The organism is Alloalcanivorax marinus (assembly GCF_016785095.1).
Lineage (GTDB): Bacteria > Pseudomonadota > Gammaproteobacteria > Pseudomonadales > Alcanivoracaceae > Alloalcanivorax > Alloalcanivorax marinus_A.
Genome location: NZ_JAEKJB010000004.1, coordinates 56,910 through 114,580, shown reverse-complemented (window position 1 = coordinate 114,580; position 57,671 = coordinate 56,910). Strand labels below are relative to the sequence as shown.

Annotated in this window: 50 protein-coding genes and 1 tRNA gene (2 of these 51 cut by a window edge); 38 read left to right on the top strand and 13 right to left on the bottom strand. The window is 65.2% G+C overall.

The window, feature by feature from the left end; all coding sequences use genetic code 11:
* The 19 genes from JF515_RS05190 to JF515_RS05100 form a co-directional block, all read left to right on the top strand.
* Positions 1 to 1,328: the 3' portion of a class I adenylate-forming enzyme family protein gene (locus JF515_RS05190; protein WP_238400870.1), read on the top strand. The gene continues 376 nt to the left of window position 1, outside the view; 1,328 of the gene's 1,704 nt are visible here — the last part of the coding sequence; its start codon lies beyond the left edge, outside the window; the stop codon is at positions 1,326 to 1,328.
* A 4-nt stretch (positions 1,329 to 1,332) separates the two neighbouring features.
* Complete coding sequence (locus tag JF515_RS05185; protein WP_238400869.1) at positions 1,333 to 2,592, top strand: acyl-CoA dehydrogenase family protein; 1,260 nt, start codon at positions 1,333 to 1,335, stop codon at positions 2,590 to 2,592.
* A 19-nt stretch (positions 2,593 to 2,611) separates the two neighbouring features.
* On the top strand, positions 2,612 to 3,400 hold the full coding sequence (locus tag JF515_RS05180; RefSeq protein ID WP_203101662.1) for an SDR family NAD(P)-dependent oxidoreductase: 789 nt from the start codon (positions 2,612 to 2,614) through the stop codon (positions 3,398 to 3,400).
* A gap of 280 nt (positions 3,401 to 3,680) precedes the next feature.
* Positions 3,681 to 7,355 (top strand): response regulator, encoded by a 3,675-nt coding sequence (locus tag JF515_RS05175; protein WP_203101660.1) that lies wholly within the window; start codon positions 3,681 to 3,683, stop codon positions 7,353 to 7,355.
* 11 nt (positions 7,356 to 7,366) lie between these two features.
* Positions 7,367 to 8,230 (top strand): CheR family methyltransferase, encoded by an 864-nt coding sequence (locus JF515_RS05170; protein ID WP_338015171.1) that lies wholly within the window; start codon positions 7,367 to 7,369, stop codon positions 8,228 to 8,230.
* Positions 8,231 to 8,244: 14 nt separating this feature from the next.
* Positions 8,245 to 8,715, top strand: coding sequence for a response regulator (locus tag JF515_RS05165; protein ID WP_203101655.1), 471 nt, complete (start codon positions 8,245 to 8,247; stop codon positions 8,713 to 8,715).
* A 47-nt stretch (positions 8,716 to 8,762) separates the two neighbouring features.
* The gene (locus tag JF515_RS05160) at positions 8,763 to 9,344 is read left to right on the top strand and encodes a chemotaxis protein CheB (protein ID WP_203101851.1); all 582 of its coding nucleotides are present in this window, start codon (positions 8,763 to 8,765) and stop codon (positions 9,342 to 9,344) included.
* Positions 9,313 to 10,446: a response regulator gene (locus JF515_RS05155; protein ID WP_203101653.1), complete on the top strand. Its 1,134-nt coding sequence runs from the start codon at positions 9,313 to 9,315 to the stop codon at positions 10,444 to 10,446. Before JF515_RS05160 ends, JF515_RS05155 begins: the two co-directional genes overlap by 32 nt.
* 5 nt (positions 10,447 to 10,451) lie before the next feature.
* The gene (gene gspE / locus JF515_RS05150) at positions 10,452 to 11,966 is read left to right on the top strand and encodes a type II secretion system ATPase GspE (RefSeq protein WP_274380665.1); all 1,515 of its coding nucleotides are present in this window, start codon (positions 10,452 to 10,454) and stop codon (positions 11,964 to 11,966) included.
* Entirely contained in the window at positions 11,966 to 13,189 is a 1,224-nt protein-coding gene (gene gspF, locus JF515_RS05145) for a type II secretion system inner membrane protein GspF (protein WP_203101651.1), read from the top strand. The genes gspE and gspF overlap by 1 nt, the downstream gene beginning before the upstream one ends.
* Before the next feature lie 63 nt (positions 13,190 to 13,252).
* Positions 13,253 to 13,684, top strand: coding sequence for a type II secretion system major pseudopilin GspG (gene gspG, locus JF515_RS05140; RefSeq protein ID WP_203101649.1), 432 nt, complete (start codon positions 13,253 to 13,255; stop codon positions 13,682 to 13,684).
* A gap of 8 nt (positions 13,685 to 13,692) precedes the next feature.
* Positions 13,693 to 14,445, top strand: a complete 753-nt coding sequence (locus JF515_RS05135) for a prepilin-type N-terminal cleavage/methylation domain-containing protein (RefSeq protein WP_274380664.1) — start codon at positions 13,693 to 13,695, stop codon at positions 14,443 to 14,445.
* On the top strand, positions 14,442 to 14,909 hold the full coding sequence (locus tag JF515_RS05130) for a type II secretion system protein (protein ID WP_203101644.1): 468 nt from the start codon (positions 14,442 to 14,444) through the stop codon (positions 14,907 to 14,909). The genes JF515_RS05135 and JF515_RS05130 overlap by 4 nt, the downstream gene beginning before the upstream one ends.
* Complete coding sequence (gene gspJ / locus JF515_RS05125) at positions 14,906 to 15,544, top strand: type II secretion system minor pseudopilin GspJ (RefSeq protein WP_238400868.1); 639 nt, start codon at positions 14,906 to 14,908, stop codon at positions 15,542 to 15,544. Before JF515_RS05130 ends, gspJ begins: the two co-directional genes overlap by 4 nt.
* Positions 15,532 to 16,626, top strand: coding sequence for a type II secretion system minor pseudopilin GspK (gene gspK / locus JF515_RS05120; RefSeq protein WP_238400867.1), 1,095 nt, complete (start codon positions 15,532 to 15,534; stop codon positions 16,624 to 16,626). The genes gspJ and gspK overlap by 13 nt, the downstream gene beginning before the upstream one ends.
* Before the next feature lie 12 nt (positions 16,627 to 16,638).
* Positions 16,639 to 17,802, top strand: a complete 1,164-nt coding sequence (gene gspL / locus JF515_RS05115; protein ID WP_203101636.1) for a type II secretion system protein GspL — start codon at positions 16,639 to 16,641, stop codon at positions 17,800 to 17,802.
* The gene (gspM, locus tag JF515_RS05110) at positions 17,799 to 18,323 is read left to right on the top strand and encodes a type II secretion system protein GspM (RefSeq protein ID WP_203101634.1); all 525 of its coding nucleotides are present in this window, start codon (positions 17,799 to 17,801) and stop codon (positions 18,321 to 18,323) included. The genes gspL and gspM overlap by 4 nt, the downstream gene beginning before the upstream one ends.
* Positions 18,324 to 19,043, top strand: a complete 720-nt coding sequence (locus JF515_RS05105; protein ID WP_203101632.1) for a DUF1461 domain-containing protein — start codon at positions 18,324 to 18,326, stop codon at positions 19,041 to 19,043.
* Positions 19,044 to 19,074: 31 nt separating this feature from the next.
* Positions 19,075 to 21,084 (top strand): PEP-utilizing enzyme, encoded by a 2,010-nt coding sequence (locus JF515_RS05100; protein WP_203101631.1) that lies wholly within the window; start codon positions 19,075 to 19,077, stop codon positions 21,082 to 21,084.
* A gap of 73 nt (positions 21,085 to 21,157) precedes the next feature.
* On the opposite strand, the gene metH is transcribed toward JF515_RS05100, so the two are convergent.
* Positions 21,158 to 24,856 (bottom strand): methionine synthase, encoded by a 3,699-nt coding sequence (gene metH / locus JF515_RS05095; protein ID WP_203101630.1) that lies wholly within the window; start codon positions 24,854 to 24,856, stop codon positions 21,158 to 21,160.
* Positions 24,857 to 25,060: 204 nt separating this feature from the next.
* On the opposite strand from metH, the gene JF515_RS05090 reads away from it, so the two are divergent.
* Entirely contained in the window at positions 25,061 to 25,840 is a 780-nt protein-coding gene (locus tag JF515_RS05090; protein WP_203101627.1) for a DUF481 domain-containing protein, read from the top strand.
* 231 nt (positions 25,841 to 26,071) lie between these two features.
* Here the strand turns inward: JF515_RS05090 and JF515_RS05085 are convergent.
* Positions 26,072 to 26,148: transfer RNA gene (locus tag JF515_RS05085), tRNA-Pro, on the bottom strand.
* 143 nt (positions 26,149 to 26,291) lie between these two features.
* Between JF515_RS05085 and JF515_RS05080 the strand changes: the two genes are divergently transcribed.
* Positions 26,292 to 27,404, top strand: a complete 1,113-nt coding sequence (locus tag JF515_RS05080; RefSeq protein WP_203101625.1) for a methyltransferase — start codon at positions 26,292 to 26,294, stop codon at positions 27,402 to 27,404.
* Positions 27,405 to 27,411: 7 nt separating this feature from the next.
* Here the strand turns inward: JF515_RS05080 and mtnC are convergent, their stop codons facing one another.
* Genes mtnC through JF515_RS05055 form a run of 5 tightly spaced genes read right to left on the bottom strand, consistent with a single transcriptional unit; the run spans position 27,412 to position 30,794 of the window.
* Positions 27,412 to 28,098 carry an acireductone synthase gene (gene mtnC, locus JF515_RS05075; RefSeq protein WP_203101623.1) on the bottom strand — a complete coding sequence of 229 codons (687 nt, stop codon included), beginning with the start codon at positions 28,096 to 28,098 and terminating at the stop codon, positions 27,412 to 27,414.
* Between the two features lie 7 nt (positions 28,099 to 28,105).
* The gene (locus tag JF515_RS05070) at positions 28,106 to 28,651 is read right to left on the bottom strand and encodes a 1,2-dihydroxy-3-keto-5-methylthiopentene dioxygenase (protein ID WP_203101622.1); all 546 of its coding nucleotides are present in this window, start codon (positions 28,649 to 28,651) and stop codon (positions 28,106 to 28,108) included.
* A gap of 29 nt (positions 28,652 to 28,680) precedes the next feature.
* On the bottom strand, positions 28,681 to 29,310 hold the full coding sequence (locus JF515_RS05065) for a methylthioribulose 1-phosphate dehydratase (protein WP_203101621.1): 630 nt from the start codon (positions 29,308 to 29,310) through the stop codon (positions 28,681 to 28,683).
* Positions 29,307 to 30,344 (bottom strand): S-methyl-5-thioribose-1-phosphate isomerase, encoded by a 1,038-nt coding sequence (gene mtnA / locus JF515_RS05060; protein WP_203101620.1) that lies wholly within the window; start codon positions 30,342 to 30,344, stop codon positions 29,307 to 29,309. The genes JF515_RS05065 and mtnA overlap by 4 nt, the downstream gene beginning before the upstream one ends.
* Positions 30,345 to 30,794: a PGPGW domain-containing protein gene (locus JF515_RS05055; RefSeq protein WP_203101619.1), complete on the bottom strand. Its 450-nt coding sequence runs from the start codon at positions 30,792 to 30,794 to the stop codon at positions 30,345 to 30,347.
* A 139-nt stretch (positions 30,795 to 30,933) separates the two neighbouring features.
* Here JF515_RS05055 and JF515_RS05050 point away from each other — a divergent pair, with 139 nt between their 5' ends.
* The gene (locus tag JF515_RS05050; protein WP_203101618.1) at positions 30,934 to 31,395 is read left to right on the top strand and encodes a DUF2489 domain-containing protein; all 462 of its coding nucleotides are present in this window, start codon (positions 30,934 to 30,936) and stop codon (positions 31,393 to 31,395) included.
* A gap of 179 nt (positions 31,396 to 31,574) precedes the next feature.
* Complete coding sequence (locus JF515_RS05045) at positions 31,575 to 32,252, top strand: hypothetical protein (RefSeq protein ID WP_203101617.1); 678 nt, start codon at positions 31,575 to 31,577, stop codon at positions 32,250 to 32,252.
* A gap of 38 nt (positions 32,253 to 32,290) precedes the next feature.
* On the opposite strand, the gene JF515_RS05040 is transcribed toward JF515_RS05045, so the two are convergent.
* Positions 32,291 to 32,962, bottom strand: coding sequence for a hypothetical protein (locus JF515_RS05040; protein ID WP_203101616.1), 672 nt, complete (start codon positions 32,960 to 32,962; stop codon positions 32,291 to 32,293).
* 215 nt (positions 32,963 to 33,177) lie between these two features.
* Between JF515_RS05040 and JF515_RS05035 the strand changes: the two genes are divergently transcribed.
* The 3 genes from JF515_RS05035 (at position 33,178) to thrH (ending at position 35,888) form a co-directional block, all read left to right on the top strand.
* Entirely contained in the window at positions 33,178 to 34,083 is a 906-nt protein-coding gene (locus JF515_RS05035; RefSeq protein ID WP_203101614.1) for a 5'-nucleotidase, read from the top strand.
* A gap of 115 nt (positions 34,084 to 34,198) precedes the next feature.
* On the top strand, positions 34,199 to 35,173 hold the full coding sequence (gene cysB, locus JF515_RS05030) for an HTH-type transcriptional regulator CysB (RefSeq protein WP_203101612.1): 975 nt from the start codon (positions 34,199 to 34,201) through the stop codon (positions 35,171 to 35,173).
* A gap of 97 nt (positions 35,174 to 35,270) precedes the next feature.
* Positions 35,271 to 35,888, top strand: a complete 618-nt coding sequence (thrH, locus tag JF515_RS05025) for a bifunctional phosphoserine phosphatase/homoserine phosphotransferase ThrH (RefSeq protein ID WP_203101604.1) — start codon at positions 35,271 to 35,273, stop codon at positions 35,886 to 35,888.
* 37 nt (positions 35,889 to 35,925) lie between these two features.
* Here the strand turns inward: thrH and JF515_RS05020 are convergent, their stop codons facing one another.
* The gene (locus tag JF515_RS05020) at positions 35,926 to 37,080 is read right to left on the bottom strand and encodes an anthranilate synthase component I family protein (RefSeq protein ID WP_203101602.1); all 1,155 of its coding nucleotides are present in this window, start codon (positions 37,078 to 37,080) and stop codon (positions 35,926 to 35,928) included.
* Between the two features lie 166 nt (positions 37,081 to 37,246).
* Here JF515_RS05020 and JF515_RS05015 point away from each other — a divergent pair, with 166 nt between their 5' ends.
* The 6 genes from JF515_RS05015 to prpD all read left to right on the top strand — a co-directional run bounded on the left by JF515_RS05015 (position 37,247) and on the right by prpD (position 45,672).
* A complete protein-coding gene (locus tag JF515_RS05015) occupies positions 37,247 to 37,924 on the top strand; it encodes a GntR family transcriptional regulator (RefSeq protein ID WP_203101601.1) in 678 nt (225 codons plus the stop codon).
* On the top strand, positions 37,921 to 38,814 hold the full coding sequence (prpB, locus tag JF515_RS05010) for a methylisocitrate lyase (protein ID WP_203101600.1): 894 nt from the start codon (positions 37,921 to 37,923) through the stop codon (positions 38,812 to 38,814). The genes JF515_RS05015 and prpB overlap by 4 nt, the downstream gene beginning before the upstream one ends.
* Positions 38,815 to 38,842: 28 nt before the next feature.
* Positions 38,843 to 39,967: a bifunctional 2-methylcitrate synthase/citrate synthase gene (prpC, locus tag JF515_RS05005; RefSeq protein WP_203101599.1), complete on the top strand. Its 1,125-nt coding sequence runs from the start codon at positions 38,843 to 38,845 to the stop codon at positions 39,965 to 39,967.
* Between the two features lie 183 nt (positions 39,968 to 40,150).
* Positions 40,151 to 42,739 carry a Fe/S-dependent 2-methylisocitrate dehydratase AcnD gene (gene acnD, locus JF515_RS05000; RefSeq protein ID WP_203101598.1) on the top strand — a complete coding sequence of 863 codons (2,589 nt, stop codon included), beginning with the start codon at positions 40,151 to 40,153 and terminating at the stop codon, positions 42,737 to 42,739.
* Between the two features lie 161 nt (positions 42,740 to 42,900).
* Positions 42,901 to 44,082, top strand: coding sequence for a 2-methylaconitate cis-trans isomerase PrpF (gene prpF, locus JF515_RS04995; RefSeq protein ID WP_203101597.1), 1,182 nt, complete (start codon positions 42,901 to 42,903; stop codon positions 44,080 to 44,082).
* A gap of 105 nt (positions 44,083 to 44,187) precedes the next feature.
* Positions 44,188 to 45,672: a 2-methylcitrate dehydratase gene (gene prpD, locus JF515_RS04990; protein ID WP_203101596.1), complete on the top strand. Its 1,485-nt coding sequence runs from the start codon at positions 44,188 to 44,190 to the stop codon at positions 45,670 to 45,672.
* Positions 45,673 to 45,769: 97 nt separating this feature from the next.
* On the opposite strand, the gene ppsR is transcribed toward prpD, so the two are convergent.
* Positions 45,770 to 46,588 (bottom strand): posphoenolpyruvate synthetase regulatory kinase/phosphorylase PpsR, encoded by an 819-nt coding sequence (ppsR, locus tag JF515_RS04985; RefSeq protein ID WP_203101595.1) that lies wholly within the window; start codon positions 46,586 to 46,588, stop codon positions 45,770 to 45,772.
* Between the two features lie 208 nt (positions 46,589 to 46,796).
* Between ppsR and ppsA the strand changes: the two genes are divergently transcribed.
* Both ppsA and JF515_RS04975 read left to right on the top strand, forming a co-directional pair.
* Positions 46,797 to 49,169, top strand: a complete 2,373-nt coding sequence (ppsA, locus tag JF515_RS04980; RefSeq protein ID WP_203101594.1) for a phosphoenolpyruvate synthase — start codon at positions 46,797 to 46,799, stop codon at positions 49,167 to 49,169.
* A 229-nt stretch (positions 49,170 to 49,398) separates the two neighbouring features.
* Positions 49,399 to 49,770, top strand: coding sequence for a Rieske (2Fe-2S) protein (locus JF515_RS04975; RefSeq protein ID WP_238400866.1), 372 nt, complete (start codon positions 49,399 to 49,401; stop codon positions 49,768 to 49,770).
* An 8-nt stretch (positions 49,771 to 49,778) separates the two neighbouring features.
* Here JF515_RS04975 and JF515_RS04970 read toward each other — a convergent pair whose 3' ends face one another.
* Entirely contained in the window at positions 49,779 to 50,408 is a 630-nt protein-coding gene (locus JF515_RS04970; RefSeq protein ID WP_203101593.1) for a lytic transglycosylase domain-containing protein, read from the bottom strand.
* Between the two features lie 194 nt (positions 50,409 to 50,602).
* Between JF515_RS04970 and JF515_RS04965 the strand changes: the two genes are divergently transcribed.
* Positions 50,603 to 52,168 carry an FMN-binding glutamate synthase family protein gene (locus JF515_RS04965; RefSeq protein WP_203101592.1) on the top strand — a complete coding sequence of 522 codons (1,566 nt, stop codon included), beginning with the start codon at positions 50,603 to 50,605 and terminating at the stop codon, positions 52,166 to 52,168.
* A gap of 38 nt (positions 52,169 to 52,206) precedes the next feature.
* A complete protein-coding gene (gene gorA / locus JF515_RS04960) occupies positions 52,207 to 53,574 on the top strand; it encodes a glutathione-disulfide reductase (protein ID WP_203101591.1) in 1,368 nt (455 codons plus the stop codon).
* An 18-nt stretch (positions 53,575 to 53,592) separates the two neighbouring features.
* Here the strand turns inward: gorA and JF515_RS04955 are convergent, their stop codons facing one another.
* Positions 53,593 to 54,939, bottom strand: coding sequence for a cytochrome P450 (locus tag JF515_RS04955; RefSeq protein ID WP_238400865.1), 1,347 nt, complete (start codon positions 54,937 to 54,939; stop codon positions 53,593 to 53,595).
* Positions 54,940 to 55,225: 286 nt separating this feature from the next.
* Between JF515_RS04955 and JF515_RS04950 the strand changes: the two genes are divergently transcribed.
* Positions 55,226 to 56,008 (top strand): ParA family protein, encoded by a 783-nt coding sequence (locus tag JF515_RS04950; protein ID WP_203101587.1) that lies wholly within the window; start codon positions 55,226 to 55,228, stop codon positions 56,006 to 56,008.
* Positions 56,009 to 56,093: 85 nt separating this feature from the next.
* Complete coding sequence (locus tag JF515_RS04945) at positions 56,094 to 56,792, top strand: hypothetical protein (RefSeq protein WP_203101586.1); 699 nt, start codon at positions 56,094 to 56,096, stop codon at positions 56,790 to 56,792.
* Here JF515_RS04945 and JF515_RS04940 read toward each other — a convergent pair whose 3' ends face one another.
* On the bottom strand, positions 56,793 to 57,671 hold the 3' portion of the coding sequence (locus JF515_RS04940; RefSeq protein ID WP_203101585.1) for an alpha/beta fold hydrolase. 246 nt of this gene lie beyond the right edge of the window; the window shows 879 of its 1,125 coding nt (coding positions 247-1,125); its start codon lies off the right edge, out of view; it ends in the stop codon at positions 56,793 to 56,795.

Here is a 57,671-nt window from a genome sequence, read left to right as displayed (position 1 = left end):
AGCTGGCTTTCGCCATGGCCGATTGCGGGGCCCGGGTATTGTTCGCCGACCAGCCCCGCTTCCGTCTCGGAGAGGCCTTCGCCGAGCGTCTCGGGGTGACCCTGGTGGCGGTGCGCGACGTGCCCGCCGGCCATGGCGGCCATGAGTACCAGACGCTGCGCGCCGGCGCCGCGGGGGCCGAATGGCCCGACACGCCCATCGACACCGACGACGACGCCGTGGTGCTGTATTCATCCGGCTCCACCGGCCAGCCCAAGGGCGTGCAACTGACCCACCGGGGCATGATCTCGGCGGTTTATTCGCAGGTGATGGCGCAGGCCATGGGGCCGCTGATGAACCCGGGCGCGCCGCCGCCCGCCAGGCCGCCTTCATCACTGATCGTCACGCCGCTGTTCCATGTCACCGCCCTCAACGCCAGTTTTCTCCAGGGGTTGGTCAACGGCGCCACCATGACGTTGATGTACAAGTGGGACGCCGACGAGGCGGTGCGGCTGATCGAGCGCGAGCAGGTAACCCGCTTTGTCGGCGTACCGACCCAGTCCGCGGAACTGATGGCGGCGGCGCGCCGCGCCGGCGCCTCGCTGCCGACGCTGGCCTACATCGGCGCCGGTGGCGCCAAGCGGCCGGCGGCCCAGGTGGGGCAGCTGGCGCAAGCGTTCCCCGGCGCCAATGTGGCCACCGGTTGGGGCATGACCGAAACCAACGCCCTGGGTATTGTGCTGTCCGGCGCGGATTACCTGGCCCACCCGGACGCCGCCGGCCGCCTTAATCCGCCGCTGCAGCAAATGCGCGTGCTGGACGAGGCGGGCACGCCATTGCCTCCGGGGCGGGTCGGCGAGCTGGCGGTACGCAGCGCCGCCAACATGCGCGGTTACCTGAACCAGCCGCAAGCCACCGCCGAGACTGTTCGCGATGGCTGGCTGCTGACCGGCGATCTGGCGCGCATTGACGAGGATGGTCTGGTTTACATCGTCGATCGCCGCAAGAGCATCATTCTGCGCGGCGGCGAGAACGTGTCCTGCCTGGAGGTGGAGGGCGCCTTGCACCACCATCCGGCGGTGGCCGAGGCCGGTGTTTTCCCGGTGCCCGACGAGCGTCTCGGCGAGGCCGTGGGCGCGGCCGTTTACCCACGGGCCGGCGCCGCCGTGGACGTGGCCGAATTGACCGCTTTCCTGGCCGACCATCTGGCGCGCTTCAAGATTCCCGATCACATCTGGGTGCTGACGCGGCCGCTGCCGCGCGGCGCCACCGACAAAATCGACCGGCGGGCCCTGCGCGCCGCCTGTCTCGACGACGGCCCGGGGGCCGTATTGCACGCAAAGGAGTAGAACGTTGAAAGCACTGGATAACGATACCGCGATGAACAATCTGGCCATGTCCGAGGGGGCCCGGCCGCTGCTCGACGCGGTGATCAAGCACATTCGTGACAACGTGGACCCGATCACCGAGGAATTCCATCGTCTGGGCGAGGGCCGCGCCGAGCGCTTCAGCTACGCGCCGGGGCAACTGGAGCTGCTCGAGGAAGCGAAGAGCAAGGCCAAGGCCAACGGGCTGTGGAACTTCTTCCTGCCCAACGCGGAGACCGGGGAGGGTCTGTCCAATCTGGACTATGCCTACATCGCCTTCGAGCTGGGCAAGAACCCGCTGGCGTCGCAAACCCTGAACTGCTCGGCGCCGGACACCGGCAACATGGAAGTGCTGGAGCGCGTCGGCACGCCGGAGCAGAAGGAAAAATGGCTGAAGCCGCTGCTTAACGGTGAAATCCGTTCCTGCTTCGGTATGACCGAGCCCAAGGTGGCATCCTCCGATGCCCGCAACATCGAAACCAGTGCCGTGCTGGACGGCGACGATTGGGTCATCAATGGCGAGAAATACTACATCAGCGGCGCCGGCGATCCGCGCTGCAAGATCATGATCTGCATGGTCAAGACCAGCCCGGACGCGCAGCCATTCCGTCAGCAATCGCAGATCCTGGTGCCCATGGATACCCCCGGGGTCAACGTGCTCGGACCGATGCGTGTGTTTGGCCATGACCACGCGCCTCACGGTCACATGCACATTCAGCTCGACAACGTGCGCGTGCCCAAGGAAAACATGTTGTGGGGCGAAGGTCGCGGGTTCGAGATCTCCCAGCTGCGGCTTGGCCCGGGTCGTATTCACCACTGCATGCGGTCCATCGGTGCCGCCGAGAAAGCCCTGGATCTGGTGCTGGAGCGTGGCATGGAGCGCGAGGCGTTCGGCAAGCGCATCATCGACCTGGGCAAGAACATGGAAGTGGTGGGGCGCGCCCGCATCGAAATCGAGGCGATGCGCATGATGGTGCTGAAAGCGGCTCGCGCCATGGACGTGCTGGGCAACAAGGAAGCGCGCATCTGGGTGTCCATGGCCAAGGCCATGGTGCCCGAAAAGGTCTGCCAGATCATCGACCAGGCGATCCAGATCCACGGCGCCACCGGTGTCAGCCAATGGTCGCCGCTGTCCGAGATGTACATGCAGCAGCGTACCCTGCGTCTCGCCGACGGCCCGGACGAAGTGCACCACAACGTGGTGGCCCGCAACGAAGTGAATCGCTACCGGCAAACCGCCGACTGACGGCGGCAGGGAGGTTTCCATGGACATCAAGGATCGCATCGTCGTGATCACCGGCGCCGCCGGCGGCATTGGCCGGGCGCTGGCGGTGGCCTGCGCCGAGGCCGGCGCCCGCGCCGTGGTGTGCGCCGATCTGGACGGGGAGGGTGCCAGTGCCACCGCCGATCAGGTCCGCGCCGCCGGCGCCCAAGGCGTGGGCCGCGCGGTCAACGTGGCCCGTGAGGAAGAGCTGCGGGCGCTGATTGACGACACCGAGGAGCAGGTCGGCCCCATCGATCTGTTTTGTTCCAACGCCGGCATTTCCATTCCCGGTGGCCCGGAGGTGGACAACGATGGCTGGCAGCGCATCTGGGACATCAACGTGATGGCCCATGTGTTCGCCGCCCGGCACCTGGCGCCGCGCATGATCCAGCGCGGTGGCGGCTATTTTCTCAACACCGCCTCGGCGGCGGGCCTGTTGTCACAGGTGGGCTCGGCGCCCTACGCGGTGACCAAGCACGCCGCCGTGGGGCTGGCCGAATGGCTGGCGCTGACCTACGGCGACGACGGCATCAAGGTGTCGGTGCTGTGCCCCCAGGCGGTGCGCACCAATATGACCAAGGGCAAGGAAGACCACGTGGCCAGCGTGGACGGCATGATGGAGCCGGAGCCGGTAGCCCGTGCCTGCCTGGAGGCGATCGCGGCGGAAACCTTCCTGGTGCTGCCGCACCCGCAGGTGCTGCAATACATGCGCAACAAGACCGACAATTACGACCGCTGGATCGGCGGCATGCGCAAGCTCAACCGGCGCTTCAACCCCAAGGGCGATTGAAGCGCCGGACGGCATCGCGACCGAGGCGGAACGCCGCCCGGTCGCGATATCCTCGGGATCACTCCTTTCCCTCAGCGAGAATTCGCAGTGATGCGCTTCACACTCTCGGCGTGACCGCCTTCCAGGGTGCTTCTTCCCCTTTATAATCCGATGGTTGCGTGTTCCGTACCGGCTTTGCCAGGCCCCTGGCTTCTGATACTTTAGCCTTACCGGGCAAGCCCGGTCGGCGCGCCACGACGATAATAAGAGCGCCTGGGGGCGCGATCATGGGGATACATCGATGAGCTGGCTGAACAATCTGTCCGTGCGGCTGAAGATTCTGTCCGTGGCGGCGCTGGGGGTCTTCCTTTTTCTCGCCTACTTCCTCTACAGCTACTACATCGCGGAAACCAATATTCACCACCTGCAGCGGGTGGAGAACCACGATTTCCCGGTGCTCGAGCTGGTCAACGCCAATAACGTGGAATTCCTGGCGATCAGCGGCGCCTACAACGACGCCGTCACCCGGGTTGATCCGAGCATGCTGGACGAGGCCCGGGAGCGTTCCGACCGCTTCCTCGAGCGGCTCGGCGACATCGAACGCCTGGACCCCCGGCTCGGCGAGCCGGTGGACGATTTGCGTGCCGCCTTCATCCGCTACATCAACACCGCCAATGGGGTCGCCGAGACGCTCATCGACGATCCCATGTCGATGATCAACAGCTACGACGAATTCAACGAAATGCGGCGTCTGGAAGAGGCCTACGAACAGGCTCACAACGAATTCGAGCAGGAGCGTTACCAGAGCTTCCGGGACACCCTCAACGCCAGCCGCGAGGACAACAAAAGCACCCAGTTGATCGGCCTGGCCCTGGGCAGCGTGGCGTTCACCCTGCTGGGCCTGATCGCGTTGCGCGTGACCCGCGCCATCACCCGGCCGCTGGAAGACGCGGTCAGTGCGGCCGACAGCATCGCCGACGGCAACTGGGACACCGAGATCAGCAGTAACAGCCGTGATGAAACCGGCCACCTGATCCGCGCCATCCGCAAGATGCGCGACTCCCTAAAGACCCGCACCGAGGCCGACCGCAGCCAGGAGCGCATCAAGAACCAGCTGGCCGAGCTCAACGCGCTGCTGCGCGGCGAGATGACCCTGGAACAGTTGGGCCGCAACCTGCTCGGCTACCTGGTGCCTACCCTGGAAGCCCAGGTGGGCGCTTTCTACGCGTTCGACCAGGAAGCCGCCACTTTGCGCCTGAGCAGCGCCTACGCGATGCAGCGCCGTAAACAATTGGGCAATGAGTTCGCCCTGGGCGAATCCCTGGTGGGGCAGTGCGCCCTGGAGAAAAAGAGCATTATCCTGGAGGAGGTGCCCGAGGACTACATGGTGGTGGGGTCCGGCACCGGCAAGGCGGTGCCGCGCAACGTGGTGGTGCTGCCGGTGCTGCATGAGGATGAACTCAAGGGGGTGCTGGAAATCGGTTCCTTCCAGCCGTTCAGCGACGCCGAGCTGCGGTTCCTGGAGCAGGGCGCGGCGGTGATCGCGGTGGCATTGCACAGTGCCCAGAGCCGCCTGCGCCTGGCCGCCATGCTGGAGCGCACCCAGGAGCAGGCCAGTGCGCTGGAGCTGCAGAAGGAGGAAATGGCCCGGGTCAACCAGGATCTGGAAGAGCAGGCCATGGAGCTGTCCGCCTCGGAATCGCGGCTGCAACAGCAGCAGGAAGAACTGAAGGCGATCAACGAGGAGCTGGAATCCCAGACCCAGGCGCTGCGTGCCTCCGAGGAATCCCTGCAGGCGCAGCAGGAGGAATTGCGGGTCACCAATGAAGAGCTGGAGGCCCAGGCGAAGTTGCTCGGCGAACAAAAGTCGGAGATGGCCGACAAGAACAAGGAGCTGGAGCTGCTGCACCAGGAGCTGGAGGACAAGCTCAAGGAACTGGAACTCTCCTCCCGGTATAAATCCGAGTTCCTGTCCACCATGTCCCACGAGCTGCGCACGCCCCTCAATTCGATCCTGATCCTGTCCAATGCCCTGGGCCAGAACAAGAAGGGCAACCTGGACGAGAAACAGGTGGAACACGCCCAGGTGATCCACTCCGCCGGCTCCGACCTGTTGTCGCTGATCAACGACATCCTCGATATCTCCAAGATCGAGGAGGGCAAGATGGATGTCATGGTGGACCCGATCGCGCCCCGCGAGCTGGGCGATCATTTCCGCCGCCATTTCTCGCACATCGCCGAGAACCGTGGCGTGGCGTTCCACATCGATCTGGGTGAGGATCTGCCAGCCCATTTCTACACCGACCGCCAGCGTCTTGAGCAGATCATCAAGAACCTGCTCTCCAATGCCCTCAAGTTCACCGAGGACGGCTCGGTGACGCTGGGCATTCACCGCCCCGGCGCCGATGAGCGTATCCCCGGCCGTCTGGACCGCGCCCGCGCCATCAAATTCTCCGTCACCGACACCGGCGTGGGTATTCCCGAGGACAAGCAGAAACTCATTTTCGAGGCCTTCCAGCAGGCCGATGGCACCACCAGCCGAAAATACGGCGGCACGGGCCTGGGCCTGACCATCTCCCGGGAGCTGGCGCGGCTGCTGGGCGGCGAGATCAGCTTGCACAGCGATGGCCCTGGCACCGGCTCCACCTTCATGCTGTACCTGCCCGAGGGGGAGGCGGAGGCCGGCGTCGGCGAGGGGCAAGCCGGTGCTCTTGACGACGACATGGACGTGGGGGGCAACGCCGAGGCCCACACCGCGCCCAACCTGCCGTTCGCCGACACCGACGAGGATTTCGTGGTGCGCGAGAAAACCGTGCTGGTGGTGGAGGACGACGGCGAATTCGCCAACGTCCTGGTGGACCTGGCCGCCGACTACGGCCTGGAGAGCCACATCTGCAACGACGGTGAAAGCGGTCTGGAATACGCCCGCCGCTACCGGCCCAGTGCCATCATCCTGGACATCGGGCTGCCTGGCATCGACGGCTGGGAAGTGATGGAGAAGCTCAAGGCCGACCCGCGTACCCAGGACATCCCGGTGCATTTCCTGTCCGGCAAGGATGAGCGCAAAAAAGCGCTGGACCTGGGCGCCATCGATTTCCTCACCAAGCCGGTGAACCAGGAGCAGATTCTCAGCGCTTTCGCCAAAATCGAGGGAGCCATCGAGACCAATGTACGGCGGCTTCTGGTGGTCGAGGACAGCGAGATCCAGCACGAGAGCATTCGCGAGCTGTTCGACCAGAAGGGCGTGCAGATCACCGCCGTGACCAGCGGCGCCGAAGCTCTGGCGGCGCTTGGCGAAACCGTCTACGACTGCATGATCCTGGACCTGACGCTGCCGGACATGAGCGGCTTCGAACTGCTGGAAAAGCTGCACGCCAACGATCAATACGAGGCCGTGCCGGTGGTGATCTACACCGGCAAGGATCTGAGCCGGGAAGAAGAGGCGCGGCTGCGCAAGTACGCGGACCGCATCATTCTCAAGACCGAGCGCTCCCATGAGCGGCTGCTCAATGAAGCGTCCTTGTTCCTGCACTGGCTGGAATCCACCTTGCCCTCGCACCGGCGCGGCAACCCGGAGATGATCGAGCACCGCGACGACATCTTCGAGGACAAGCGTCTGCTGCTGGTGGATGACGACATGCGAAACATCTACGCGCTGTCGGCGCAGCTCGAGGAGCTGGGTTTCGATATCAGCCTCGCCAACAACGGTCGCGAGGCGGTGGAAGCCCTGGAGCGGGACCCGGCCTTCGACATCGTGCTGATGGACATCATGATGCCGGAAATGGACGGCTACGAAGCCATGGGCCGCATCCGCCAGCAGCCGCGGTTCGCCTCGCTGCCGATCCTGGCGCTTACCGCCAAGGCGATGAAGGACGACCGCGCCAAGTGCCTGGACGCCGGCGCCAACGATTATTGCTCGAAACCCATCGACATGAGCAAGCTCACTTCACTGATGCGGGTATGGCTGCATAAATGAACGGAGACGGCGTGGAAACGGAAACGGCCATCAGCGACGATCAGGTGCACCTGGAGGATATTGAGATCCGCCTCTTGCTGGAGGCCATCTACCAGCTCTATGGCTATGATTTCCGTTCCTACAGCCAGGCTTCCATGCGCCGGCGCGTGATGCACCGGCTGACCATGTCCGGCTTTTCCACGGTGTTGCAGATGACCGACCGGGTGCTGCGTGACCGGCAGTTCTTTGTCACCCTGCTTAACGACCTCACCGTCAATGTCACCGAAATGTACCGGGACCCCGAGTTCTATCGCGCGTTTCGCGAGGAAGTGGTGCCGGTGCTCAAGACCTTCCCGTTCATCAAGATCTGGCACGCCGGCTGCGCCACCGGAGAGGAAATCTATTCCATGGCCATCCTGCTTGAGGAGGAAGGGCTTTACGAACGCGCCATGCTGTACGCCACCGACATCGACAAGAACGTGCTGGCGGCGGCCAAGAAGGGCATCTATCCAATCCATGCCTTCAAGCAATACGCCGACAACTACCGCCGCGCCGGCGGCCGCCACTCACTCAGCGACTACGCCACCGCCCGCTACGACAGCGTGATCATGGAGCAGCGCCTTAAGCGCAACATCGTGTTCGCCGACCATGATCTGGCCACGGATCAGGTGTTCGGCGAAATGCATGTGATACTGTGCCGCAATGTTTTGATCTATTTCGATCGCACGCTGCAGCAGCGGGTGTTTCGCCTGTTCGACGAGAGCCTGGATATGGGCGGTTACCTGTGCCTTGGCACCAAGGAGAGCCTTCGCTTCAGCGGCGACGAGGATGCCTTCGAGGTGGTCAATAAACCGATGCGGATCTTTCGCAAACGACAGCCGCGTCACAACGTCTGAATTCGAGAATACGCATGATCGAGCAGAAACTGCTGTTGGTCGACGACCAGCCCGCCAATCTGGTCTCCCTGGAAGCCATCCTGGAAGAGGAGGGGCGCACCCTGCTGAAGGCGGAATCCGGCCAGGAAGCCCTGCGCATTCTGCTCAAGGAGGACATCTCACTGGTGCTCCTGGATGTGCAGATGCCCGGCATGGACGGGTTCGAGGTGGCCGAGTTGATGCGCCAGCGCAAGGACACCCAGACCATCCCGATCATCTTCGTCACCGCCATCAGCAAGGAAAAGAAATATGTGTTCCGGGGCTATCAGGCGGGTGCCGTTGATTATCTGTTCAAACCACTGGACCCGCTCATTCTCAAGAGCAAGGTGAACTTCTTCCTGCAACTGGATCATCAGCGCCGTGAACTGCAGGCCAAACTCAAGGAAGCCCAGGCCCACCGGGCCGCCTATGAGGCGGAAAAACGCAATCGGGGCGGCGACCACTAGCGCCGACGCGGCCAGCAATCATGAGAGGAGGCATCCGGGCAGTGGTGATGGGCGCGTCCTGGGGGGGCTTGAATGCTTACTCGAGCATTCTTTCCAGCTTGCCGGAGGACTTTCCCGCCGCCATCATGTTGGTCCAGCATCAGAACGCCAGCGCCGACAACCGGTTGGCCTGGCTGCTGTCGAAATATTGCCGGCTGCCGGTGGTGGCACCGGAAGATAAGGAAAGGATACGCCCGGGGCACGTGTACGTGGCGCCGCCGGGGTATCACATGCTGGTCAACGTGGACCACACCATCGCGTTGACCATTTATCGGCCCGTGCACTTTTCCCGGCCGTCCATTGATGAGCTGTTCTTCTCGGCGGGGCATGTCTATGGCAGGCAGGTCCTTGGGGTCATTCTCACCGGTGCCAATGAAGACGGCTCCGAGGGATTGGATTACATCCGCCGCCGAGGCGGCCGGACCCTCGCCCAGTCGCCGCAGAGCAGCGAGGCCCCGATCATGCCGGAAGCGGCCATCGCCAAGGGCGCGGTGGGGGAAATCCTGGACCTGGAGCGCATCGGGCCGTATCTCGCGGAAAGCTTGGTTGGGTTGCGCAATGAAAAAACAGAACATCCTGGTCGTCGATGATCACCGGGAGAACCTGGTGGCCATGGAAGCCTTGCTGGAAGGGGAGGGCCGCAACCTGGTCATGGCCCAGTCCGGCAACGAGGCTCTGGCGCTGGCTCTCAAGCACGATTTCGCCCTGGTGCTGCTCGATGTTCAAATGCCCGAAATGGATGGCTTCGAAGTGGCGCAACTGATGCGCCGCAACCGCAAGACCCGCCACATCCCGATCATTTTCGTCACCGCCATCTCCAAGGAACAGAAATACGTCTTCAAGGGCTACCAGACCGGGGCGGTGGATTATCTGTTCAAGCCCGTGGATGAACAGATCCTTGACGCCAAGGTCAATGTATTCCTGGAACTGGACCGGCAACGTCGGAAGCTGCAGCAGGCGGTGGTGCAGATGAAGCGCCTCAAGGACGAAAACGAGCGGCTTCTGCACGCCCTGGGCGAAGCGGTGGTGGGTGCCGATGCCGAGGGCCGGGTGAGCTTCTGCAATGAGTCCGCGGCGGCCTTGCTCAACATCGAGCGGGAGGACCTGCTCAACCAGCCGGTGACCGGATTGTTGTTCGGCGGGGCCGACGGCGAGACGCCGGACTGGCGCGACTGCCCGGTGCTGGCGCGGTGCGCCGAGGGTCGCCACTGGGAGGAAGACCTGGATCTGTATCCATACGGTCATGAAGAGCCGCTAGCGTTACGCGTCCACGCCAACCCGGTGGTCCGCGAGGGCGGTGCCTTCACCGGGGTGGTGTTCATGCTGCGCCGGCGCGACGGCGACGAGGCGGACGGCGACCGGCGGGAGCGGCGCGGCTCGCCGCGCAAGCGAATGTTCCACGAACTGGTGGTGTTCGATCGTGGCACCGGTGGTAATGTGGGCAGGTTGATCAATTTGAGCGCCGGCGGCTTCAAGCTGCTGCTGCGGCGGGACATGGCCCCCGGCGAGCATCTGGAGCTGGGCATGGTGCTGCCCGACCAGATCGGGGGCGTGAATACAATGAGCTTCAACGCCAGGGTGGTGTGGAGCGAGGCGCTGGACGGACCGGGTGAATACCACGCCGGCTTCCAGTTCCTGGATCTCTCCGGCGCGAACGGGGAGATCGTTGAAATCCTGATGGAAAGGTATTGAGGGTTATGAGCGAAGCAGTGGTCGAGCAATCCGAGGACATGGAAGAAGACGCCGGCGGGCCCCAGTTGCTGCCCTATGGTTTCGCGCGCCGCTTCGGGGTGCTGCTGAGGGAGAAGGACGGTCGCCGGGAACTGTGCTGCCGCCAGGACGTATCCCTGCAGGCGCTCGCCGAGGTGCAGCGCTGGCTGGGCGGGCTGCCGCCCATCGTCAAGCTGGACGAGGGGGCCTTCAGCTCCGCCATGGCGCTGACCTACGAGCAGCAGCGCGGCGCCGCCGCCGAGGCCGCCGACAACCTTGAGGGGTTGGATCTGGCTAGCCTGGCGGATTCCCTGCCGGAGACCTCCGACCTGCTGGAGCAGGAGGACGATGCCCCGATCATCCGGCTTATCAATGCCCTGTTCCAGGAGGCGATCCGCGAGAACGCCTCCGATATCCACATCGAAACGTTCGAGAAGCGTCTGGTGGTGCGCATGCGCGTGGACGGCGTGCTCCGCGAGGTGCTGACCCCGAAACGGGAGCTGGCGCCGTTGCTGGTGTCGCGCATCAAGGTGATGGCACGTCTCGACATCGCCGAGAAACGGATTCCCCAGGACGGTCGTATTTCCCTGCGCCTGGGCGGGCGGGACGTGGACGTGCGGGTCTCCACCATGCCGTCCAGCAACGGTGAGCGGGTGGTGTTGCGTCTGCTCGACAAGCAGGCCGGGCGCCTGCAGGTGTCCCACCTGGGCATGGGCGAGGTGTGCGACGCGCACATGCGCGAGCTGATCCACAAGCCCCACGGCATCATCCTGGTCACCGGCCCCACCGGTTCCGGTAAGACCACTACCCTGTACGCCTCGCTCACCGAGCTGAACGATGCTTCGCGTAATATCCTCACCGTCGAGGACCCGATCGAGTACCAGCTCGAGGGCATCGGCCAGACCCAGGTCAACACCAAGGTCGACATGACCTTCGCCCGTGGCCTGCGCGCCATTCTGCGCCAGGACCCGGACGTGGTGATGGTCGGTGAGATCCGCGACCTGGAAACCGCCGAGATCGCGGTGCAGGCATCGCTCACCGGCCACCTGGTGCTCTCCACCCTGCACACCAACACCGCGGTGGGCGCGGTGACCCGTCTGCAGGACATGGGCATCGAGCCGTTCCTGCTCTCCAGTTCCCTGCTCGGGGCCCTGGCCCAGCGTCTGGTGCGGGTGCTCTGCGATGACTGCAAACAGCCCTACCAGCCCAGCGAAAGCGAGCGCGGCATGCTTGGCCTGGCGCCGGATCAGGACGCCACGCTCTACCATCCGGTCGGCTGCGAGCACTGTAACCACCAGGGCTACCGGGGCCGTACCGGCATCTACGAACTGGTGGTAATCGACGATGCCATGCGCGAGCTGATCCATGAACGCGCCGGCGAGCTGCGGCTCACCCGGCATGCCCGCACTCTGACGCCGAGCATCCGCGAGGACGGCTGGCGCAAGGTGCTGGCCGGCGACACCAGCATCGAAGAAGTGCTGCGCGTCACGAAGGAAGACTGATGCCCGCGTTCGAATATCGCTCCCTGGACCACCGGGGCAAGGTCAAACGGGGCACCCTGGAAGCGGACAGCGCCCGGCAGATCCGCCAGCAACTGCGCGACAAGGGCTGGGTGCCCCTGGAAGTGTCCGAGGCCAAGGACCGCCAGGCCGGCGGCGGCCTGTCCGCGCGCCTGTCCGCCACCGGCAAGCTCAAGGGCGGCGAGCAGGCCCTGATCACCCGCCAGCTCGCCACTCTGCTCAAATCCGGCCTGCCGGTGGAGCAGGCGCTGTCGGCGGTGGCCAAGCAAGCCGGCCAGGTGCGGGTGGAAAAGATCATCCTGGCGGTGCGCGGCAAGGTCCTGGAGGGCTACAGCCTGGCCCACGCCCTGGCCGAGTACCCGCGCGCCTTCCCGGAGATGTACCGCGCCACCGTGGCCGCCGGTGAGCAGAGTGGCCACCTGGAGCAGGTCCTGGAGCAACTGGCCGACTACCTGGAAACCCGGGACGACACCGGTCGCTCGGTGAGCCAGGCGATGATTTATCCCGCCTTCATCATGATATTCTCCGCCCTGGTGATCGGCTTCCTGATGGCCTTCGTGGTGCCCAAGATGGTGGCGGTGTTCGCCAATCGGGACCAGGCTCTGCCGTTCATTACCGTGGCGGTGATCGCGCTCAGCGATTTCGTGCGCGCCTGGGGCTGGCTGCTGGCGCTGGTGGTGATTGGCGGCGCGATCGCCTTTTCCCGGGCCCTGCGTGAACCGGCGTTTCGCATGCGCGTGCACCGGCGGCTGGCCGCCATGCCGCTGATCGGCACCATGATGCGCGCCTCGGACAGTGCCCGCCTGGCCAGCACCCTCGGTATCCTGGGCCGCTCCGGCGTGCCTCTGGTGGATGCCCTGTTCATCGCCGCCCAGGTGGTCGGCAATCTGGCGATCCGAGAGGCGGTGGTGACCGCCGCCGCCCGGGTGCGCGAGGGCGGCAGTCTCAGCCGTGCTCTGGAGCAGAGCGGCTATTTCCCACCGATGCTGGTGCAGATGATCGCCAGCGGCGAGGCCAGCGGTGAACTGGACAACATGCTCAGCCGGGCGGCGGATTATCAGGAACGGGAACTGACCAGCACGGTCCAAACCATGGTGGGACTGTTGGGGCCCCTGATGTTGCTGGTCATGGCCGGGTTCGTGATCCTGATCGTTCTGGCGGTGATGCTGCCGATCATGCAGATGAACAATTTCATGGCGGGGTAGGGGCCGGGCACGCACGCTCCGTCCAACAGGGATGTAATTCCAGACAATACTAAAAGGTGATTCATGAAAACGATGCAACGCGCGCAGGGCGGTTTCACCCTGCTGGAAATCATGGTGGTGGTGGCCATCATCGGCCTGCTGGCGGCCATGATCGTCCCCAATGTGATCGGCCAGGGGGAGCAGGCCAAGGTCGATATCGCCAAGACCAACATGTCGCGCATCGTCCAGCAGCTCGACATGTACAAGTTCAACAACGGTACCTACCCATCCACCGAGGAGGGCCTCAACGCCCTGGTGGAGCGCCAGGCATCCGCCAAGAAATGGCCGGAAGGCGGCTATCTGCCGAGCCTGCCGGAAGACCCCTGGGGCAATGACTACGTCTACATCAGCCCCGGCGTGGACGGTCCCTTCGACCTGTATTCCCTGGGCGCCGACGGTGTCGAGGGCGGTGATGGCACCGACACGGACATCAGCTGGCGCGACAGCGACGGCTGATCCCGGTCATGGGGGTTCGGCGCGGCGCCAGGGGGAGCCACCGGCAAGGTGGCTTCACCCTGTTGGAAATCCTCGTGGTGGTGGGGCTCATCGCCATGCTGTCCCTGGCGGTACTGGTGGTGCCGGTGTGGATGGACGACGAGCGCCAGTTGGATGGCGAGGTGGCCCGGCTCACCGATACCCTGACCCTGCTTAACGAACAAAGCCTGTTCGGTGGCCGCCTGATGGCCCTGCGTCTCACCGACCAGGGCTGGACGCCGCTGGTCTACGACGTGGGCGCCCGTCAGTTCGTGCCCGCCCAGGGCAACGGTCTGCAGGCCCGCCGGCTGCCCGCCGGTCTGGAGCTGGCCTGGCAGTTCGATGACCTGCCCGCCGACGAGGAAGAGCGCATGGGGCTGGATCAGGTGGCCGAGCGCCTGGTCTCCGACAGTCCCTTTGGCGGTAACGACGACGAAGGGCGGGGCGGTTTGCTCGAAGAGGAGCGGGCCCGCGCCGGGGAGCGGTCACAAGACGAGGACGACGAGGACGATGACGTCCTGCCCCAGGTGTTCTTCTTCCCCAGCGGCGAAACCACGCCGCTCACCCTGACGCTGCGCTCCAGCGATGACATTGATCTGGAAGTCCGCCGGCGGTTGACCGCCCTGGGCCAGGTGCGCGATCCGGACAATGAGCAGGACGAGGAGGCACTCACCGCCCCGGACGACAAACCGGACGACGATGATCGGCTGATCGACGACGACTTCCTGGGAGGCGACCGATGAATGCCCGCGCGGGACGCCGCCAGCAGGGCGGTTTCACCCTGGTTGAGGTGGTGCTGGCCGTGGCCATCCTGGCCCTGGCCATGGTCACGCTCAGCCAGACACTGGGCGCCAGCGCCGTGGCCTACCGGAGTATCGACGATACCCGCCGGGCCTACATGGTGGCGGCGGACAAGCTGGTGGAGATGCAGGTTTACCAGCAATGGCCCAATACCGGCACCACCGACAGCACCGTCACCCGGGGCGACCGGGAGTGGTGGGTGCGCGCCAAGGTCAGTGCCGGCCCCTATCCGGACACCCGCCGGGTGGACATCGAGGTGGGGGAAATCATCGATGATCAGGAGCGGGACCCGATGTACACGCTGGCCAGCCTGATCGGCAAGCCCGCCGACGACAACGGCCAGTTCCAGCAGCCCGGCGCCGGTGATGGCGGCGGTGGCGGCAGCCAGGATCTGACGGGGGGATGATGAACCGTCGACGCGCGCGCGGCTTCACTCTGCTCGAGGTGCTGGTCACCATCGCCATCTTCGCGATGATGTACGTCCTGGCGGTGGAGTTCCTCAACCGGGCCCTGGCCAACCGGGACATGCTCAGCGAGGGCGCCACGGAACTGGAGGGCGCGCAACGGGCGGTGACCTACCTGACCCTGGACTTCGAGCAGTTGATCGCGCGCCCGGTGCGTGATCCCTATGGCGACCCCCAGCCAGCCATTTTCGGACGCGACGACTACGTGGAATTCACCCGCCTGGGCTGGTCCAATCCGTTCCAGCTGCGCCGTCGCAGTGAGATGCAGCGGGTGGTGTACGCCCTCGAGGGGGACACCCTGTACCGCCGCTACTGGCCGGTGCTGGACACCAACGTGGCCACCGAATACCAGGAGGACGTTCTGCTCAGGAAGGTGGAGCGGTTCCAGGTGCGCTATCTGGACAAAACCCAGGACGGTGAGTGGGGCTGGCTGGAGTTCTGGCCGGAGCCGGCGCTGATGAACACGCCGGTCTGGCAACAACGGCTGCCCAAGAGCGTGGAAGTGGAAATCGAGCTGGAGAGCGGTGAGCGGCTGCATCGCTTCTTCCGCACGGTGGTGAACCCATGGGCGGTATGAGCGGAGCGGGCCGGGCCCGGCAGCGCGGCATGGCCCTGATCATCGTGCTTATGCTGTTCGCCATTCTGGCGGCGATCACCACCGAGGTGATGTTCCGGCAGGACCGTTTCCGTACCCGCACCGAAAACCTGTTGCAGTGGGACAAGCGCTATCAGTACGCCATGGCCACCGAGGTGGTGGCGGTGCAGGGACTCAACGACGATCTGGAGGGCGATCGCCAGGAGAACCAGCAGGTCGACGACTGCGTGGAGGAGCAATGGGCGGTGGAGCTGCCCCCCACGCCCTACGAGGACGCGGTGCTCAGCGCCAGCGTCCAGGACCTGCAGGGCCGCTTCAATCTGAACTGGCTGGTGGAGGCACAGGGGGTTGGTTTCCAGCGCGACGACGAGGCCCGCGACATGCTCCAGCGTCTGCTTGAACAAACCCTGCCGGACCCGGCCCGGGCCAGCCTGCTGGCCAACCAGATGGCCGACTGGATCGACAGCAATAATATCGTCGACGCGGTGGAGGGCGCGGAAGACGCCGAATACCGCCTGCGTCGTACTCCCAACATGCCGGTGGCCCACGAAAGCGAGCTGCGCGCGCTGCGCGATTTCCAGGTCGGCGACTTGTTTCCGGACCCGGCCATGTGGGGCCTGTTCACGGCGCTGCCCACCGGCACCACCTTGAACCTCAACACCGCCCCCCAGCCGGTATTGGACGCCGTGCTTGGCCCCTACGCCGGCGGTGAGGCCGCCGAGGCGGTGGTGCGGTTGCGCCAGGAAGAACCGATCCTCGATGTCGCTACCTTGATGCAGGAGGAGCCGTTCGCCAGTCTGGAGGAGGAGCAGCGCCAGGCGCTTAGCAAACGCCTCGGCGTGGCCAGCGAGTATTTCCAGATCATGGTGGACGTGGAAGTGGCCGGCGACCTGAGCCGCCTGGTGAGCCGGGTACGCCGCGCCGCCGGCGGGGGCGCCGATCGCACCCAGGTGTACAGCCGGCAGGTGAAGCCGCTGCTGTCGCCGCTCGAACCGGCCTGCAATCCCTTCTACAATGCGGGCGATGACAACAACAATGTGATAGACAGTATTCCAGGGACGTAAAGGACGGGAATTTTGGCCGATTCAGCTTTGATCTATCTGGCCCCGGGGGCCTTCAGCCGGAACCGGGAAGCCGGCCTCGAGGAGACGATGGTGCTGTTCCAGGCGGGCGCCGGCGATACGCCGGAGCGCCTGACCCTGGGGCAGGCGCTCAACGAGCGGGCCGGCGGCGCCGTGGATCTCGTGGTCACCAGCGCCGAGGCGCTGCTCACCGGCGTGACCCTGAGCCGCAAGCAGGCCCGCCATCTGCAGCGGGTGCTGCCGTACCTGCTGGAGGAGCAATTGCTGGAGCCGCCGGAGGCGTTGTGGTTCGCCACCGGCAAGGCCGAGCATGGCCGTTATCCGGTGGCGGTGATCAATCGCGAGGCTCTGGCAGCGTTGCTCGCGGTGTGCCGGGAGGCCGGCGTGCGCGCCGCCCGGCTGAGGGTGGACGCGGACCTGCTGGCGCCGGAAACCCCGGTGCTGATCAGCGTGCCGGACTGGGGCGGCCTGATTCTGGAGCGGGATCAGGCGCTGGTGGCCGACGCCGAACAACGGGAAGCGCTGATCGCCCTGCACCATGACGAGGAGCGCCCCTTCACCCGCCTGGACGACGACCTCACCCTGTGTGACCGTCTGCGCGCCGGCCTGGCCGCCGAACGCGGCGTGGAAATACTGCAGGGGCCCTATGCGGCCCGCCAGAGTCAGCGCGGTGCCCCGTCTCCCTGGGCGCCCTGGAAGCCGGTGGCGGGCCTCGCCGCGGCGGTGTTTCTGATTGCCCTGGCGGCGGTCTGGGCGCAGCAATGGCGCTATCAGCAGGCCGCTGATCAGTCGTTCGCCGAAGCCGCCAAACTCTATCAGTCCCTGTTCCCCGGTGATCGCGCCACCTCCGGCTTGCGCCGTCAGTTCGAGGCTCGCCTGGCGCGCCTGGGCAGCAGCGGCGATGGCGGCGGCGCCACCCTGTTCTCGGTGCTGCCGGCGGTGGCGTCCACCCTGGGCGCCAGCGAGGTGGAGCCCAAGCGCATCCAGTTCGATCAGCGCGACGGCAGCCTGCTGCTGGATCTGGGCGCCAAGGAATACAATCAGGTGGAGAAACTGCAGACCGCGCTGCGCGAAAAAGGCGTGCAGGCCACCATCGCCAACTACCGCAACGGCGCCAGCGGCGTCACCGCGCGGGTCAAGGTGGAGCAGGCGGGATGAACCGGAAAGTACGGCAACTGCGTGACGAACTGGATAAGAAACTGGCACCGGCGATGGCCTGGTACCAGGAGCGCGAGACCCGCGAGCAGCGCATCCTGCAACTGCTCGCCGTACTGCTGGCGGTGGCGGTGCTCTACTGGCTGGTCTGGCAACCGAGCTGGCAAGCCCGGGAGTCCGCCCGCCAGCGCTACATCGCCAACCAGCAGACCCTGGCCTGGATCGAGAACAACGCCGACGCGGTGCGCGCCGCCCGGGGCAACCGCTCCGGTGGTGGCGACCAGCTGGGCGGCAACTGGGTAAGCGACATCAGCCGCTCGGCGCAGTCCTACGGGCTCACCCTGCGGGGCTTCACTCCCAACGGCAATGAATCGGTGCGCGTGCAGCTGGAGAACCAGCCCGCCAGCCCGATGCTGATGTGGCTGCAATCCTTGGAACAAAAGGGCCTGACCCTGGCCACCCTGGAGATGAGCGCCGGGGACAAACCCGGCACCGCCACCCTGCGGGCCACGCTGACGCGCTGAATGAAGGCACTGTCCCTGGCGGCTTGGTTCGCCTATGGCCTGACCACCGTGACCCTGGCCCTGGGCATTACCTGGGGCCTGTACGCGCAGATGGATTACGGCTACCCGTTCTGGTACGACGCCCTGGATATTGGCCCTCATATCGAGGAATACGCCCCTCTTAACCGCTACCACCGGCGCGACTTCCAGTATCTGGACGCCGCCACCCACCAGGCCCTGTTCCACGATATCCGTATTGCCGTCCACGATGGTGGCCGGGGCCTGGCGGCGCTGTCCTATCCGGATCGGCAAGGGCGCGATATTCCGCTGCTGCGCCATGCCGAGGTGCTGCACCTTCAGGATGTGGCCCAACTGATCGACCTGGGTCGCTGGGCGCTGCTGGTGGCGGCGCTGCTGTGGCTGCCCCTGGCCTGGATGCGGGTGGCGCGGCCGCCACCAGGTTGGCGGGCCCGAGCGCTGGTCGCTGTGACGCCGTTGCTGGCTATGGTAGGTTGGCTGCTTGTCGCCGGACCCACGGCGGTGTTCTACCGGTTCCACATCTGGTTGTTCCCCGCCGAGCATGAATGGTTCTTCTATTGGCAGGATTCGCTGATGAGCACCCTGATGAAAGCACCGGTGCTGTTCGGTGGCATCGCCGTGGTTCTGGTGGGGGGAACACTGGTGCTCACGCCGTTGCTGTATCGTGGCGGCCTGGCGCTGGTTCGGCGTGTTCGCCGATAACCATTGATATTCCAACCAACAGTCCAACGCCATGAGCATTGAAGTATTGGCCGCCGACGAGCGGGGGAGCGAGAACGTGCAACGCTGGGCGGCCTCCGGCCTGCCGGTGCCGCCGAGCTGGCGCATTAGCCGCGAGGCGGTGCTGGCCCTGGACGGCCCGGGCCTGACGCGCCGCCTGCGCGGCCTGCCACGCATGTTCACCGGGGATCGCTACTGGGTCTTGCACCAGGGCGCCATGAACGAAGGTTCGCAGCGGGAAAGCCTGGTCAACCTGGATTCCGACGAAGCCCTGGCGGCGGCGCTGAGGTCCCTGTTCCAGCGCGCCGAGCCGCCTGACCAGGTGGTGGTGCAGGCCTTGCCTCGTCAGCGCGCCGCCGGCGTACTGTTCACCCGGCACCCGTTGCGGCAGGATCTCTCGCACATGGTGGTGGAGGGCGTCGCCGAGGGTGATGACCGGCGCCAGCGGTTGATTTTCGATGACCAGGGCCGGCTGGTGTATGGCGGTGACAACGAACCGGCGCTTGATGATCTGGTCGGCGCTTCCCGACTGCTGGCGCTGGGTGAGCAATTGCGGCGTCGCTTCGAGCGGCCCCAGGCCGGTGAATGGATCTTCGACGGCGAGACCCTGTGGCTGCTGCAGACCCTGCCGGTGGGCTCGTTGCCGGTGCCCAAGGAAGTCTGGACCCGCCGCGCCGCGCCGGCGCTGTTCAACCAGGCGCTCACGCCGCTGTGGTACACCCTGGCCGGGCGCTGGCTGAAGACCGAATTCTGGGCGCCGCTGGCGGCGCGCCAGGGCTGGGCGGACCTGGCCCGGGTGGAGCCCTACCGTCGCCAGCAAAGCCATCTTTATACCAACAGCGAATTCTTCCGCCGTCTGCAGGGCCGCCACCCGGGCGTCGCCGACAAGGTGCCGCCGGCCTGGCAGCCGCTGGAAGCGGTGGGCGAGAGCGAAACCCCGGCGGCGCCGCCGGGGCCCGCCAGTCGCTGGCGCGCCGGCTGGGAGCTGGGCCGCGTCGAGCGGCGTCTGCGCCGCTGGCGGTCGCCACCTCTGGACCGGGAGCGGGCTTGGCGGGCGCTTATGACCCTGGATCGGCTCGGCGAGCGGCTGGCCCGGGAGGAGGGCGCCCTGGCTTACCTGACGGTCCCCGACGGGCTGGTCCACCAGCGCGGGCCGGTCCCCCTGGCGCAGCTGCTAGGCGGTTCTGAGCAGGCACTGCTGGTGGCGGTGCTGGCCGACGATGAGGCGGCTATCGATGCCAGTGATTTGCGACCGGGCGCCGATCCGGTGCACGCGCCGCTCAGTGAGAAACCGGCCCAGCGGCAAAGCCTGCGGCACGCCCGGCGTCAGTTCGATTCGAGCGCCGGCGCGGCGCTGTCCGCGACCGTGGCGCCGCTGCTGGGACAATGGCGCCGCGCCCGGGCGCTGAGATTCCAGCTTGGTGCCCACCTGCGCGAGTTGCTACGGCGGCTGGCGGCGGTGCTGGTCCAGGAGAAGCTGCTGGCGCACCCGGACGATGTCTTCTTTCTGTACTTCGACGAGCTGTGGGAACTGTGGATGGAGCGGCGTCTGCCGGGCTCCGCCGCCGGCGAGGTATTGGGCCAGCGTAAGGTGCGTTATCTGGAGGATGCCCATGCCGGCGCGCCGGACTGGAAGATGGACCGCATCGGTTTCGGTTTCGGCGGCGGTGGCCGCCCCAGCCCGGTGCTGCGCGGCGCCGGCCTGGCACCGGGGCGGGTGACCGGGCCGCTACGCCGGCTGTGCAGCGCCTGGGCCCTGAACCGGCTGCGCCCGGGTGACATCGTGGTGGTGGATCAGGTGGACCCGAGCTGGGTGCCCTGGCTGGCCCAGGCCGGCGGTCTGGTGATCGCCGGCCGCGACCCGCTCAACGCCGCCGCCAGCCTGGCGCTGGCCTGCGCGATTCCGGCGGTGTGGGGTGTCAGCGACATCATGCACAGCGTGGTTGACGGGCAGATGGCTGAGTTGGACGGGCAAGCAGGCGCGTTGACGGTTCAGGGCGGTGAGTTGAAAGTCGAGAGCTGAATCGTGGCTGAAGCCGCTCCTACGGAGACCTCTTCCTCTGTAGGAGCGGCTTCAGCCGCGATTCGCGCCGGGCTTAATCCTCGATATAACCCAGCAGGTGAGGCACCATCCGCTCGATGTTCTTGCGGGTCATGCCCTTGCGGGCGGCGTAGTCGTCCATCTGGTCCCGGGCCAGCTTGCCGGTGCCGAAGTAACGGGCTTCCGGGTGGGCGAAGTACCAGCCGGACACCGCCGCCGCCGGGAGCATGGCGTAGGACTCGGTGAGCGTCATGCCGGCGTTCTTCTCCGGTTCCAGCAACTCCCAGAGCAGCGCCTTCTCGGTGTGGTCCGGGCAGGCGGGGTAGCCGGGGGCAGGGCGGATGCCACGATATTTTTCCGAGATCATTTCCTCGTTGCTCAGGGTCTCGCCGGCGTCGTAGCCCCAGAATTCCTTGCGCACCCGCTCGTGCATGCGCTCGGCGAAGGCCTCCGCAAGACGGTCCGCCAGGGCCTTGAGCATGATCGACGAATAATCATCGTGGTCCGCTTCGAAGCGTTTCACATGCTCGTCGATGCCGATGCCGGCGGTCACCGCGAAGCCGCCCAGCCAATCCTGCTTGCCACTCTCCTTCGGCGCGATGAAATCGCTGAGCGCGTAGTTGGGCTTGTCGTTTTTCTTGCGGTCCAGTTGCTGGCGCAGATGGTGCAGGGTCATGAACGGTTCCGCGTCGCCGGGCTGGCGGTAGAGCAGGATGTCGTCCATGGCCGACTGCGCCGGCCAGAAGCCGATCACGCCCCGGGCGGTGAGCCATTTCTCGGCGACGATTTTCTCCAGCATGGCGCGGGCGTCGCGGTACAGCTTGGTGGCTTCCTCGCCGACCACCTCGTCGTCGAGGATGCGTGGGAACTTGCCGGCTAGCTCCCAGGAGCGGAAGAACGGTGTCCAGTCGATGCGTTCCACCAGATCGTCCAGCGGATAATCGTCGAACACCTTGAGGCCTTTCACCTTGGGTTCCGGCGGGGTGTAGTCACTCCAATCCGGCTGGAAGCGGTTGGCGCGGGCGTCGTCGATGCTCACCAGGGAGCGGTCCACCTGCTGCTGCTTGCGTCGCTCGCGCAGGGATTGGTAGGTGTCCTTCACCTCGGCCACGTAGTCATCATGCTGGGTGTCCGAGAGCAGGCGCGACACCACGCCCACCGCCCGGGAGGCGTCGGCCACGTGCACCACCGGGTTGTGATACTCCGGATCGATCTTCACCGCGGTGTGGATACGGCTGGTGGTGGCGCCGCCGATCAGCAGCGGCTGCTCCATGCCCAGCCGTTCCATCTCCGCGGCCACGTGCACCATTTCATCCAGGGACGGAGTGATCAGGCCGGACAGGCCGATCACGTCCACCTTTTCCTTTCCGGCGGTTTCCAGAATTTTTTCGCAGGGCACCATCACGCCCAGGTCGATGACCTCGTAGCCGTTGCACTGCAGCACCACGCCGACGATGTTCTTGCCGATGTCGTGCACATCGCCTTTCACCGTGGCCATCAGTATGCGTCCGTTGGATTCGTCCTGGGTGCCCAGTTCTTCCTTTTCCTTTTCCATGAACGGCAGCAGGTAGGCCACCGCCTTTTTCATCACGCGGGCGGACTTGACCACCTGGGGCAGAAACATCTTGCCCTCGCCGAACAGATCGCCGACCACGTTCATGCCGTCCATCAGCGGCCCTTCGATCACGTGCAACGGGCGCTCCGCGTTTTGCCGGGCCAGCTCGGTGTCGTCTTCCACGTGCTCGGTGATGCCCTTGACCAGGGCGTGTTCCAGGCGTTTCTCCACCGGCCAGGAACGCCATTCCTGGTCTTCCTTCTTGACCTCCTTGTCGCCGCTGCCCCGGTACTGCTCGGCCAGATCCAGCAGCCGCTCGGTGCCGTCCTCGCGGCGGTTGAGCACCACGTCCTCCACCGCGTCGCGCAGTTCCTGGGGGATGTCCGCGTAGATCGCCAGTTGCGACGGGTTGACGATGCCCATGTCCATGCCGGCCTTGATGGCGTGATACAGGAACACGGCGTGGATCGCCTCGCGCACCGGGTTGTTACCCCGGAACGAGAAGCTCACGTTGGAAACGCCGCCGGAGATCAGCGCGTGGGGCAGGGTGCGCTTGATGTCCGCCACCGCCTCGATGAAATCCACCGCGTAGTTGTTGTGTTCCTCGATGCCGGTGGCGATGGCGAAGATGTTGGGGTCGAAGATGATGTCTTCCGGCGGGAAGCCCACTTCCTCGGTGAGCAGCTTGTAGGCGCGGGTGCAGATGCGCACCTTCTCGGAGCGGCTTTCCGCCTGGCCGTTCTCGTCGAACGCCATCACCACGGTGGCGGCGCCGTAGCGGCGGATCAGCCGGGCCTGGTCAAGAAACTGCTTTTCGCCTTCCTTGAGCGAGATGGAATTCACCACGCCCTTGCCCTGGATGCACTTCAGCCCGGCCTCGATCACCTCCCACTTGGAGGAGTCGATCATGATCGGCACCTTGGAGATTTCCGGCTCGGAGGCCACCAGATTCAGGAACCGCACCATGCACTCCTTCGACTCCAACATGCCTTCGTCCATGTTGATGTCGATGATCTGGGCGCCGTTCTCCACCTGATCCCGGGCCACGTCCAGGGCGGTGTCGTAGTCCTCTTCCTTGATCAGCCGCAGGAAGCGCTTGGAGCCGGTGACGTTGGTGCGCTCACCGACGTTGACGAACAGCGAGTCGGCGGCGATGTTGCACGGCTCCAGGCCGGACAACCGGCACTGCACCTCGATGTCCGGCAGCGCCCGGGGCGCGCAGTCGGCCACCGCTTCGGCCATGGCGGAAATATGATCCGGCGTGGTGCCGCAACAGCCGCCGATGATATTGAGAAAGCCCTTCTCGGCCCAGCCACGAATCTCCCGGGCCATGGTGGCCGCGTCCAGATCGTACTCGCCCATTTCGTTGGGCAGGCCGGCGTTGGGGTGGGCGGATACCGGGAACTCGCTGATCCGCGACAGTTCCTCCACATAGGGCCGCAACTCCATGGGGCCGAGCGCGCAGTTCAGGCCGATGGACAGTGGCCGCGCGTGGCGCAGGGAGTTATAGAAGGCTTCCGTGGTCTGCCCGGTCAGGGTGCGGCCGGAAGCATCGGTGATGGTGCCGGAAATCATCACCGGCAGGTCGATACCGTGCTCGTAAGCGTACTGATCCACGGCGAACACCGCCGCCTTGGCGTTCAGCGTATCGAAGATGGTCTCGATCAGAATCAGATCCGCGCCGCCCTCCACCAGGGCATGGGTGGCCTGCACATAGGCCGCCACCAGCTGATCGAAATTCACCGCCCGGTAGCCGGGATCGTTCACGTCCGGGCTGATGCTCGCGGTGCGGTTGGTGGGGCCCAGCACCCCGGCCACGAAGCGTGGCCGCTCCGCCGTGGCCACCGCGTCGGCGGCGCGCCGCGCCACCCGGGCGGCGGCCAGGTTGATGTCATGGACCAGTTCCTGCATGTCGTAGTCCGCCATGGCGATGGACGTACTGTTGAAGGAATTGGTCTCGATGATGTCGGCGCCGGCTTCCAGGTAATCCCGGTGCAACTGCTCGATCATTTCCGGCTGGGTGATGCTGAGCAGATCGTTGTTGCCCTTGAGGTCGCAATGCCAGTCCGCGTATTGGCTGCCGCGATATTGCTCCTCGCTCAACTTGAGGCGCTGGATCATGGTGCCCATGCCACCATCCAGGATCAGAATCCGATCACGGAGCAGGGCATTGAGCTGTTCGCGGCGGTGGGTGGTCATTGGGAACTCCTGAAAACTCGCTAAGGCGCGCAGTATACTCGTCCGGCGCCGCGTTCCCCAGAGCAGGGCGCCAGCGGGACGCGCCGATTGTGGAGAAAATGTAAAAAAGCCCCCTCGGGGTACAGGGTGCCGGCCCCTTTACGCATAATTGGCCCCCTGGCCCTCACCCCGAGGGGTATTCGGGTACTGATGATTGGAGGAGTAATGCGAAAACAATGGCTGGCCCTGGCCTGCGGCATGGTGGTGCTGCCGGTGCTCTCCCACGCCCAGGAGGCGGACAACGCGGCGGACCAGGAAAGCGAGCAGGAACGGGCCTGGGACATCGAAGTCGAGGCATCCTATCTGCTCAAGAGCGGTAACAGCGACACCGAATCCGTGGTCGGCAAGGCCAACGCCGCCTACGACGGACAGGATTGGCGCCACACCGCCAAGGCGGAGAGCGTGAACACCGTGGGCGAGGACGACGACGGCGAACAGGAACGCACCGCCGAGCGCTACTACGCCTCCTACAAACTGGACCGCAAACTTCCCGAGAACAATTACCTGTTCAACGTCATTACCTACGACAAGGACACTTTCTCCGGGTACCAGTACCAGGCCAGCTACGCGCTCGGTCTGGGTCGCCGCTTCATCGAGACGCCGGCGCACACCCTGGACCTGGAAGCCGGTCCCGGTTACCGCGTCGAGTGCCTGGAGCCGGAAAGCGGCTACGCCAGCTGTGATGACAAGGAAGAAAGTCTGATCGGCCGTTTCGCCGGCAGCTACAAATGGAAGATCAGCGACACCTCGTCGTTCCGTCAGGATCTCAGCACCGAGGTGGCGGACAACAACACCACCCTGCGCTCGGAAACCTCGCTGACCTCGCGGATCAACGATCACTTCGCGCTGCGGCTCACTCACCTGGTAACCCGGGACTCCGAGGTGCCGGCGGGCACCCACAAGACCGACCAGGAAACCACCGCCTCCGTGGTTTACACCTTCTGAGGAAACGGAGCCGCGCGTGACGCAGCCTCGTAGCGTCTCGGTGTGGGCCCCTTTCCGGGACCCTGTTTGACAGGATGTCAAACCGGGAGCCCCCATGGACGGGTTCACGGCGTTCCCGGAAAGGGGCCCACACCGAGACGCGGCCTGGATGGAGGATCCGCCCGCCTCCGACGCCCAAAAAACGAAGCACAAAAAAAAGCCGGCCATCTTGTGAAGGCCGGCTTTTTAATTTGGTCGGAGTAGCAGGATTCGAACCTGCGACCCCTACGTCCCGAACGTAGTGCTCTACCAGGCTGAGCTATACTCCGAATGTGCGGCGTATTCTAGCAGCGAAATTTCAGAATGCCACCGTTTTAAGTCCGGCGATGGTTCGGTTGACGATATTCTGGCCAAGCTGGCCGTCGGCGGGCACAATGCCGCCCCCCTCACAGCCCTCCGGGAGCCCCTTCCAATGCCTGAAACCCGCTTTGGCGAACTCGTATTGCGACGCTGGCCCCGCCGGCGCGGCGAAACCCTGCAGGCGTTCGATGGTGCCGATCGTTATTTGCTGCGTCTGCTGGAAGAGGAGGGCGCCGGCCCAGCCACTCTGGTGATCAATGACCAGTGCGGCGCCCTGTGGCTGGGCGCCACCGATCGGGGCCCGACCTGGAGCGCCGGCGATGACTGGGTAGCGCGCCGGGCGGCTCTGGCCAACGGCGAGGACAACCAGCGCCCGCTGAACGCCGACCACTGGCTGTGGCCCGGCGACGCCCCCACGGCGACACCGGACCAGGTACTGATGCGCCTGCCCAAGTCGCTCTCCCTGCTGGAGGCGCAACTGGCCTGGCTGGCCGAGATCCTGCCCGTGGACACGCCGATTCTGGTGGCCGGCATGGATAAGCATCTGCCCGGGCAACTGGTGCCCTTGATGGAGCGCTACCTGGGTAACGGGCAGGCCGGCCATGGCTGGAAGAAGGCCCGGGTGTTCCGCGCCCGGGCCCCGGGCAAGGTGTTGCAGCCGGCGCCGGCCCCCGGCGAGGTGGCGGTGCCGGGCCGGGGCTGGACCCTGAGCGCTGGCCCCGGCGTGTTCGCGCGCCGTCATCTGGATATCGGCGCCCGTTTCCTGCTTGACCATCTGCCCCGGGATGTCAGCGGCGAAGTGGCGGACCTGGGCTGCGGCAACGGCGTGCTGGGGCTGAGCCTGGCGGCGGACAACGCCAATGCGCGGGTGACGTTCTGCGATGTGTCCTGGCTGGCGGTGGACAGCGCCCGGCGCAACGCCGCCGCCCTGTTCGGTGACGGGCACCGGCATGAATTCCATCTTGGCAACGGCCTGGACGGCCTGGAGCGGCGCTTCGATGTAATCCTGCTGAATCCGCCGTTTCACCGGGGGCACGCCGTGGACGACGGCGTCGCCCGAACCCTGTTCCGCCATGCCCACCGCTATCTGGCGCCGGGCGGTGAACTGCGGGTGGTGGCCAACGGGCACCTGCCTTATCGACGAAATCTGGCGAAACTGTTCGGCCAGGCGGACCGGCTGGCGGCTAACGACAAGTTCGTGATTTACCGCTGCGTGAACGACTGAGCCGGGTTCAGAACGCGCCCGGATCGATGTCGTCGAAGGTGGTGACCCTGGGATGGTCGCTGTCGCCGATGACGTCGTCGCGATCCAGTAGAGTGGTGCGCAGGCCGGCGGCCCGGGCGGCGTCCAGTTCCGCCTCCACGTCGGAAAGAAACAGAATTGCCTCCGGCGCCACGCCGATCCCGGCCTGGATAGCCCGGTAACTCTCCGCTTCTTTCTTGCCGCCGCTGGTGGTGTCGAAGTAGCCGCTGAACAGCGGCGTCAGATCACCGGCTTCGGAATGGCCGAAGAACAGTTTCTGGGCGGCAATGGAACCGGAGGAATACACGTACAGGGTGAAACCGGCGTCGTGCCACTGGCGCAGCCGCGCCACCGCGTCCGGATAGACATGGGCCCGGTAGTCACCATTCCGGTAGCCGGCCCGCCAGATCAGCCCTTGCAGGGTCTTGAGCGGCGTGGCCTTGCGGTCCTCGGCGATCCAGCGGCGCAGCAGGGCCGCCGCTCGGGCCGGATCATCCAGGGCTTCGCCGCTGTCGCGGGCCGCGTCCGCCACCGCCGACGCCACCACCGGGTCGTCCCAGTGCGCCGCCAGGAAGGGTTCCATTTGCCGGTCCGCGTAGGGGAACAGCACTTCCTTGACGAAGCGGATGCTGCCCACGGTGCCTTCGATGTCGGTGAGAATCGCCTTGATCGCCATCGCCGTTTCAGTTGTCCAGTCGGTTGAAGCGCAGCGCGATGTCGTCGCCGGTGAAGTTGGCCACCCAGCCCTGCGGATTATTGAACAGCCGGATCGCGGTGAAGCGGGGGTTCGGGCCCATGTCGAACCAGTGCGGCGTGTTGGCGGGCACCGAGATCAGGTCGCCCTTGGTGCACAGCACCTCGTAGACCCGCTCGCCAATATGCAGGGTGAACAGCCCCTGGCCCTCCACGAAGAAGCGTACCTCGTCCTCGCCGTGGCGGTGCTCGTCCAGGAACTTGCCGCGCGCCGCTTCCTTTTGCGGGTTGTCCGGCGTCATGCTGACCACGTCCACGGTCTGGTAGCCTTCTTCCCGTTGCAAGCGCTCGATATCGTCCCGGTAGGCTTCGATCACTTCATCCTGGGTGGGCTGTTCGCTCAGTCGGGCGGAGGCGTTCCATTGTTCGTAGCGCACCCCGACGCGGTTCAGTTCGTCGGCCATGGCCAGCTTGTCATTGACGATTTTTTCCGGGCTTTCCGGATGGCCTTCGCGGTAGATTTTCAGGTTGCTCATAGCGGTCCTCGTTCAGGTCGCGGCTCCGGTCAGCCCAGTCGGCGGCGGTCCAGTTCCACCGCCAACAGGGTTTCCAGAGCTTCCAGCTGCCGGTAACAGGCGGGCATGTCCGCCGCCCAGGTGTAAAGGCCGTGGCCACGGATCAGGTAGGCGTGGGTGATGCGGCCCGCCTCCAGTTGTCGGTCCACGTCGGCGGCCAGGGCGGCGATGTCCTGGCTGTTGTCGAACACTGGAATGGTAAGCCGGCTGTCGTGGCTGTGAATACCGTCCAGGGCCTTGAGCAGCTCGTAGCCCTCCAGGGTTACGTGGTCGGCGGGCCAGTGCATGGTCAACACCGTGGCGGCGTGGCTGTGGGTATGCAACACCGCGCCGATGGCCGGATCGCGCCGGTACAGGCTGGTGTGTAGCAGGGTCTCGGCGGACGGTTTGCCGTCGCCCACTGGTTGGCCGTCCAGGTCCACCACCATGATGTCCGTTTCCTCCAACAGCCCCTTGTCGCGGCCGGAGCGGGTGATCGCCGCGTGGTTGGCGTTCAGGCGCTGGGAGTAGTTGCTGCTGGTCGCCGGCGACCAGCCGTGCCGGTAAATACGCCGGCCGGTGGCGGCCAGGGTGCGGGCCGCTTCCCGGAAGGCGCTGGTGGAGTAGGGGCGTTCGGTCATGACGGGCTCCGCGCGAAGTGATCGGCCAGGGCGGCGGTGGAGGGTGATTCGATGACGCCATTCTCGGTGACGATGGCGGTGATCAGCGCCGCCGGCGTCACGTCGAAGGCCGGGTTGTAGACCGGGCAGCCCGCCGGCGCCAGTGCGGTGCCGCCGACCCGGCGTACCTCGTCGCCGTCGCGCTCCTCGATGATGATGCCGCCGCCATCGCTCATGGCCCGGTCCAGGGTCGACTCCGGCGCCGCCACGATAAACGGCAGGTTATGGTGGCGCGCCAGCACCGCCAGGTTGTAGGTGCCGATCTTGTTGGCGGTGTCGCCATTGGCGGCGATGCGGTCGGCGCCCACCACCACGGCGTCGATGCGCCCCTGCGCCATGAGCAGGCCGGCGGCGCTGTCCGCGACCAGGGTCACGGGAATGTTTTCCTGCATCAGTTCCCAGGCGGTCAGCCGGGCGCCCTGCAGCCAGGGCCGGGTCTCGCCGGCGTACACGCCCTTGAGATGGCCGGCCCGCCAGGCGGAACGCACGATGCCCAACGCGGTGCCGTGGCCGCCGGTGGCCAGGGCGCCGGTGTTGCAATGCGTATAAAGGGTGGCGTTGGCCGGCAGCAGGGCGGCGCCCAACTCACCCAGGCGCTGATTGGCGGCCTGGTCCTCCTGGTGAATGCGTTCCGCTTCGCGTACCAGACGCTTGCCGAGAGCGGCGCCGGGCTCGCCATCGAAACGTTCACGCATCCGGTCCAGGGCCCAGAACAGATTCACCGCCGTGGGGCGGCTGGCGGCCAGGGTGGCCAAGGCCGGCTCCAGGCCGGCGCCGTGGGCCCTGGGCCCCAGGCGCAGGGCCTCCAGAGCCAGGCCGTAGGCGGCGGTGATGCCGATCGCCGGAGCGCCACGCACCGCCATCTGGCGGATCGCGTCGGCGGCGCCGGCGGCGTCACGCACGTTCAACCACTCGGTGGTGGCGGGCAGGCGGCGCTGGTCGAGCAGCAGCAGATGATCGTCGAGCCAGTGAATGGCCGGGCTTTCAATGGGCATTCAGGTGTTCTCCCGGTCGCCGTCCGGTCGCGGCTCGTTGAGCGGCGGTCGGCCATAGCGGCGACGGATCCAGTTGGTGGAGCGCAGTACCCCGGGGCGGCGCATGATAGCGCGTTCCAAACGGTATTTCCCTGGAAAGGTGCTGACCATCAGGGCGATGACGATGGTCAGAATGCCCTGGCCGGGCAACACCAGCATCAGGATGCCGGCGGCCAGCAAAACCAGCGCGAAGGCGTTGCGCAGAAGCCATGTCAGCCAGCCCAGCGGGCCCCGGTACTGCAAGGGCCGTGACGGCGTGTTGAAGTAATCCACCGGCATGCGTACCACCAGCCAGGGAATCGCCAGCGCCGAGGCCAGGGCCATCACCACGCCGACCGCGGTGAGCCCCGGCAGCCAGGGCTCCAGATGCCGGACCAGCGGCGCCAGCCACTCGGGAAGCTCGAATTGCAAAAGGTGTCTCCATACTCCGGCCGCTCAATGGGTTGCGGACCTTCCGTGACGTACAATGGCGGCACCGGCGGGGCAATTCAATCGCCGCCGCGCCGCGCCGCCCTCGCCACCCAATAACGCAGCAAGGAGTCGTTTGCCGATGATCTGGAAACTGATTCTCGCCGCCCTGGCCGGGCTGGCCATTGGCGCCGCCCTGGGCGCTCTCGTCTGGCGCTGGATGGCGCGCCGTCAGGAACGCCGGCGTCAGGCGGCTCGCCACCGGGAAGTGGTGGCCAGTCTGGAGGTACTGTCCCGGGCCTTGCTGCAAGGCCAGGTGGACAGCAGCGAAGCGACCATCCGCATGAGCGTGTTGCTCGACTGCCTGCCCCAGGACGTGCAGCCCAAGGTCGACGTGGCCGCCATTCACCGGCTCGCCGAGGATGTGGGGGGCTTCGACCGTGGCGAGACCCGCCGTCAGCTCAGCGCCCGGGAGCGGAATCGCCAGGACCTGGACCGGTTGCGTCTGGAAGATGAACAGAACGAGGCGGTGCTGGCCGCCACCCGGCGGTTGCAGGAGGTACTCGATCAATGGCGGGGCCACTTCCCCGGGGATCGCGGCTGAAGCCGCTCCTACAGAAACGCTGGCCATGGTGTTCGTAGGAGCGGCTTCAGCCGCGATCCGGCCGTCATGGCACACCAATGACTCTGCAGACGCGGCTGCTGGTCGCGAGAGCGGCGAGGGCGTTGCCCCCTTGAAGTATCATCGCGCCTTCGTTTTCGCAGTGAGTCCAACCCAGCGTTATGAGCGATTCTACTCTTTACGTGGCCTTTCCGGCCTCCGAGCAATTGCGCGATCGCATCGACACCTTCATCGAATCCGCGCGCGGCGAACCGGAGCGCGATCATGCCGCCCAACTGGAAGCGATCATGGATCCCTTCCTGGACGAGGTGCTGCATACCTATTTCACCGGGCCGATCGACGCCGTCAATGCCAAGGGCACGGCGGTGAACGTGATCCTCGGCGCCATGAAGGTGATCAACAAGGCCGCCCACGGTCTGGCTCACCGGCTGATGCGCAAGGCCAGCGTGGCGGAGCAGCGTGCCCTGGCGGACCATTTCGCGGCCCTGCGTCTGGAGAAAGACGGCCAGGTTTACATCGGTTACCCGCTGTCACCGTCCCTGGCCGAACGGGCCAGCCTGGTGTTCCAGGAATTCGCCGATGGCCAGGGTGAAATGAAGCATCTGGTGGAAGTGATGGATGGCATCAGCGCCGGCGCCATCGAAAACTATCTGGACAAGACCGTGGGCAATCTGGAGCTGGGCCGCTTCAACCGGGGGCTGGTGTCCGGCGCCCGGGCGACCATCAAGAAAGCTTCGGCGTCGTCGGTGGAGAAGGGTATTCCGGCCATGGACCGGGCGCACCGCAAACCGGTGGTGGCGTACTTCGAATCCTTGCTGCTGGCCCCCGACAGGGGCTAGGCGAGGGAAGGCCGGGCCTGGCGGCCCGGCCCGCTGGTTCAGCTTGACGCCGAACCGTCGCTGGAGGGGCTGTCGGTGCCCGCCGACGGCTGCGGGGCAGGGGCCTTGCTGGCGGCTTTTTTGGCCGGCGCTTTCTTGCGGGCCGGCGCCTTGCGAGTGGCGGCTTTCTTGGCGCTGGTCTTCTTGGCGGCGGCCTTCTTGGCGGTGGTTTTCTTCGCCGCGCTCTTCTTCACCGCCGCTTTTTTGGTAGTGGCCTTTTTCTTGGCGACGGCTTTCTTGGGCGTCACCCGCTTCTCGATGTCCCGGGCGCGTTTTTCCAGGTCCCTCTCGTACTGATGAATCACCTTGGCCAGGCTGCTGGCCTGCTTGGCGGTGGCCTTGAGCACGCGTACCTCGGTTTCCAGGAAACGCTTGCGGGCTTCGGAATCATCGACCCGCTGACGGGCGTCATCCACCGCCTTGCGGGCCCGGTCCACCTGACGCTGAACCGTGGAAGTGGCCTTGTCCCGGTACTCGGCCTGCACCTTTTCGAGCCGGTTAAGCCGTTCGCGGCGGCGATTCATTTCATCGCTGACACGCTGGCGGGCTTTGTCCAGCTGGCTTTCCAACTGGGCGATCTGTTTTTCCCGTTCCTTATCGAAGCGCTCGGCGAGTTTTCGAATCTGGCTTTGCAGATCGTCGAGGCGGGTCTTTACCTTGTTCGCGGCCATGGATGACTCCCTTTCCCCTGTTCGGTTGGCGTGGGCGGATCGTTGAGGACATGATTGCCGATCCGCTTGAAACTGTATGTCACATTATTCGGCTGGACAACAGCCCCAGCGCCCCGGGCGGCGGGCTTTATGATGAATTCGTGTAACCACCGGCACCGTTGTCGGCGCGACGGTGAGCGGCGATACTGTGCGCCTGAGCAAACAACGGAAGCGTTATGCCGGTTTCTTTCGATGGCAAGTTGGTGGTGGCGATCAGTTCCAGGGCGTTGTTCGATCTGAGCGACAGCCACCAGGTGTTCGAGAACCAGGGCCTGGATGCCTTCCAGGATTACCAGGTCTCCCACGAGGACGACATTCTGCGTCCCGGTGACGCCTTCGCGCTGGTGAAGAAGCTGCTGGCGATCAACGAAATGGAGGAAGGGCGCGGCCGGGTGGAGGTGATCCTGCTGTCGCGCAACAGTTCCGATACCGGCCTGCGCGTGTTCAACTCCATCGAGCACTACCGGCTGCCGATTACCCGGGCGGCGTTCGCCGGCGGCCAGAGTCCGCACCGTTATGTGTCCGCGTTCGGCGCCCATCTGTTTCTGTCCACCGACCCGGAGGATGTGCGCCAGGTGCTTGATGCCGGCTACGCCGCCGCCACCATTCTGTCCGGTGCCACCCTGGACCCCAAGGACGAGGTGCTGCGTATCGCTTTCGACGGCGACGCGGTGCTGTTCTCCGACGAATCCGAGCAGGTGTTTCAAAGCGCCGGCCTGGAAGCCTTCGCCGAGAGCGAGAAGCAGGCCGCCCGCCAGCCGCTCAGTGACGGGCCCTTCAAGGCGTTCCTGGAAGCCCTGCATCAGATTCAGCGCGAATTCCCCGCTGATCGCTGCCCGATTCGCACCGCCCTGGTCACCGCCCGCTCGGCGCCGGCCCATGAGCGGGTGGTGCGCACCCTGCGCGAATGGGGCATCCGCCTGGATGAAAGTCTGTTCCTGGGCGGGCTGCCCAAGGGGCCCTTCCTCAAGGCCTTCGGCGCCGATGTGTTCTTCGACGACCAGCAGGGCCACTGTGAATCCGCCCGTGAGCACGTGGCCGCCGGCCATGTGCCCCATGGCATCTCCAACCCCCGTTCCTAGGGCGGCGTTCCCCGGCCCCGTTGCCAGCCTCTTCACGGCCTACTATGCTTGGAACGCATAATTGCCTATATTTTTATAACTGACTTGCGATGCCAAGGCGGTCGAGGAGCGTGGAATGAAGTTGCAGCAACTCCGCTACATATGGGAAGTGGCCCGCCATGACCTCAATGTGTCCGCTACCGCCCAGGCTCTCTATACCTCCCAGCCCGGCATCAGCAAGCAGATCCGTATGCTCGAGGACGAGCTGGGGGTGGAAGTGTTCGCCCGCAGCGGCAAGCACCTGACCCACATTACCCCCGCCGGGGAGGCGATCCTGCGCATCGCCGGCAATATTCTTCAGCAGACCGAATCGATCAAGCGGGTGGCCCAGGAATTCCGCGATGAAACCAAGGGCGACCTGAGCATCGCCACCACCCACACCCAGGCCCGCTATGCGCTGCCGCCGGTGATACAGCAGTTCACCAAGCGTTTCCCGGACGTGTCGCTGCACATGAATCAGGGCACGCCGATGCAGATCGCCGAAATGGCCGCCGACGGCAGTGTCGATTTCGCCATCGCCACCGAGGCCCTGGAGTTGTTCAGCGACCTGATCATGATGCCCTGCTACCGCTGGAACCGGACCGTGGTGGTGCCGGAAGGGCATCCGCTCACCAAGGTCAAACCGCTCACCCTGGAAGCCCTGGCGGAGTATCCGCTGGTCACCTATGTGTTCGGTTTCACCGGCCGCAGCAAGCTCGATGACGCCTTCGCGGAAAAGGGCCTGGAACCCCGGGTGGTATTCACCGCCGCCGACGCCGACGTCATCAAGACCTATGTGCGCTTGGGGATGGGCGTGGGCATCGTCGCCCATATGGCCGTGGACCCGGTGCAGGACAAGGGCCTGGTGAATCTGGATGCAGGCCATCTGTTCGAGCCCAGCACCACGCGTATCGGCTTCCGCAAGGGCACCTTCCTGCGCGGCTTCATGTACGAGTTTCTGCAGCAGTTCGCGCCCCACCTTACCCGCGAGCGGGTGGACGCCGCCGTGGAGGCCGGCAATCGGGAAGAACGGGAAGCCTTGTTCGCCGACCTGGAGCTGCCCTCGCGCTGAGGCCGGCGCGCCGGTGCCGGCGCCGTTGCAATGCCGCCGGGGCGCCGCTACATTGTGCGCGCCTTTTACCGAGCACATACCGATTAAGGGGATCACCGTGGAATTGCTTTGTCTGGACCTGGAAGGGGTGCTGATTCCGGAAATCTGGATCAACTTCGCCGAGCGCACCGGCATCGACGAACTGCGCGCCACCACCCGGGACATCCCGGACTACGACGAGCTGATGAAAATGCGGCTCGGCATCCTCGACCAGCACGGCTACGGCCTGCCGGACATCCAGAAAGTGATCGACACCCTGGAGCCGCTGGACGGCGCGGTGGAGTTCGTGGAATGGGCCCGCGAGCACTTCCAGCTGATCATTCTCTCGGACACCTTCTATGAATTCGCCCGCCCGCTGATGCGCAAGCTCGGCTCGCCGACCCTGCTTTGCCACAAGCTGGCGGTGGATGACAACGGTCACATCACCGACTACATCCTGCGCCAGAAGGACCCCAAGCGGGCCTCGGTGAAAGCGCTGCACAGCCTTAACTACCGCATCATCGCCGCCGGCGATTCCTACAACGACACCACCATGCTCAGTGAAGCGGAGCAGGGCATCCTGTTCCACGCTCCGGACAACGTGATCGCGGAATTCCCCCAATTCCCGGCGGTGCACAGCTACGAGGATCTCAAGAAAGAGATCATCAAGGCCAGCCAGCGCGACCTGCCCCTGTAACCTCTTCGTGCCGTTGTAGGAGCGGCTAAAGCCGCTCCTACGGTGAAGGCACGGACAAGGCCTCCATCAGCTTCCTTACCTTGAACCAGCTTTCCTCGTATTCCTCGTCCGGATCGGAGTCGTAGACGATGCCGCCGCCGCCATGGCAGTACAGTGCGTCGCCGTCGGTCTGCAAGGTGCGGATCAGGATGTTGCTGTCGAAACGGCCCTGGTGGTCCTGCCAGAACAGGCTGCCGCAATAGGCCCCGCGGGTCGCCGGCTCCAGCTCCTGGATGATTTCCATGGCGCGCTTCTTGGGGGCGCCGGTGATGCTGCCGCCGGGGAAGGCGCTGAGCAGTGCCGCCAGGGGCGCCACGCCCGGACGCAGGGTGCCGGTGATGGTGGACACCAGGTGCTGCACGTTGCTGAAGCGGCGCAGTTCGAACAGCGGGTCCACGCGGATCGAGCCGGCCTGGCAAAATTCGCCCAGATCGTTGCGCAGCAGATCCACGATCATCAGGTTTTCCGCCCGGTCCTTGGGGTGGCGGCGTAGCGCCTCGCCCAGGGCCCGGTCTTCTTCCTCATTGACGCCCCGGGGCCGGGAGCCCTTGATCGGCTCGGTGCGCACCACGCCATGGTCGATGCTCAGGAAGCGCTCCGGGGAGACGCCGAACACCGCGTCCTTGCCATCGCGGAAGAAGCCGGCGTGGGGCGCCGGATGGGCGGCCAGCAGCCGGTCGAAGCCGGCCAGGGCGTCGCCGGCCCAGCGGGCCTGGAAGCGTTGGGCGTAGTTGACCTGATAGACGTCGCCGGCGGCCAGGTAATTGAAAATACCGTTCAGTGCCCAGCGGTAACGTTCCCGGGACTGCTCGGCCTGGAACGGGGTGGTGAGTTCGAAGCGCCGTTCGGGGGCTGCTTGATAGGGGCGTGGCCGATCGCGGAACAGGTGCACCACCGCTTCGCCGTTGGCGCCGGCCACGCCGTGCAGTGCTAGGCCGGCGTCGTAGGGGATAAGGCCGCAGGCGAAGCGGCAGTCCCGGGCCAGGGCCTGCTCGACCCGGTCGGGCAGGGCGCGCAGGGCGTCGGCGCCCCGTGCCCGCAGGGTCCAGGCCGGCGTTCCCAGGGACACGGGGCCGTCATCTCCGGCCAGCACGATATGGGGAACATCGGCGCGCGAAGCGGAGCGGTGCGAGCTGTGGGTAACGTCGATCATGATGGTTCCGGCGGCGAAGGACGCTAGTGTAGCGGCGGCCTCCGGGCGGAGCAAAGCATGGTGCCCGGGGAGGATTGTCGACAATAACCATTGAAAGGAAGGGGAGCGGGGAGTAAAGTGCCCGCCAACTCGACCCATTGTCGACAATCATCGGAGTCGCCCATTCATGAACCAGCTCGCCGAAGGCAGCACCCGCACCCTGGCGGACCGGGTTTTCAGCCGCCTGCAGGATGATATCGTGCGTGGTGAGATTCCGCCCGGCAGCAAAGTCAGCGAAACCGAGCTGGCCGGTCGCTATGGCGTTAGCCGGGGGCCGCTGCGCGAGGCGATCCGGCGGCTGGAATCCCGCAAGCTGCTGGAACGCGAGGTGCACGTGGGCACCCGGGTGGCATCGCTCAGCTTCGAGGATCTGATTGAAATCTACTACGTGCGCGAGGCGCTGGAAGGGCAGGCGGCGCGTCTCGCCGCCGAGCGCATGACCGACCAGGAAGTGGCCGGCCTGCACCGGGTGCTGGCGCAGCACGAGCAGCAGCAGGACATCCGTGAGGATACCGCCTACTTCCAGCGCGAGGGCGACCTCGACTTCCATTACCGCATTATTCAGGGCAGCCACAACCGGACGCTGATTCGCATGTTGATCGGCGAGCTGTATCACCTGGTGCGCATGTACCGCTACCAGTTCAGCACCACCGCCAACCGGCCACAGAAAGCCCTGCACGAACACCGCCGCATCGTCGAGGCCATCGAGGCCCGCGACGCGGAGATGGCCGAACTCCTGATGCGCCGCCATATCGGCCGCGCCCGGGAGAACATCGAACAGCAAGCCCAAAGGAGTCCCCAATGAGCCGTCCCAGCAGCGCCGGTGCCCGTTTCCGGCAAGCCCTGGCGGAAGAACAACCGCTTCAGATCATGGGTACCATCAATGCCTACACCGCGATGATGGCGGAGCAGGTCGGTTACCGCGCCATTTACCTGTCCGGCGGCGGCGTCGCCAACGCCTCCTATGGTCTGCCGGACCTGGGCATGACCACCATGAACGACGTGCTTGAGGACGTGCGCCGCATCAGCGCCGCCTCCGAAGTGCCGTTGCTGGTGGACATCGACACCGGCTGGGGCGGCGCCTTCAACATCGGCCGCACCATCAAGGAAATGATCCGCGCCGGCGCCGGCGCCGTGCACCTGGAGGACCAGGTGGCGCAGAAGCGTTGCGGCCATCGCCCCAACAAGGAAATCGTGTCCCAGCAGGAAATGGTGGATCGTATCAAGGCCGCCGCCGATGCCCGCACCGACGATGATTTCTTCATCATCGCGCGTACCGACGCGTTCCAGAAGGAGGGCCTGGAGTCCGCCGTGGAACGGGCCCGTGCCTGCGCGGAGGCCGGCGCTGATGGCATCTTCGCCGAGGCGGTGCACACCCTGGAGGATTACAAGGCGTTCTCCGAAGGGCTCGGCGACACGCCGCTGCTGGCCAATATCACCGAATTCGGCGCCACGCCGCTGTTCACCCGCGAGGAACTGCGCGACGCCGGCGCCGGCATGATTCTGTACCCGCTGTCGGCGTTCCGCGCCATGAACCAGGCGGCGCTGCGGGTCTACCAGACCATCCGTGAGGAAGGCACCCAGAAGAACGTGGTCGATATCATGCAGACCCGCATGGATCTGTACGACTTCCTGGGTTACCACGACTACGAACAAAAACTCGACGAGCTCTTCGCCAAGCAGCGCGGAGAATAACGGACCCGTCAAAACGAGGACGATGACGATGGCAGAGAAGCAACTCAGCGGTGCCGGCCTGCGCGGCCAGGTCGCCGGTAAAACGGCCCTTTCCACCGTGGGCAAAAGTGGCTCCGGCCTCACTTACCGTGGCTACGACGTCAAGGACCTGGCGGAGAACTGCCAGTTCGAGGAGGTCGCCCACCTGATTCTGAAAGGCGCGCTGCCCACCCAGGCGGAGCTGGACGCCTACAAGAAGAAGCTCAAGGGCCTGCGTGGTCTGCCCCAGGCGCTCAAGGAAGTGCTGGAGCGGATTCCCAAGGACGCCCACCCCATGGACGTGATGCGTACCGGCTGCTCCATGCTCGGCAACCTGGAAACCGAGACCAGCTTCGAGCAGCAGCAGGACGCCACCGACCGCATGCTGGCGGCGTTCCCGAGCATCATTTGCTACTGGTACCGCTACAGCCACGATGGCGTGCGCGTGGAAACCGAGACCGATGACGACTCCATCGGCGCCCATTTCCTGCACCTGCTGCGCGGCGAGAAGCCCAATGAGCTGCACGAGGCGGTGATGCACGTTTCACTGATTCTGTACGCCGAGCACGAGTTCAACGCCTCCACCTTCACCGCCCGGGTGTGCGCGTCCACGCTGAGCGACATCCACAGCTGCATCACCGGTGCCATCGGCTCCCTGCGTGGTCCGCTGCACGGTGGCGCCAACGAGGCGGCGATGGACATGATCGAGGGCTTCAAGGACCCGGAAGATGCCGAAAAGGGCATGCTGGGCATGCTTGAGCGCAAGGAAAAGATCATGGGCTTCGGCCACGCGATCTACCGGGAATCCGATCCGCGCAACGCGATCATCAAGCACTGGTCGGAAAAACTGTCCCGCGACGTCAACGGCGAGAACCTCTACAACATTTCCGTGCGCTGCGAGGAAGTGATGTGGCGCGAGAAGAAGTTGTTCTGCAACGCGGATTTCTTCCACGCCTCCGCCTACCACTTCATGGGTATCCCCACCAAGCTGTTCACGCCGATCTTCGTGATGAGCCGGCTGACCGGCTGGGCCGCCCATGTGTTCGAGCAACGCGCCGACAACCGCATCATCCGCCCGAGCGCTGAATATACCGGCCCGGAATTGCGCAAGGTGACGCCCATCGCCGAGCGTTGAGGCTGGAAACGCCGGACGCCGGACGCCGGACGCTAAACCCTAGACGTCCGGGTTTGGGCGTGTTTCCTGCCTGTGCCTCGTTGCCTGGCAGGAAACACACCTATTCTTGCAGACCGGGTTTTGGCGTCCAGCGTCCGGCGTCTAGCGTTCCCCCCATCCACCCAGGTAACCCCAAGGCCATCCATGAACACCGAATACCGCAAACGCCTTCCCGGCACCGAGCTGGATTATTTCGACACCCGCACCGCCGTGGATGCGATCCAGCCCGGTGCCTACGACAAGCTGCCGTACACCTCCCGGGTGCTGGCCGAGCAACTGGTGCGCCGTTGCGAGCCGGCGGCGCTCACCGGCTCGCTCAAGCAACTGATCGAGCGCAAGCGCGATCTGGATTTCCCCTGGTACCCGGCACGGGTGGTATGCCACGACATCCTCGGGCAGACCGCCCTGGTGGACCTGGCCGGCCTGCGTGATGCGATCGCCGAGAAAGGCGGCGACCCGGCCAAGGTCAATCCGGTGGTACCCACCCAGCTGATCGTGGACCACTCCCTGGCGGTGGAACACCCGGGCTTCGAGAAGGATGCCTTCGAGAAGAACCGGGCGGTGGAGGAGCGTCGCAACGAGGACCGCTTCCATTTCATCAACTGGACCAAGACCGCGTTCGACAACGTGGACGTGATTCCCCCGGGCAACGGCATCATGCACCAGATCAATCTGGAAAAGATGTCGCCGGTGGTGCAGGTGAAGGATGGCGTGGCGTTCCCGGACACCTGTGTGGGCACCGACAGCCACACCCCCATGGTGGATGCCCTGGGCGTGATCTCCGTGGGCGTGGGCGGTCTCGAAGCCGAGAACGTGATGCTGGGTAACCCGTCCATGATGCGCCTGCCGGACATCGTCGGCGTGGAACTCACCGGCAAGCTCAAGCCGGGCATCACCGGCACCGACCTGGTGCTGTCGCTCACCGAGTTCCTGCGCAAGGAACGCGTGGTGGGCGCCTACCTGGAATTCTTCGGCGAGGGCGCCGACTCCCTGACCGTGGGCGACCGCGCCACCATTTCCAACATGACCCCGGAATACGGCGCCACCGCGGCCATGTTCTACATCGATGGCCAGACCATTGATTACCTGAAGCTCACCGGTCGCGACGATGACCAGGTGAAGCTCACCGAAACCTACGCCAAGGAAGCCGGCTTCTGGGCGGATACCCTGAAGGGCGTGGAGTACGAGCGCGTGCTGCGTTTCGACATGTCCAAGGTGGAACGTACCCTGGCCGGGCCGTCCAACCCGCACGCGCGGCTGCCCACCTCGGAGCTCGCCTCCCGGGGCGTGGCCGGTCAGTGGGAGGAGAAGGAGGGCGAAATGCCCGACGGCGCGGTGATCATCGCCGCCATTACCTCCTGCACCAACACCAGCAACCCGCGCAACATGATCGCCGCGGGCCTGATCGCGCGGAACGCCAACCGGCTGGGGCTGGTTCGCAAGCCGTGGGTCAAATCCTCCCTGGCGCCGGGCTCCAAGACCGTCAAGATGTACCTGGAAGAGGCCAACCTGCTGCCGGAGTTGCAGAGCCTGGGCTTCGACGTGGTGGCCTTTGCCTGCACCACCTGCAACGGCATGAGCGGCGCTCTGGACCCGAAGATCCAGCAGGAAGTGATCGAGCGGGACCTGTACGCCACCGCCGTGCTGTCCGGCAACCGTAACTTCGACGGTCGTATCCACCCCTACGCCAAGCAGGCGTTCCTGGCCTCGCCGCCGCTGGTGGTGGCCTACGCCATCGCCGGCACCATCCGTTTCGATATCGAAAAGGATGCCCTGGGCCATGACGCCGACGGCAACCCGATCCTGCTCAAGGACATCTGGCCGGAGGACAGCGAGATCGACGCCATCGTCAAGGCCAGCGTGAAGCCGGAGCAGTTCCGCGCCACCTACATTCCCATGTTCGAGAAAAAAGGCGACGGCGCCCGGGCGGCCAGCCCGCTGTACGACTGGCGGCCGAAGAGCACTTACATCCGCCGCCCGCCGTACTGGGAAGGCACCATGGCCGGCGAGCGCGGGCTGAAGGGCATGCGCCCGCTGGCGGTGCTCGGCGACAACATCACCACCGACCACCTGTCGCCGTCCAACGCCATCCTGCTGGACAGCGCCGCCGGCGAATACCTGGCGAAAATGGGACTGCCGGAGGAGGACTTCAACTCCTACGCCACCCACCGGGGCGATCACCTGACCGCCCAGCGAGCCACCTTCGCCAACCCCAAGCTGCTCAACGAGATGGTGCGCGACGAGAACGGCGAGGTGAAGCAAGGCTCCTACGCCCGCATCGAGCCGGAAGGCAAGAACACCCGCATGTGGGAAGCCATTGAAACCTACATGAAACGCAAGCAGCCGCTGATCATCATCGCCGGCGCCGACTACGGTCAGGGCTCGTCCCGGGACTGGGCCGCCAAGGGCGTGGCGCTGGCCGGCGTGGAAGCGATCGTCGCCGAAGGCTTCGAACGCATCCACCGCACCAACCTGATCGGCATGGGCGTGATGCCGCTGCAGTTCCAGGAAGGCACCACCCGCAAGACCCTGAACATCGACGGCACCGAGACCTTCGACGTCAAGGGCACGCCGGCGCCCAGGGCCGAACTGACCCTGGTGATCCACCGCGCCAACGGCGACAGCGAGGAGGTCCCGGTGATCTGCCGCCTGGACACCGCCGAGGAAGTGTCGGTGTACTCCGCCGGTGGCATCCTGCAGAAGTTCGCCAAGGAGTTCGTGAAGGCGAGCTGATGCCTGGACGCTGGCACGCTATCCGAGCCAGCCGACGGGCTTTCGGAAAGAGCCGCGCGGCGGTGGCAGCGGCAAGCACGGCGGCTCAGACGTGGTTGTCTTTTAGCGTGCCAGCGTGCCAGCGTGCCTGCGCAAGCCCATACCAACTGAAAGGACCTGCTATGTCCCACGCACCACAGATCAAGATACCCGCCACCTACATGCGTGGCGGCACCAGCAAGGGCGTGTTCTTCCGGCTTGATGATCTGCCGGAAGCCGCCCGGGTGCCGGGCCCGGCCCGCGACGCTCTGTTGCTGCGCGTGATCGGCAGCCCCGACCCCTACGGCAAGCACACCGACGGCATGGGCGGCGCCACCTCCAGCACCAGCAAGACGGTGATCCTGTCCGCCAGTGCCCGCGAAGGCCACGACGTGGATTACCTGTTCGGCCAGGTCTCCATCGACAAGCCGTTCATCGACTGGAGCGGCAACTGCGGCAACCTGACCGCCGCGGTGGGCGCCTTCGCCATCAGCAACGGTCTGGTGGACCCGTCGCGGATACCGGACAACGGCGAGGCGGAAATCCGCATCTGGCAGGCCAACATCGAGAAGACCATCATCGCCCGCATCCCGATCACCAACGGCGAGGTGCAGGAAACCGGTGACTTCGAGCTGGACGGCGTCACCTTTCCCGCCGCCGAGGTGAAAATCGAGTTCCTCGATCCGGCGGACGGGGAGGGCGCCCTGTTCCCCACCGGCAACCCGGTGGACGACCTGGAGGTGCCCGGCGTCGGTACCTTGAAGGCGACCATGATCAACGCCGGTATCCCCACCGTGTTCGTCAATGCCGAGGACATCGGTTACACCGGCACCGAGCTGCAGGGCGACATCAACGAGGATGCCCGGGCGCTGGCCCGGTTCGAGACCATCCGTGCCCACGGCGCCCTGCGCATGGGGCTGATCCAGTCCCTGGAGGAGGCCGAGCAGCGCCAGCACACGCCGAAAGTGGCGTTCGTGGCGCCGCCCCGGGAATACCTGGCCTCCAGCGGCAAGACCGTGGCCGCCGGCGATATCGATCTACTGGTGCGGGCGCTTTCCATGGGCAAGTTGCACCACGCCATGATGGGCACCGCGGCGGTGGCCATCGGCACCGCCGCCGCTATCCCGGGCACCCTGGTGAACCAGGCCGCCGGCGGCGGCGAGCGGGACTCGGTGCGTTTCGGTCATCCCTCCGGTACGCTCAAGGTGGGCGGTGAAGCGCGCCGGGAAGGCGACCGCTGGCAGGTCACCAAGGCCACCATGAGTCGCAGCGCCCGGGTATTGATGGAAGGCTGGGTGCGCGTGCCCGGCGACGTGCTTTCGTAAGCGCCGCCGGATCGCGACTGAAGTCGCTCCTACAGAAGACATTGTAGGAGCGACTTCAGTCGCGATAGCTCCGCCGCCAACCGAACGCATCATCAAGGAGGCACCATGACCGGCAATGTGGATCAGAACCAACGCCCCGACTACGACCCGGAAATCCAGGACATCGTCGACTATGTGCTCGGCTATGAGATCCAGTCGGAGGAGGCCTGGGACACCGCGCGCCTGTGTCTCATGGACACCCTGGGCTGCGGCCTGCTGGCGTTGCGCTTCCCGGAATGCACCAAGCACCTGGGCCCCCTGGTGGAAGGCACCGTGGTGCCCCATGGCGCCCGGGTGCCGGGCACCTCGTTCCGGCTTGATCCGGTGAAGGCGGCCTGGGACATCGGCTGCATCGTGCGCTGGCTGGACTACAACGATACCTGGCTGGCGGCGGAGTGGGGCCACCCGTCCGACAACCTGGGCGGCATCCTGGCGGTGGCCGACCATCTGTCGCAGAAGAACCTGGCCGTGGGTAAGCCGCCGCTGACCATGAAGACGGTGCTGGAAGCGATGATCATGGCCCATGAAATCCAGGGCGTGCTGGCGTTGGAAAATTCCTTCAACCGGGTTGGCCTGGATCACGTGGTACTGGTCAAGGTGGCGTCCACGGCGGTGGTGGCACGCCTGATGGGCGCTGACCGGGAACAACTGCTCTCCGCCGTGTCCCACGCCTGGGTGGACGGCCAGTCCCTGCGCACCTACCGGCACGCCCCCAACGCCGGTTCGCGAAAATCCTGGGCCGCCGGCGACGCCACCAGCCGGGCGGTACGCCTGGCGGATATCGCCCGGCGCGGTGAGATGGGCATCCCCGGCGCGCTCAGCGCGCCGCAGTGGGGCTTCTATGACGTGTTGTTTTCCAAGACCAACAAGGACCAGAAGCTCAAACCGGAGCAGGACCGCCGCTTCAAGTTCCAGCGCGAGTACGGTTCCTACGTGATGGAAAACATTCTGTTCAAGCTGAGCTTCCCCGCGGAATTCCACAGCCAGACCGCCTGCGAGGCGGCGGTGACCCTGCATCCGAAGGTCAAGGACCGCCTCGACCAGATCGAGCGCATCGTCATTACCACCCACGATTCGGCGATCCGCATCATTTCCAAGCAGGGCCCGCTGGCCAACCCGGCGGACCGCGATCACTGCATCCAGTACATGACCGCCGTGCCACTGATCCTGGGCGAACTGAACGCGGACCATTACGAGGACGCCTTCCACCAGGCCCATCCGATCATCGACCAACTGCGCGAAAAAATGGAGATCGTCGAGGACCCGGGCTATTCGAAGGATTACTACGATCCGGAGAAGCGCTCCATCGCCAACGCCGTGCAGGTGTTTTTCAGCGACGGCTCCAGCACCGAGCAGGTGGCGGTGGAATACCCGATCGGCCACCGCCGGCGCCGGGAGGAGGGCATTCCGGTACTGGAAGACAAGTTCCTCCGCAACCTGGCGACCCGCTTCCCGGCCGGTCGGGCGGCGGCAATCATGGAGCTGTGCCGCGACGCCGGGCGCCTCGAGGCCACGCCGGTCAACGAGTTCATGGATCGGCTGGTCATCTGAGCCGGCCCCCTTGTAGGAGCGACTGTAGGAGCGACCGGGCGGCGCTCCGCTTCAGTCGCCCGGTCGCTCCTACAAAGTCGCTCCTTCGGAGTTGGGTTTACTGCAGCCGACGCTGCAGGCCGGTCATGGCCAGAATACGGGTACTGATCTCCTCGATGGACAGCTCGGTGGCATCCAGGTGGGGAATATTGAACTTGTTGTACAGCGCCTGCAGGGCGCGCACTTCCATGTCGCACTGGCGCGGCGATGCGTAACGGCTGCCGGCCTTGCGCTCGCTGCGAATGGCGCTGAGGCGCTCCGCGTTGATGGTCAGCCCGAACAGCTTGTGTCGGTGTGGGGCCAGGGCGTCGGGCAGGCGCAGGTCGTCGAAGTCGTCCTCGGTCAGCGGATAGTTGGCGGTGAACAGGCCGAACTGCAGCGCCAGGTACAGGCAGGTCGGGGTCTTGCCGGAGCGTGATACCCCGACCAGGATCAGGTCCGCCTGATCATAGTGGCGGGTGCGCGCGCCATCGTCGTTATCGAGCGCGAAATGCACCGCGTTGATGCGGATGCGGTAGGCCTGCTGGTCGCGGATCGCGTGGCTCTGGCCCACCTTGTGGTTGGCCGGTACGCCCAGCTCTTCCTCCAGCGGCTTCTGATAGGCGGTGAACAAATCCAGCACCCGACCCTTGCAGGTATGCAGGATCTGGCGGTGGGTATCGTTAACCAGGGTAGAGAACACCACCGGGGTGGCGCCGTCGTCCCGGGCGGCCCGGTCGATGCGGTTCACCGCCTGGCGAGCGAGCTCGTCGGACTGCACATACGGGATGGTGACCTGGTTAAATTCTATGCTGCCGAACTGGCTGAGCAGGGTGTGTCCCAGGGTCTCGGCGGTGATGCCGGTGCCGTCGGAAATAAAAAAAGCCGTTCTTTTCATGAACTTGGAGCTCCCGGTAACAGCTCGCGCGGGGTCGCGCGGGGCTTCCACAAAAGTCGTAACAGTTTCGCCAATACGGGCGGGCAAAGCGCCGTCGTTTTGGGTAGAATGGCGCCTCGATTCATTCCGGTAAAGCCGGGAACCGCCGAAACACGGTGTACCACACCGGTCCCGGGTTCCTCGGCCAGCAACACTTAAGGAGACGACCTTGGCGGAATACGTAGTCTGGTTTCAGGATCTGGGCAAGGACGACGTGGAGCGCGTCGGCGGCAAGAATGCCTCCCTTGGCGAGATGATCAGCAACCTGGCGGCGGCCGGCGTGTCCGTCCCGGGCGGTTTTGCCACCACCGCGGAAGCGTTCCGTGAATTCCTGGAACACAACGATCTCACCACCAAGATCAACGACGCCCTCGGCGCGCTGGACGTGGAAGACGTGGTGGCTCTGGCGGAAACCGGTGAAAAGATTCGCAAGTGGGTGGTGGATGCCCCCTTCCAGCCCGCTCTGGAAGCCGCGATTCGGGACGCGTACGAAAAAATGGGTGGCGACGACGCCGAGTTCCCGGTAGCGGTGCGTTCCTCCGCCACCGCCGAGGACCTGCCCGACGCATCCTTCGCCGGCCAGCAGGAAACCTTCCTCAATATCCGTGGCCTGGACCACGTGATGGTGGCGGTCAAGGAGGTGTTCGCCTCCCTGTTCAACGATCGCGCGATCAGCTACCGGGTGCACCAGGGTTTTGACCACAAGCTGGTGGCGTTGTCCGCCGGCGTGCAGCAGATGGTGCGCTCCGAGACCGGCGCCGCCGGCGTCATGTTCACCCTGGACACCGAATCCGGTTTCCGCGACGTGGTGTTCATCACCGCCTCCTACGGCCTCGGCGAGATGGTGGTGCAGGGTGCCGTGAACCCGGACGAGTTCTACGTGCACAAGAAGACGCTGCTCAACAAGAAGCCGTCGATTCTGCGCCGTAACCTGGGCAGCAAGCTGCAGAAAATGGTCTACGGCAGCGAAGCCAGCGCCGGCAAGTCCGTGCAGACCGTGGATGTACCCCAGGCCGACCGCCTGCGTTTCTGCCTCACCGATGCCCAGGTGGAGGATCTGTCCCGCCAGGCCATCGAGATCGAAAAACACTACGGCATGCCCATGGACATTGAGTGGGCGCTGGACGGTGATACCAACAAGCTGTTCATCGTGCAGGCCCGCCCGGAAACGGTGAAGAGCCGTTCCGACGCCTCGGTGATGGAGCGTTACCTGCTCAAGCAGACCGGCAAGGTGCTGGTGGAAGGTCGCGCCATCGGTCAGCGCATCGGCGCCGGCCCGGTTCGCATCGTCAGCAGCATCAAGGAAATGGACCGCGTGGAAGCCGGCGACGTGCTGGTCACCGACATGACCGACCCGGATTGGGAACCGGTCATGAAGCGTGCTTCCGCCATCGTCACCAATCGCGGTGGCCGTACCTGCCACGCGGCGATCATCGCCCGTGAGCTGGGCGTGCCGGCCATCGTCGGCTGCGGCGACGCCACCGAGCAGCTCAAGGACGGCCAGGAAGTGACCGTGTCCTGCGCCGAGGGCGACACCGGCAACATCTATGAAGGCAAGCTGGACTTCGACATTCAGCGCAACTCCATCGAGTCCATGCCCAAACTGCCGTTCAAGATCATGATGAACGTGGGCAACCCGGACCGGGCCTTCGATTTCGCCACCCTGCCCAACCAGGGCGTGGGTCTGGCGCGCCTTGAGTTCATCATCAACCGCATGATTGGCGTGCACCCCAAGGCGCTGCTCAACTACGACGGCCTGCCGAAGGACGTTAAACAGGCGGCGGACAAGCGCATCGCCGGTTACGACGATCCGGTGGAGTTCTACGTGGAAAAGCTGGTCGAGGGGATTTCCACCCTGGCCGCCGCTTTCCACCCGGAAAAGGCCATCGTGCGGCTGTCCGACTTCAAGTCCAATGAATACGCCAACCTGATCGGTGGCAGCCTGTACGAACCCCACGAAGAGAACCCGATGCTGGGCTTCCGGGGCGCCAGCCGCTACATCAGCGAGAATTTCCGCGATTGCTTCGAGCTCGAGTGCCGTGCCCTGAAGAAGGTGCGTGACGAAATGGGCTTCACCAACGTGGAGATCATGGTGCCGTTCGTGCGCACGCCGGGCGAAGCCGAGCAGGTCATCGACCTGCTGGCCAAGAACGGTCTCAAGCGCGGCGAGAACGGTCTGCGCGTGATCATGATGTGCGAGCTGCCCACCAACGCGTTGATCGCCGACGAGTTCCTGAAGTTCTTCGACGGCTTCTCCATCGGCTCCAACGACCTGACCCAGCTGACTCTGGGCCTGGACCGGGATTCCGGCATCATCAGCCACCTGTTCGATGAGCGGGACCCGGCGGTGAAGGTGCTGTTGAAGATGGCCATCGATGCCTGCAATGCCCAGAAGAAGTACATCGGCATTTGCGGCCAGGGCCCGTCCGATCACCCGGATCTGGCCAAGTGGCTGATGGAGCAGGGCATCTCCTCGGTGTCCCTGAACCCGGATTCGGTGCTCAATACCTGGTTCTACCTGGCCGAGAAACACGGCCACTGACCAGCGTCCCCACCGATCCACGAAAAAGCCCGGCCTTGCGCCGGGCTTTTTCGTGGGCGTCGTGTCGTGCGTTCGTGGGCCGAATCCTCCATTGTGGCCACGACGAGACGCTACGAGGTGGCATCAAGCGCGACTCCGTAGGTTGAGGATTAGGTAGGAGCGACTTCAGTCGCGATGAAGTTGGCACCGCCCGTGACGCGGCCCGGCTTGACGGCCAGGCGGGTCTTTTTTGGCGACGTCATTGCGGCTATGGTCGAAGAATCATCGCTACCACGAAGCCGCCATGTTCCACCGTTTGATCCGCACCCTGGACCTGCACGACGGCCTGCGCCTGCCGGTGCGCATTGGCCGACACGAGTTATTGCTGTTGCATGAGGCTGGGGAAACCTGGCTGGTGCAGCGGCGTTGCCCCCATGGCGATTTCCCTTTGGAGCGCGCCAGTCTGCGTGACGGGGTGCTGCGCTGTCCCGGCCATGGCCTGGAATTTTCCCTTCACAGCGGTCGCTGCCGCGCGCAGCCGGCGTTCTGCCTGAAACGGTACGTGCTGGAATTCGACGGTCCCTGGCTGGGCGTTTCCCTGGACCCGACCGGCGGCCATTGAGCGCGGGCTCAGCGGCTGGCCACCGTCTCCGTGTCGGCCATCTCTAGCTGATAACGCAGACGCAGCTCCTTCACCTTGCGCACATAGGCCTGGGTTTCGGCGAACGGCGGGATGCCGCCATAACGGCGCACATTGCCTTCGCCGGCGTTGTAGGCGGCCAGCACCTGATCGAGCGTGTCGAAACGGTTCTGCAGGTAGGCGAGGAAGCGGGTGCCGCCGCGAATGTTGTCGCCGGCGTCGAACGGGTTGGTCACTTCCAGATAACGGGCGGTGCGGGGCATGAGCTGCATCAGGCCCTGGGCACCAACCCGGGAGACCGCGTAGCGGTCGAACAGGGATTCCGCGTGAATCACCGCTTTCACCAGTGCCGGCTCCACCTCGAAGCTGCCGGCGGCGGACTGGATCAGGGTGTCGTAACGGTTACGCTGGAAATCGGTGAGTGCCCGGGGCTGGTAGCTCCAGCCCTTGCGCACGGAGAGCAGGGTATAGTGCGCGCCCACCTTCTCCTGGGGCTGGTCGGTGAACAGTATCTCCCCGTTGGCCCCCCGGTACTTGTAGATGTTGTCGGCCGCCGCGGTGGACGCGCCCAGAATCAGCGTCAGGGTCAGCCCCGCGCCGATCACCCCCGTGATCTTCATGTTGTTGTCCAGTCCGGATCCCGATTCCGAGCCCCCTTGATACCACAGTCCCATCCCGGGTACTAGCTTCGTCGTAGGGAAGCCCCGGGCGGGTTCTCATTCTTTCGGCGGAGAGGGCGCCAAGCTTTCACCCGGCGCTGCCGTCCGGGGGCGATGATCGTGGTAGCATGCCGGGACCGGATAAAGGAGGATTTATGCTGTCGGATCGGTTGCATGCCTGGGTCGACCTGCTGACCACCTGGCTGGCCCTGGGTCTGTTGCTGATACTGTTCGTGCTGTCGGTAACCGCCGCGGTGCTGTGGTTCCAGGACCGCTATCTGCAAAAAGCCCACGCCATTCGCCGCAACTACCCGTTGATCGGCCGTTTCCGTTATTTCTTCGAGCATATCGGCGAGTTTTTCCGCCAGTATTTCTTCGCCATGGACCGCGAGGAACTGCCGTTCAACCGCGCCCAGCGAAGCTGGGTATACCGCGCCGCCAAGAATCTCAGCAACACGGTGGCGTTCGGCACCACCAAGCAGAACGACCCGGGCCGGGTGATCTTCCTCAACACACCGTACCCGACCCTGGAGAAAGACGCCGCCGAGACCCTGCCGCTGATGATCGGCCCCCACGCTCGCCAGCCCTACGTGGCGCGCAGTTTTCACAATGTGTCGGGGATGAGTTTCGGCGCCCTGTCGAAGCCGGCGGTGCAGGCCCTGTCCCGGGGCGCCGGCTACGCCGGCTGCTGGATGAACACCGGCGAGGGCGGGCTTACCGAAATGCATCTCGAGGGTCATTGCGATCTGGTGTTCCAGATCGGCACCGCCTACTACGGCGTGCGCGACGACGAGGGCAACCTGAGCGACGCCAAGCTCGAGGAGGTCGCCGCCCATCCGGAAGTGAAAATGTTCGAGATCAAGCTCAGCCAGGGCGCCAAACCGGGCAAGGGCGGCATTCTGCCCGCCAGCAAGGTAACCCCGGAGATCGCCCGCATCCGGGGCATCCCGGCCGGCGAGGCCTCGGTGAGCCCGAATGGCCAGCCGGGCGTTCGCTGCGCCGCTGATCTGCTGGACATGATCCACCGCGTGCGGGAAGTCACCGGCAAGCCAGTGGGCATCAAGACCGTGATCGGCTCCTGGCAGTGGCTGGAGGACCTGTTCATGGAGATCCACCAGCGCGGCCTGGACAGCGCCCCGGATTTCATCACCGTGGACAGCGGCGAGGGGGGCACCGGTGCCGCGCCGATGTCGCTGATGGACGATGTCGGCCTGAACCTGGCCGAGTCGCTGCCCCTGGTGGTGGATTTGCGCGACGGTTTCGGCCTGCGCGAACGCATCCGGGTGATCGCGTCCGGCAAGCTGATCAATCCCACCATGGTGGCCTGGGCCATAGCGATCGGCGCGGATTTCTGTGTGTCCGCCCGGGGCTACATGTTCGCTCTCGGCTGCATTCAGGCGATGCAGTGCAACCGCAACACCTGCCCGACCGGCGTCACCACTCATAACCCGCGCCTGCAGCGCGGGCTGGTGCCCGCCGAGAAAGGGCGACGGGTGGCCCACTTCCATGACAATCTGGTCAAGGAGGTGGAAACCATCGCCCATGCCTGCGGGGTCGGCGAGCCGCGTCAGCTACGCCGTCATCACGCTCGCATGGTCAACGCCAATGGCGATTCCATGCCCCTGGAAGAACTGTGGCCGCCGATCGAACCCGGTGTCTACCTGCGCCAGGGCCGACCGAGCCTGCACGCGCCCTTCGCCCGTTTCCGGGTGGGCGCCTGAGATCAATGATTCAATCGACCAATAACGAGGAGAGACCGTTGGCTAACGACTTCGACCTGGTGGTGATCGGCGCCGGCTCCGGCGGTGTGCGCGCCGCCCGCATGGCCGCCGGCCACGGCGCCCGGGTGGCGATCATCGAGGAGCGTTTTTTCGGTGGCACCTGCGTGAACGTGGGCTGCGTGCCCAAGAAGCTGTTTGCCTACGGCGCCGGGTTCCCGGATGAATTCCGGCTCGCCGCCGATTACGGCTATACCGTGGAGGGATGGTCCTTTGACTGGGCCACCTTGCGCGACAACAAGACCCGGGAGATCGAACGGCTCAACGGCATCTACCGGCGCCTGCTGGACAACGCCGGCGTCACCGTCTTCGAAGGCCACGGTCGCATCGAGGGCGCCGGTCGGGTGAGCGTGGACGGCGACGTCCAACTCGATGCCGAACGCATCCTCATCGCCACCGGCGGTAAACCGTTCGTACCGGACTTTCCCGGTAACGACAAGGTGCGCATCTCCGACGACCTGTTCTACCTGGACCGGCTCCCGGACACCGTGGCGGTGGTGGGCGGCGGCTATATCGCCAGCGAGTTCGCGTCGATCCTCAACGGTCTTGGCGTCACCGTGCACCAGCTCTACCGCGGCGAACTGTTCCTGCGCGGTTTCGACCACGATGTGCGCACCTTCGTGGCCGAGCAAATGGGGGCCAGCGGCGTGAAGCTGCACTTCAACACCGACGTGGCGGCCATCGAGGAACGGGATGGCCGGCGGGTGCTGCGCCTCGACGGCGGCGGTGAGCTGCTGGTCGACGAGGTGTTCTACGCCACTGGCCGGGTCCCGCGCCTGGACAATCTGCTCGCCGAGGGCGTGTGCCTGGACACCGCCGACAACGGCGCGGTGCGCGTGGATGAGGGTCTGCAGACTTCCCTGGACGGCGTCTACGCCCTGGGTGATGTGATCGACCGCCTGCAACTGACACCGGTGGCCCTGGCCGAGGGCATGTGGCTGGCCGCTCATCTGTTCGCCAAGGACAAGCCGCAGGGGCCGCTGGATTATCGGGACGTGCCGACGGCGGTGTTCTGCCATCCTAATATTGGCACCGTGGGGTTCACCGAGGAGGAGGCCCTGGAGCGTTTCGGCACCGTGCGCGTCTATCGGGGCCGGTTCCGGCCCATGCGTTATACCCTGGGCGATATCCAGGAAAAAACCCTGGTTAAACTGATCGTCGACGATGCCAGCGACCGGGTGGTGGGCCTGCACATGGCCGGCGAGGAAGCCTCGGAGATCACCCAGGGCTTCGCGGTGGCGATCCGAATGGGCGCCACCAAGGCGGATTTCGACCGCACCATCGGAATCCACCCCACTTCGGCGGAGGAGTTCGTGACCCTGCGAGAAGGCGAGACCGTCACCCGCTGATCGCGGCTAAAGCCGCTCCTACGGTGAGCGCTCCAAGGTCACCGGCAATCCGTCCTTGGGTACCGGCAAACTGGTGGTGTCCACCGGCATTTCGTAGCCGCTGGGCACCGACCAGCGCCAACGCAACAGCACCCGGTGCAGAATCGCCTTGACCTGCATCTCGGCGAAATGCAGCCCGATGCACTTGTGCGCGCCGCCGCCGAACGGCACCCAGGCGTAGGGGTGCACCTTGTCCTCCCGGCGTCCCTCCGCGAAACGTTCCGGATCGAACCGCTCCGGGTCCGGCCAGTACTCCTCCATGTAATGGGTGAAGTAGGGCGCCACCGTAACGAAGGTGCCCGCCGGGATGTAATGGCCCTGGTACTCCGCGTCGCGCACCGTGCGGCGGGGCAAGGAAGGCACCGGCGCGCACAGGCGCAGGGCCTCTTTCATGGCCAGGGAAATGCCCGGCAGCGCCTCCAGGTCGCCGTAATCCAGCTCGTCCTTGCCCAGTGCCCGGCTTTCCGCGCGTAGCCGTTCCTGCCAACCCGGATTCCGCGCCAGTTGATAGAACAGGTTGGTCAGCGTGATGGTGGTGGTGTCGTGGGCCGCCATCATCAGAAAGATCATGTGGTTGACCACGTCGTCGTCGGAGAAGCGCTCGCCGTCCTCGGTGGTGGCGTGGCACAGGGCGCTGAACAGGTCGCTGTCGCTGCCGGCACGGCGCGCGGGAATCTCCTCGCGGAACAGGGCTTCCAGAACCCGCCGTCCCTTCAGCCCCCGGGACCAGCGCAGGCCCGGTACTGGGAAACGGAGCAGGGCGGTGCCGGCGCGCACGGTATCCACGAAGGCCTGGTTGATGCGCTCGGCCCGAGGGCCCAGCTCGCTGCCCATGAATACGTCCGTGGCCAGATCCAGGGTCAGTTGTTTGAGGCGGGGCAGCACCAGAACGGGGCCGTCCGGCCAGCGCGCCAGCCCCTCGCCGATGCGCGGGCTCATGCGCGCCAGGTAACCCTCCAGGGCCGGTCGCGTGAACGCCTGCTGCATGATGCGCCGGTGCCAGCGATGCTCCTCGAAATCCAGCAACATGATCCCGCGATGGAAGAACGGACCGATGAAGAAGTCCCAGCCACCATGGTTGGAGAACAGGTTGTCGCGATTGAGCAGCACGAACTGGTTGGCGTCCGGGCCCAGCAACTGGACCATGCGCAGGCCGAACAGGGAGGTCCACGACACCGGGCCATAGGTGTCGTACCGTTGTCGCAGCATGCCCACCGGGTCGCGCATGCTGCTCAGGGTATTGCCGATCAGTGGCCAGCCGCGATCACCGGGCACCGGTTTCAGTGCGCTGCCGTCGGGAACCCGGGCAAGAGGCGAGACGGACATGGTCATGCTCCTTGGTAAACATGGTGTTTATCGCATACTGAACCGTCGACCCGACGGCGTCCACCGCCAATTGCCGCCGTCCTGGCCACGGAACGATCAATCCGCGCGGCACGCCGGGATCATGGCGCCAGCGAGCCTCTTCAACCGGTTGTTAACGATGTTATCCACAGTTTCTGTGGACTATCCCGCCGACGTGGGCGGTGGGCGCGGCGGCCTGGGAGGCGCGTGGGCCGATGTGTATGATCGGACGAACGGTTTTCGATGATGGCGCGCGGAGGAGCAGAGGATGCGCAGAGTGGTGTTCAATCAGAAGGGCGGCGTGGGCAAATCCAGCATCACCGTGAACCTGGCGGCGATCGGCGCCGCCCGGGGCCGCAAGACCCTGGTCGTGGATCTGGACCCCCAGTGCAACGCCAGCCAGTACCTGCTCGGCATGGCGGCCTATCAGCATGAAAGCGGCCCCACGCCCAACATCGGCACCTTCTTCGGCCAGACGCTGTCCTTCAAGCTCAAGGAAAAGGCCCCCCGGGATTACGTGCACGCCACCCGCTTCGAGAACCTCTATGTGCTGCCCTCCGACGGCGAGTTGGGCGAGATCGAGCACCTGCTGGAATCCAAACACAAGATCTATAAACTGCGCGGCCTGCTCAAGAGCCTGGCCCGGGAGTTTGACGACATCTACGTGGACACGCCGCCGGCTTTCAATTTCTACACCCTGTCGGCGCTGATCGCCGCCGAGCGGGTACTGATCCCGTTCGACTGCGACGCCTTCTCGCGCAAGGCACTCTATACGCTGCTGGAAAACATTCAGGAGGTGCGCGAGGACCACAACGAGGACCTGACCCTGGAAGGCATCGTGGTGAACCAGTTCCAGCCCCGTGCGCGGCTGCCCCAGGAACTGGTGGCGGCGCTCGAGGAGGAGGGCCTGCCCATGCTGGCCAGCCGGCTGTCCGCCAGCGTCGCCATGCGTGAGTCCCACGAGCGGGCCACGCCGCTGGTGAACTGGAATCCCCGTCACAAACTGACCGAGGAATATGAGGCGCTGTATCAGGAATTGAACACGCGCTGAGTTGGTAAAAGGGGTGGCGTTGTACTATCTTGCGCGAGCTTATCCGCCACCGGCGGACAATAACGACAAGTGGTTAGGAGATTCTATGCCCACCCTGCTGCGGGGAGCCCTGCTCGCCATGCTGTTGCTGCCGGCCCTGGGCCAGGCGGCGCTGGCGCGCGCCCAGCTCGAAACCTTCGAACGCCAGCTCTGGCGGATCAGCACCGACCACCACATGCTTGCCTTGATGGATGGCGACCAGGGCTACGGTCAGTCCCTGAATAAAACCGCCAGCACCGCCGCCACCACTCTGAGCGCGCTTTCCGGCACCGCCGGGGACGAGGACGAACAGGCGCTGGTCGCCGATCTCGAAGCGCAATGGGCACGGCTGGACCCCACCGGAGAAGGCCAGCCGGCTCGTTTCGATGAGGTACCGGCACGGGTCGCCGAACGGCTGGACGCCTTCGAGGGTGGGCAAAGCGGTGATTACGACGACGTGCAACGGCTGATCACCGATCTGCAACGGCTCACCGCCACCTACACCGGCATCGTGGCCGGCGGCGACGCCGACCAGGACGCCTTTCGCGCCGAACTGGATGCGTTCGAGCAGCGTTTGAAACGGGCCCAGGCGGCCCATCGCGGCAATGCGCCGTTGCAGGAAGCCCTGGAGCAGTCACGGCTGAAATGGGAGTTCGTGCGCGGTTCCCTGGTCAAGTTCGGCGACGACGCGGTGCCGTTCCTGGTGTACCGCTACAGCCAGCGGATGAGCGACAACCTGGACGCGGCCATCACCCCGGCGGACTGATCAGTCCGCCCGATCCGCCAGCCAGTCCGCGATGACCCGCCAGCAATGCGCCGGTGCCTTGCCGCCGGCGAATACTCCGGCATGACCGCCCGGGGCCACCTCGAAACGCTTGTCCCGGCTGCCCACCACCTTGAGCACTTCCTTGGCGGCGCGCACGCTGACGATACGGTCGCTGGCGCCGCCGAAGGCGAGCAGGTCCTGGGTGATGCGCCCGAAATCCACCCGCCGCTCGCCGATGGTCAACCGGCCGCGTGCCAGGCTGTTGGCCAGGATCATCTTCTCGATCACCTCGCGCACCACGGCGCCGGGATAATCCACCATGTCGTTGAACCACTGGCCCATGGTCATGTACTCGGTGACGTAGTCGCGGTCGCCGATGTTGCGTACCAGGTCCATATAGGACTGCACCAGCCCCGGCGGGTTGGTGAGTTTGAATCCCCATGACAACAGGTTGGCGGGGATATGGAACAGCTTGCTGTCCAGCGGCTCAAGTCGGAACTGGAACCAGTCGTGGACCTGCATGGCGGGAATCGCCGCCAGGCTGAATACCTTGCCGAACGGGCCGCTCTTGTGGAAGTTCACCGGGCTGGCGATGGTCGCCAGGCTATTCACCGGGGCGCCCGGGTGTCCGCCCAGATAGAGCAGGCTGAGCAGCCCGCCCATGCAATAGCCGAGCAGATTGACCCGCTCGGCGCCGCTGTCGGCGAGCACCGCCGCCACCGCCTCCGGCAACCAGCGGTTCACGTAGGTGTCCAGGTCCAACTCCCGATCGGCCTGGGAAGGCTGGCCCCAGTCGATCAGATAGACATCATGGCCCCGTGCCATCAGGTAACGGACCATGGAGCGGTTGGGCATCAGGTCGAAGGTCCAGCAGTGAAT

Coding starts and splice junctions, on each gene's coding strand:
- JF515_RS05180 (WP_203101662.1), top strand. CDS start 2,612: ATGGACATCAAGGATCGCATCGTCGTGATCACCGGCGCCGCCGGCGGC.
- JF515_RS05175 (WP_203101660.1), top strand. CDS start 3,681: ATGAGCTGGCTGAACAATCTGTCCGTGCGGCTGAAGATTCTGTCCGTG.
- JF515_RS05165 (WP_203101655.1), top strand. CDS start 8,245: ATGATCGAGCAGAAACTGCTGTTGGTCGACGACCAGCCCGCCAATCTG.
- JF515_RS05160 (WP_203101851.1), top strand. CDS start 8,763: ATGGGCGCGTCCTGGGGGGGCTTGAATGCTTACTCGAGCATTCTTTCC.
- JF515_RS05155 (WP_203101653.1), top strand. CDS start 9,313: ATGAAAAAACAGAACATCCTGGTCGTCGATGATCACCGGGAGAACCTG.
- gspE (WP_274380665.1), top strand. CDS start 10,452: ATGAGCGAAGCAGTGGTCGAGCAATCCGAGGACATGGAAGAAGACGCC.
- gspF (WP_203101651.1), top strand. CDS start 11,966: ATGCCCGCGTTCGAATATCGCTCCCTGGACCACCGGGGCAAGGTCAAA.
- gspG (WP_203101649.1), top strand. CDS start 13,253: ATGAAAACGATGCAACGCGCGCAGGGCGGTTTCACCCTGCTGGAAATC.
- JF515_RS05135 (WP_274380664.1), top strand. CDS start 13,693: ATGGGGGTTCGGCGCGGCGCCAGGGGGAGCCACCGGCAAGGTGGCTTC.
- JF515_RS05130 (WP_203101644.1), top strand. CDS start 14,442: ATGAATGCCCGCGCGGGACGCCGCCAGCAGGGCGGTTTCACCCTGGTT.
- gspJ (WP_238400868.1), top strand. CDS start 14,906: ATGATGAACCGTCGACGCGCGCGCGGCTTCACTCTGCTCGAGGTGCTG.
- gspK (WP_238400867.1), top strand. CDS start 15,532: ATGGGCGGTATGAGCGGAGCGGGCCGGGCCCGGCAGCGCGGCATGGCC.
- gspM (WP_203101634.1), top strand. CDS start 17,799: ATGAACCGGAAAGTACGGCAACTGCGTGACGAACTGGATAAGAAACTG.
- JF515_RS05105 (WP_203101632.1), top strand. CDS start 18,324: ATGAAGGCACTGTCCCTGGCGGCTTGGTTCGCCTATGGCCTGACCACC.
- JF515_RS05100 (WP_203101631.1), top strand. CDS start 19,075: ATGAGCATTGAAGTATTGGCCGCCGACGAGCGGGGGAGCGAGAACGTG.
- metH (WP_203101630.1), bottom strand. CDS start 24,856: ATGACCACCCACCGCCGCGAACAGCTCAATGCCCTGCTCCGTGATCGG.
- JF515_RS05090 (WP_203101627.1), top strand. CDS start 25,061: ATGCGAAAACAATGGCTGGCCCTGGCCTGCGGCATGGTGGTGCTGCCG.
- JF515_RS05080 (WP_203101625.1), top strand. CDS start 26,292: ATGCCTGAAACCCGCTTTGGCGAACTCGTATTGCGACGCTGGCCCCGC.
- mtnC (WP_203101623.1), bottom strand. CDS start 28,098: ATGGCGATCAAGGCGATTCTCACCGACATCGAAGGCACCGTGGGCAGC.
- JF515_RS05070 (WP_203101622.1), bottom strand. CDS start 28,651: ATGAGCAACCTGAAAATCTACCGCGAAGGCCATCCGGAAAGCCCGGAA.
- JF515_RS05065 (WP_203101621.1), bottom strand. CDS start 29,310: ATGACCGAACGCCCCTACTCCACCAGCGCCTTCCGGGAAGCGGCCCGC.
- mtnA (WP_203101620.1), bottom strand. CDS start 30,344: ATGCCCATTGAAAGCCCGGCCATTCACTGGCTCGACGATCATCTGCTG.
- JF515_RS05050 (WP_203101618.1), top strand. CDS start 30,934: ATGATCTGGAAACTGATTCTCGCCGCCCTGGCCGGGCTGGCCATTGGC.
- JF515_RS05045 (WP_203101617.1), top strand. CDS start 31,575: ATGAGCGATTCTACTCTTTACGTGGCCTTTCCGGCCTCCGAGCAATTG.
- JF515_RS05040 (WP_203101616.1), bottom strand. CDS start 32,962: ATGGCCGCGAACAAGGTAAAGACCCGCCTCGACGATCTGCAAAGCCAG.
- JF515_RS05035 (WP_203101614.1), top strand. CDS start 33,178: ATGCCGGTTTCTTTCGATGGCAAGTTGGTGGTGGCGATCAGTTCCAGG.
- cysB (WP_203101612.1), top strand. CDS start 34,199: ATGAAGTTGCAGCAACTCCGCTACATATGGGAAGTGGCCCGCCATGAC.
- JF515_RS05020 (WP_203101602.1), bottom strand. CDS start 37,080: ATGATCGACGTTACCCACAGCTCGCACCGCTCCGCTTCGCGCGCCGAT.
- JF515_RS05015 (WP_203101601.1), top strand. CDS start 37,247: ATGAACCAGCTCGCCGAAGGCAGCACCCGCACCCTGGCGGACCGGGTT.
- prpB (WP_203101600.1), top strand. CDS start 37,921: ATGAGCCGTCCCAGCAGCGCCGGTGCCCGTTTCCGGCAAGCCCTGGCG.
- prpC (WP_203101599.1), top strand. CDS start 38,843: ATGGCAGAGAAGCAACTCAGCGGTGCCGGCCTGCGCGGCCAGGTCGCC.
- acnD (WP_203101598.1), top strand. CDS start 40,151: ATGAACACCGAATACCGCAAACGCCTTCCCGGCACCGAGCTGGATTAT.
- prpF (WP_203101597.1), top strand. CDS start 42,901: ATGTCCCACGCACCACAGATCAAGATACCCGCCACCTACATGCGTGGC.
- prpD (WP_203101596.1), top strand. CDS start 44,188: ATGACCGGCAATGTGGATCAGAACCAACGCCCCGACTACGACCCGGAA.
- ppsR (WP_203101595.1), bottom strand. CDS start 46,588: ATGAAAAGAACGGCTTTTTTTATTTCCGACGGCACCGGCATCACCGCC.
- JF515_RS04970 (WP_203101593.1), bottom strand. CDS start 50,408: ATGAAGATCACGGGGGTGATCGGCGCGGGGCTGACCCTGACGCTGATT.
- JF515_RS04965 (WP_203101592.1), top strand. CDS start 50,603: ATGCTGTCGGATCGGTTGCATGCCTGGGTCGACCTGCTGACCACCTGG.
- JF515_RS04955 (WP_238400865.1), bottom strand. CDS start 54,939: ATGTCCGTCTCGCCTCTTGCCCGGGTTCCCGACGGCAGCGCACTGAAA.
- JF515_RS04950 (WP_203101587.1), top strand. CDS start 55,226: ATGCGCAGAGTGGTGTTCAATCAGAAGGGCGGCGTGGGCAAATCCAGC.
- JF515_RS04945 (WP_203101586.1), top strand. CDS start 56,094: ATGCCCACCCTGCTGCGGGGAGCCCTGCTCGCCATGCTGTTGCTGCCG.